Consider the following 57,671-nt stretch of genomic DNA (forward strand, 5'->3'; position numbering starts at 1 on the left):
AACAGACTTTCCAGAGACAGTCCCTGATGACCCAGCATATCGCGCAGTCTGCGCAGTGCTTCTACCTGGATCTGACGGACTCGTTCCCGTGTAAGGCCAATTTCCGCACCCACATCTTCAAGGGTAGACGGTTCGTACCCTAATAAACCAAAACGACGTGCTAACACTTCCCGTTGTTTCGGATTTAACTCACCGAGCCATTTCACGATATTCGACTTCATATCGCTGTCCTGCAGGTTATCTTCCGGACCAAATTCATTATGGTCGGCAAGAATATCCAGCAGTGCCTTATCGTTTTCACCACCGATAGGTGTGTCCACCGATGTAATGCGCTCATTCAGGCGAAGCATACGGCTGACTTCGTCAACAGGCTTATCAAGCTCTGTAGCTATTTCTTCTGCAGTAGGCTCGTGGTCGAGCTTCTGTGAGAGCTCACGTGCACAACGCAGATAAACATTTAATTCTTTGACTACGTGAATCGGTAAACGAATCGTGCGGGTTTGATTCATGATCGCCCGTTCGATCGTCTGACGAATCCACCAGGTCGCATACGTAGAGAAACGGAAACCACGTTCAGGATCAAATTTCTCAACTGCACGGATAAGACCCAGGTTACCTTCTTCAATCAGGTCAAGTAATGCCAGACCGCGATTGTTGTAGCGACGGGCAATTTTCACAACCAGACGAAGATTAGATACAATCATACGCTTACGGGAGGCCTCACAGCCTTTCAGTGCGCGACGTGCAAAATAAACTTCTTCTTCTGCGGTAAGTAGGGGTGAGAAGCCAATTTCTCCCAGGTACAACTGGGTGGCATCCAGGTTTTTCGGTAAGTCCTCCTGAACAAATACTGCATCATCCTCAGTATCATCCAGATCATTGTTAATTGCTTCACCAGCTTTCATATCAACTGGCATGTCCATCTCGTTCAACTCATCCCGAGACTTTGATTCGATTACAGCGGCTTTTGTTTGACCCACGACTGCATCTCCTGCGTTGTTGGTTACCCTGCGATGTTCTCCTCAAATTTTCTTATTATTTATTGTTATTATTATCTTTCTGGCAGATACCTTAGGGGGTCTAACGACTTGCCCCGGTATCTCACTTCAAAATGAAGCTTGACCGAATCTGTTCCACTATCTCCCGTTGTCGCAATTTGTTGCCCTGCGGCGACCCATTGCTGCTCCTCTACAAGGAGCTTGTCGTTGTGTGCATAAGCACTCAACAGGGCATCGGTATGTTTAATAATTACCAGGTTACCGTACCCACGTAATGCACTGCCTGCGTAAACCACTTTGCCTTCCGCAGCGGCCAGAACTGGTGCGCCTCTTTGTGCGCTGAAATCCAACCCTTTGTTGCCCGATTCCGCATTACTGAATGTTAACGCTATGTTACCTTTACTGGGCCAAACCCATTTTGACACCCTTTCGGGGAAATCCCTTCTGGCTGAATCTTTGACACCTTTCGTCAAAGGTTTGACACTAGTAACTTCTTGGTTGTTAACATTAATTTCACGACCACTGTACGCCTGTGGTTTATCCCGGTCAACACTCCTTTCGTCGTATATATCGCTGGTCGTACCAGTTTTTTCTTGAACTTTTGGCTTAGAAGTGTTCCCTGTCAACGCTGTCACAGATTGTGGGTATAAGCGTAAAGTTTGACCCGGGTAAATATCGTAAGGTGCTGATAAAGAATTGTATTTAGCAAGATCTCTATAGTCATTTCCGGTAAACCAGGCGATAGCGAACAACGTATCACCCTTTTTTACCAGATAAGTTTTACTTTCTGACCCTTTTTCAGAATATTCAGTCTGACTATTGAGTAAAGTCACCGGTGCAGGGGCTGTTCTGCCACTGCAACCCGTCAAAAAAATGGCGAAAATGCAGGCGATTGAAGCATTTGTTGCTCGCATTTTGCCCATTAATCTACCTTAGTGGAGTAAAAAGTACGCAAGAACGGCCAGTCCGATTGTTAACCAACCGAGTATTTCCACGTATTCACGGAGTTTAGCTTCCATGGCTGCACCACCCCATTTCATGAGACCGGCAACCAGAAAGAAGCGGGCTCCACGACCTATTGCAGACGCTACAATAAAAGGTACCAGAGCCATATTAAGAACACCGGCACTGATGGTGAAAACTTTATATGGTATAGGAGAGAAGCCGGCGAGGAAGACAACCCATACGCCATAGGTTTCAAACCAGTCGACAGTGGTTTGCAGTTTTTCTTCGTAACCCGCAGAGATAATAAGTGGTTCCAGCCACGCCTCAAAAGTGAAAAATCCCAGTGCATAGCCGGCAATGCCGCCGAGCACGGATGCAATAGTGGTCAGGGCAGCAAATAACCATGCACGGTTGGGCTGTGACATGGACATTGGCGCCAGCATTACGTCCGGTGGTATGGGGAAAAACATAGATTCTGCGAAACTCAGTCCCGCAAGATAGCGATTAGCATGCTTGTGACGGGCCCATCGCAACGCCAGGTCATAGCATGGTTGAAAAATTTTCACTGAAGCTCTCCTGCAACCAGTGGTACAAAACGCACAGCTTCAATGGTCTCTGTTTTAAGCTCACCATCAATTCTGTCTACACATAACAAATTTTGCTGTTCGCTGCCTACCGGAATAATCAAACGGCCACCTTCTTCAAGCTGGTCGCAGAGATCCTGTGGCAGGCTGCTCGCTGCGGCGGTAACCAGAATGGCATCATACGGGCCTTTACTGGGCCAGCCTTTCCAGCCATCGCCATGTTTCATGGAAATATTGTGCAGGTTGAGTTGATTCATCCGGCGCTTCGCTTGAAACTGCAACGACTTGATACGTTCAACACTGTAAACGTGACCAAAAAGTTGTGCGAGGATTGCGGTCTGGTAGCCTGAGCCGGTACCAATTTCCAGAATCTTCCTTGGACTGTTAGAGGCTTTCAGCAGCAACTCCGTCATCTTGGCGACAATATAGGGCTGAGAAATCGTTTGTCCCTGTCCTATGGGTAACGCTGTATTTTGATAAGCTTTGTGTTTGAGGGCATCGGGTAAAAATAATTCCCTTGGCGTGGATGCAATAGCGGTCAGTACTTTTTGATCCCGTACGCCCTCGCTGAACAAAAGCTCAGCGAGCATTTCACCTTTTTTCAATGTTCTCATTGCTGCAAATGATTTCCTGTTTTTCCCGTATCTTATTTCCGGCAGCCGGTTTGTGGTTAGCTGCCTTCACAGGATTTATTGTTATCAGAGTTTTTTATTCAGCCAGTCTTCCATGTTAGTGAGGCTGTGATGAGCTGTCATGTCCACGCTTAATGGTGTCACAGAGCAGTAACCGTTAGCGATGGCATGAAAATCTGTGTCAGGGCCGGCATCCTGTTCGGCTCCGGCCGGACCGTACCAGTAAATTTCCCGACCGAAAGCATCTTTGGCTTTTACCATGGCTTCGGCACGATGTCTGCGCCCCTGACGTGTCACTTTGATACCGGCGAGTGCATCGTATGGCACATCCGGCACATTTACGTTCAAAATTTGATTGGGGGGTAAAGGATGCGCCTGCAATTTGCGGATAATATCCAGCACCACACGGGCTGCGGTTTCAAAGTGTTTGCCTTCGTGGCTGGCCAGTGAAACGGCAATGGCCGGCAGACCCATGTACCGCCCTTCGGTTGCTGCTGCTACCGTGCCGGAGTAAATAACGTCGTCACCCAGATTTGCGCCATGGTTAATACCCGACACCACCAGCTCCGGGTCGTCGTCAAGGAAACAATTTACGCCCAGGTGAACACAGTCAGAGGGCGTGCCATTCACCGAATAAAAGCCGTTATCCAGTTGCTGAATGCGGAGCGGACTGTGCAGCGACAGCGCGTTGCTGGCACCGCTGCAATTGCGGTCCGGCGCGATCACGGTGACATCGTGCTCTGCGGCAAGTGTTTCGAATAAAACAGCAATGCCTTTGGCGAATACACTGTCGTCGTTACTTAAAAGAATACGCATGAAGGCTCCTGACGTTTTTTGTCCGGTAAGTCGCTTATACTAACTGCCGGCTGTTTCACCATTTGTGTCAACACAATCACGTAACACGGTAGTGGCATAACAACCGGACGGTAAGCTGAAAGAAACAATTACTGTATCACCGTTATGTTGCCATTCAAGTTGCGCCGGCCAGATTTTTATCGGTCTGCGTTCCTGTTTCAGGCCGGCTTCACTGAGATAACTGGTAACCTCAGGATATTTACCTGCTACAGCCAGTTCAAGCTCTGCCGCTTCACCGGTAACCGGTACATCACCTTTTCCCCACAGCGGCGCCGTGGGTGATAAATCTTTATCTTCGTAACGGGCTTGCAACCCGCTATCTTCACCGTTTTCAGTAAAATAGCTGTGAGACCCGCTGAGCATCAGTGCGTCACCACTTATTACATCATTCAGTTTACCAAGACGAATGCGCTCACTGATGACCTCATTAAACAGCCAGCTACGTAGGGCGGACAGTGCCATATTGCGTTTGTTGCGGTTGCGGATAGCTTCCCCGGCAATCATTTTTTCTGCCAGTTGCAGGTTACCGCCTTCCTGACGCTCGCCGGTCTCAGCGATCCGGACACTGCCAAAACGCTGCTCGCCGAAGTAATTGGGCACGCCGTTTCTGGCAGCCTGTTGCAGCGCCTCTGTCAGCGCAGTAACGTCGCTGACGGCACGCAGGGTAATGGTGAAATGGTTCCCTTTGAGCTGCCCGGTGCGTAATTTCCTATTGTGCCGTTCATGCTTAAGGATCTTTACGCCTTCAAGTTCCAGTCCTGAAAAGTCGAAATCCGGTTTTCCCGGAGCATGTAATCCGAACCACTGGCGGGTAACCGCGTATTTGTCTTTTCGTCCTGCGTAGGTCACATTCCGTAATGGCAAGCCGGTAAATTTAGCCAGTTGCTCAGCGACCCAGGCAGTATTGGCCAGCTTTTTTTCGACCCACAAAAATTGATGTTCACCGTCACCGCTGAAACTGTAGCCAAGATCTTCGGTGACAACGAAGTCTTCAGGATGCGTCTTGAGTGCGGCGGTGCAGACCGGAGGAGTATCACTGTACAGCCAGTGCTGAGTGCGTAACGTGCTCATGTTATTCAGCTCTGATCAGCACAACAGCGTGGGCTGCAATGCCTTCTTTGCGGCCGGTGAAGCCCAATTTTTCTGTTGTCGTGGCTTTTACGTTGATATCGTCAACAGCGCACCCGCAGTCACTGGCGAGAACTTCCAGCATAGTTTGTATGTGAGGAGCCATTTTCGGGGCCTGCGCAATAATAGTTATATCAGCATTGCTCAGCACATATCCCTTTTCTTTCAGTAACCCGACTACGTGCCGGAGCAGAAAACGGCTGTCCACACCAGACCATTCGTCATCAGTGTCCGGGAAGTGTTTACCAATATCTCCCATTGCAGCAGCGCCCAAAAGTGCATCACACAATGCATGAATTAATACATCGCCGTCAGAATGGGCCAGTAAGCCCTGCTCGTAATCTATGCTGACGCCGCCAATAACAATGGGGCCTTCACCACCAAATTTATGAACGTCGTAACCATGACCAATACGCATAGGTGCCTCTTAAATTATAAAGTTTGGGTTTGTTGCAGATAAAATGCTGCCAGCGGCATATCGGCAGGGCGTGTAATTTTGATATTTGCCGGATTACTGTCAATAAGGGCTACCTTGTGACCGGCCGCTTCCATGGCTGAGGCTTCATCGGTAACGGGAATATTCTTTTCCTGTGCCTGTATTAATGCCTGCCTGAGTTCGCCGGCACGAAACAGTTGGGGCGTCAGCGCATGCCATAGTTTTTCTCTGCATTCAGTGTGGGAAACAATATTGTTTTTACTCGCCATTTCCCGCTTCATCGTGTCTTTGACCGGCGTTGCCAGAATGCCGCCTGCCACGTCATCCCGTTCTCCGACCTGCAAAAGTGTGTCTATATCAGTCAGAGACACGCAGGGCCTCGCCGCATCGTGGACCAGGGCCCAGTCATTGTCGTTCAATTGTGAGAGGGCGGCGAATACCGAGTCTGCCCGTTCTGCACCACCATCAACCACAGTCAGCCAGGGAGCATTAGCCACCGGCAACTCCGGAAAGAAGGGATCGCCGGCACTGACCGCTACTACAATATGAGAAATTTTCGGATGGGCGTGCAACGCAGAAAGCGTATGCTCCAGAATGGTTTTTTCGCCGAGCCTGAGATATTGCTTAGGTCTGTCAGCTTGCATGCGGCTGCCGACACCTGCTGCCGGTACCACAGCAACTACAGAAGGATGAGACATGGACTATTCGTTATCCGCGGGAAGGATCCGGTAGAAGGTTTCGCCCTGCTTAATCAGGCCCAGCTCATTTCTGGCCCGCTCTTCAATAGACTCAAGGCCGATTTTTAAATCGCTGATATCAGCCTTAAGCAGATTGTTTCGCTGGGCAAGGTTGTCGTTCTGTAACGACTGTTGCTGAACTTCCTGTTTAAGCGCAAGGTAGTCTGGCAGTGAATTCTTACCGAACCACAAGCGGTACTGGAGTAATCCCAGCAACACTATCAGTACAACGGTAACCCACTTATCTTGCCACACGGCAAACACCTTAACGTTAAATAAATGACTATTATGCCTGTACTGGCCCGGCGGGTCTACTGACCAAGCTTGCTTTTAAGTTTGTCCAGCAGTTTATCCTTTTGCTTATCTATCACGCTGTTCAGCTGTGTTTTTAATAACCCTTCCAGTTCGCTGCTGTCTCCCTGCGCTGCTTTCAGCATGCTCTCCACACTCACCAGTTCGGTTTGTGTGTCTGACTGCAGGGCGCTGATCTTACTGTTGAGCTTATTCATGGCTTCGTCCAGCTTATCCTGTTGAGATGCCGTTAACTCTGTAAGTGCAGCCTGTGCCAGCTTATTATCGAGATCTGACTTTATACTGAAGCCGGGATCATTGAGTGTACCGGATAACGCCATTTGCAAATCCAGCGACGATAGCTGTTTCAGTGCATTGGCAATGGCGGTAGTGAGTTTATTGGTGCCGGCTGCTTCCATCGCCAGCCCGGCAAGATCGATATCGCTGCCGCCACTGAGCTGGTTATCTTTAACAGACATACTTCCGGTGGCACTCATCAGGGCTTTTTGTAAAGCGGCAGAGAGTTTCTCACTTTTGACCATGGGAATATCTGCCAGATTAATGCCAGATAGCGACCATTGCTGGAAGGCCTCAACCACGCCGTCGTCTATGCGGAACTGGCCTGACGACTCAAACTGCTTAAGTAAGGCACCGGCAGCAGAAATGGTGAAGGTAGTCGCATCACCGGCCACATCGTGCATGTTGGTGATGTTCTTCCATACGCTGCCAATGCTTTCATCCTGCCATTTCACTGACACTTCTGCGTCTTTAACCAGAATATAAGGTAAATCAGCAGGGGCCTCTTCTGCAGGTTGCGTATCGCCCTGTATCAGAGGCAACACAATTTCTACGGCAGACATGAGATACTGTGTATATTCCGCGGCTTTGTCGCCGAACACCATCTGCGTAACCTGTTGCATGGCGGCATCGTCGCCGGCGATAACATTTTTAATGAACTGGTAATCCTGCTGCGGGGCGTTCTTCAGGGCTTTGAGGCTGTCTGACAGGGCGGTTCTGGCATCCCCCGCTTTGTCAGTGAACTCCCGGATTCTGGTCCGGTCTGAGGTAATTTCCGCTTTCAGAGACTCAAGCTTTTCCTTTGCAGAAAGCAGGGTTTGAGGATCTTTATAATCTGTATTTTTCAGAGCCTCAATCTCTGATTTATAGAATGCGATTCGGGATTTGTCCGGCAGCGCCTTGTAGTTCGCTTTTAAATCTTCAGAGTAAGTGGTGTAAGCCTGTTGCGCCTGTTCCACCGCCGCAGTAGTTTTCAGCGGGGAGCGGGCCAGTAATTCATCCACCGTAGGTACAGCATCTTTGGCTTTTTGTTTCATTTCGTCAAAGGTCAGACTCTGAGTTGGCTGACGGTATACCGCGCCTGGCGTACTTCTGGGCTGATTGAACTGCACATCCAGCACAGACAGTTTATTCACAATGACCTGATCTGACAGCAAGGGCATCAATGCTATATCGCCGGAGGCTTTTCCTACCAACACCTGATTCCTTGCCGGAGTCGTGGCATCCGTCAGTTGCACATTTTCAAGGGTAAAAGTAGTGGGGTACAGCGAGTGATCGAAACTGCCGATGTTTACCTCAGCTCCGTAAGATTCCGACAACTGAGATTCCAGTACGGACTTGATGAGGGCATTGGCAAACAGCCAGTACGCCACCACCAGCAAAACGATAATGAAAACGGGATAGTAGCGTTTCTTTACCCTCAAACCTGACATGAATAACTCCTGGTTGGATGCGGTCAGTACTGGAATTTTCGCATAGCCTGACGCGCCTGCTCAACATGACCTGCCAGTGCAATACTGGTTTGTGTCATTTCTTCTACGTTACTCACAGTATGCCTTGCGGACTCAGAAAGTTCATTAATTCGCAGGTTTACTTCCTGTGCCGCGTCACTTTGCTGACCGGTAGCCTCCGCAATATGCCGGTTCTTAGCGGCGATGTCAGACATAATACTTAATAGAGTACGTAACGTTTCATCTGCCTGCCTGATATTTGCAACGGTGCTGTCTACAGCGGACTGGCTGGTTTTAACTGCGTTCACTGCGGCAGATGATCCACTTTGTAACTCCTGAATCATCTGCTGAATTTCATCAGTACTCTGACCGGTTCTGCTGGCGAGCGTACGTACTTCATCGGCCACCACTGCAAACCCGCGACCCTGTTCTCCGGCGCGGGCAGCCTCAATAGCCGCGTTCAGTGCCAGTAAATTAGTTTGTTCAGAAATACCCCGGATAACATCAAGCACGCTGCCAATCTTGTCGCTCTGCTGGGCAAGCTGGCTCACCGTATTCACCACTGATTCAATACTCTGGTTCAGCGACTGAATGTCTGTCACCGACTGTGTAACAGCCTGAATCCCTGCTTTTGCACTTTGCCCCGCCGACTCCGTAGAGTGGTCAGCCTCTGTAGCATGACGACTGACATCGCCAATATTCACGGTCATTTCTTCCATTGCAGAGGCAACCTGTATGGCATTGTGACTCTGCGTTTGTGCCTGACTTTCGCTAGACTGACGGATATCGGCTAACCGCGAACCTTCCTGGGCTACCTCTTCTATTGCACCATGGAGAGACTGCAGTGACTCCCTCACCTTCGCCACAAACGCATTGTAATGGCGGCTGAGTCTGGCTATTTCATCATTTCCGTCCTCAGGCAGTTCACGGGTTAAGTCACCCTGACCCTGGGAAATATCTTTCATCCGCTCAGTGGTTGCCCGTAGCGGAGTAATAATGCTCTGACCAATTAACCAGGCAAACAGAATAACTAGGATCAAACACACCACGCCCAGGCCGATAAACACATTGCGGATATGAGAAAACGCTGCGTCGAGACGGGTAAGATAAATGCCGGTGCCAACGGTCCACTGCCAGGGAGCGAAACGTTTTACGTAGGATATTTTATCCACGGCTTTTTCGGAATTAGGCAATGGCCAGACGTAGGGAACAAAGCCTTCATTCTCTGACTTCACCAGCCGTGCCATGGTGACGAAGAACTTATCGCCGTTAGCGTCTTTAAAATCCGTTAAATCCTGACCTTCAAGTGCCGGCTTGATGGGGTGCATGACCATGGCCGGCGTATCATCCTGGATCCACAAATAGTTACCGTCGTCATAGCGTATTGCTGCTATAACACCTTTGGCCTGCATTTGTGCTTCAGCGATGGTCATATCCCCGTTTTCTGACAACGTGGAAAAGTGTTCCAGTACCGAGTAAGCCGACTCAACGATGTGCTTCGTCTCTTCATAAGCCTTATCTTTTTGCGCTTCATAGTGTTGCTGCAACACTACCACTGTCATTAAAAGCAGCAGGCCTGCTACCAGCAGTACAAGAAAGGCTAACCGTTGAACAACGCTGAAATTTCGTAGCTTCATGCTATCTCATCCATTTGTTTATGAAGGGAGTGTAGGAAAGCTTTCGTCATTCCGCCATATGAAAAGCGGTGAATATCAGTAAGAAAGTTGTATTTTCCGCTGGCCTTTTTCCAGGCCCGTTCAGGGATGTACATCTTTTTATACAATTCGCGCCGGACGACAGAAAAGTCAGGACAGAGCGCCCCTTTTCCTTACCGGGGTTTGTGATAGCATGCCGCCGCTGAAAGCCGGTCGTGATCTTTACAGGTCAGGGAACATATTAATGATCAACAATCGACTTTACTTGCTATTTCAGCCCCTGAAGGGCATCGTGAGTGCAAGAATCAACCAGCAGGTAATGACAACACCATACAGATAAAGAAGGGTTTCAATGCTCACTAATGACAATCTCAATTCGCTGCCTTCTATTCGTCAGCGCATCCGCGACCACTACCGTATCGATGAATCCACCGCGATAGATCAAATTCTGCCTGTTGCCGAAGTCAATCCCAGAGCACGAAGCCGGGCCTGGGAGCGAGCACGTAAAATGGTGCTGCAAATCCGCCGGGAGCAGGAAAGTCATGGCGGCGTTGATGCTTTACTCAATGAATATTCGCTGTCTACCTCTGAAGGTGTGGTGTTGATGTGTCTGGCCGAAGCTCTGCTTCGTGTGCCGGATAAAGCCACTCAGGACGAGCTTATCCGTGACAAACTGTCAAAAGGTCAGTGGACTCCGCACCTGGGGAACTCAGATTCCATGTTCGTTAACGCATCGGCATGGGGTCTTCTGTTAACCGGCAACATGGTCAACTATGCGGACAAGCGTCGTAAAGAGCAGTTCGGCTTACTGAAACAGACCCTTGGTAGATTGGGTGAACCGGTTATCCGCCGTGCAATGAATATTGCTATGCGGGTTATGGGCCGTCAGTTTGTTATGGGTGAAACCATTGCTGATGCGGTAGAGCGGGCGAAAGAGAAAGAGAAGAAAGGTTACGTCTATTCTTACGACATGCTGGGCGAAGGTGCCCGCACCATGGAAGATGCAGATCGTTACTACGACGCTTACGTTAAGGCCATTAAAGAAATCGGCAAAGCGGCAGCAGGTCGCGGGCCCAAGCGTTCTCCCGGGATTTCTGTCAAGCTGTCGGCGATCCATCCCCGCTATGAATTTTTACATGCAGAACGGGTGATGGCGGAAATTCCGCCCAAGCTGAAAGCCCTGTGTATGATGGCGAAAGAGTACGACATTGGCCTCACCGTTGACGCTGAAGAAGCGGATCGTCTGGACATTTCTCTGGACGTCATCGAAACCGTATTCCGCGACCCGGACCTTGAGGGCTGGACAGGATTTGGTCTGGCAGTTCAGGCTTATCAGAAACGGGCTATTCATGTCATTGAGTGGTTACGCACGCTGACCCTGGAAGTGGGTCGCAGCTTGATGGTGCGACTGGTTAAAGGCGCTTACTGGGATACAGAAATTAAGATGACCCAGCAGGCTGGTGTGGACGGTTTCCCTGTATTTACACGAAAATCCTCGACTGACGTGTCTTATCATGCCTGTGCTAACCGTTTGCTGGATTATCGTGATTCGATTTACCCCCAGTTTGCTACCCATAATGCGTACAGCGCATCGGTGATCATTGAGCTGGCCGGTGATGACAAAGACGGGTTTGAGTTCCAGTGTCTTCACGGTATGGGCGACACCCTTTACGATCAGGTTGTGACGCAGGAAAAAATTCAGTGCCGCGTTTATGCGCCGGTGGGTGAGCATGAAGATCTGCTGGCTTACCTGGTTCGCCGCCTGCTGGAAAACGGGGCGAACTCATCTTTCGTTAACGCAATTGTTGATGATGAAAAGCCGGTTGAATCACTTCTGGAAGACCCGGTCGAGAAAACCCAGCGTCTTAAAACCCGTTACAACAAGCAAATCAGTGCCCCACGCGATCTTTACGCGCCGGAGCGTGACAACTCCCGCGGTCTTGACCTCACTGATGTTAACGCCGTGCACGCGCTTCAGCATGAACTGGCCCGCTGGAAAAATTATTATGTGGTAACTGACGGTAAATTACCGGAAGGGGCCACGGCAGTCCTGAACCCTGCCAACAAATCTGATGTGGTGGGTTTCCATCATTATGCAGAACAAAAACAGATGACAGAAGCGCTGGACAAAGCCCACAACGGTTTTGCGGCCTGGTCAAAACGTTCTGTGGAAGAACGGGCGGACATTCTTGAACGCACGGCTTTTGCCCTTGAGCGTCATATGGGCGAACTGATTGCCATTTGTATCCGTGAAGCAGGTAAAGTTACGCAGGACAGTATCGACGAAGTCCGTGAAGCTGTGGATTTCTGTCGTTATTATGCTGTCCGTGCCCGTGAGCTGGACGAGGATCAGCGTTTTGTTCCCCGTGGTGTTGTGCTGTGTATCAGCCCCTGGAACTTCCCGCTGGCGATTTTCTTAGGTCAGGTGGTGGCAGCTTTAGCGACCGGTAATACGGTGGTGGCGAAGCCTGCTGAACAAACCAGTATGATCGCTAAACGTGCGCTGGAAATTATGCACACAGTGGGTCTGCCGGAAGATGCTCTGCAACTGATTATTGCGCCCGGCAAGCATGTCGGCAGTACATTACTGCCTGATGAGCGCATTAAAGCGGTGATGTTCACCGGTTCAACCCAAACCGGTACGTTGATTTCCCAGTTACTGGCAGAGCGGGGCGGTGAGCAGGTTCCTCTGATTGCTGAAACCGGTGGTCAGAACTGTATGATTGTTGATTCAACGGCCTTACCTGAGCAGGTGGTGGATGATGTGGTTCATTCCGGCTTCCAGAGCGCCGGTCAGCGCTGTTCTGCATTGCGGGTGCTTTACGTTCAGGAAGACATTGCTGATGATTTAACTGACATGCTCATCGGCGCGATGAAGGAATTGAGTATCGGCGATCCGGCCCTTCTCAGTACTGACGTAGGTCCGGTGATTGACGAAAAAGCTTTCAACAGCCTGAAACAGCACGAAGAAGTGATGCAGGATAAAGGTAAGTTGCTTTATCAATGTGAGATCCCGGAAGGTTGCACTGACGGTTATTTCTTCCCGCCAACTCTTTACGAGATCAAGAGCATTGATGTGCTGGAGCGTGAGGTTTTCGGTCCGGTCATTCATATCGTCCGCTTTAAAGGTAAAGAGATCGGCGAAGTGGTGGACAAGATCAACAGCACCGGGTTTGGCCTGACAATGGGCATTCACTCCCGCATTGAAGAAAGGGCAAACGAACTGGCTGCCCGCAGCCGTGCCGGTAACGTTTATGTTAACCGCAATATGATCGGCGCCATTGTCGGCGTACAGCCATTCGGCGGACGGGGACTATCCGGTACCGGGCCTAAAGCCGGCGGTCCGAACTATCTGCGCCGTCTGATGCAGGAGCGTGCTACACCGAAGCCTTCTCAGGTCGACGATATCGATAATCTGGATGCTGCATTGTCCGGTGAGAAGCAGGACGCCGAAGCTGCAACCCGCCTGATGAATCAGGGTGTTAATGTTGAAGCGCAATGGCGACATACTCCGCTGAACGACCGTATTTCTATGGTGCGTCAGTTACTGGCAAAGCTTGCCAGAGTCGACATTGTTGATGAACTGGCAGATGACTTAAACCGCACCCTGGCAACCGCCCGTCAGCAACTGACAACGGTTGAACGCACATTGTCCAAACCCACACAGCTGCCGGGGCCGACTGGTGAGTCTAACAAGCTTTACCTTGAACCCCGTGGCGTACTGGTTTGTTTCGCCGATAAAGGCGTGACATTCGAATACTGGACGTTGTCTATCGTGACTGCACTGGCAACCGGTAACGTTGTGGTATCAGTAGTATCTGATCTATTTTATGAAGAAGCGCTGGAATTCCAGAAACACTTCAATAAAACCGGTGCCGCTGAGGGGGTATTCCAGGTAGCAAGATTAAGTCATTTAAACGACTTACTTATGCATGAACATCTGGCCGGTGTGGTGGTGGATTCTCACACTGAACGTACTGCTCAGATTGCGGCCATGTTATCTTCCCGCAAGGGCGCTATTCTGCCGGTCATCACCGCAGAATATAACGATAACCTGATCCAACGTTTACTTACTGAGAAAACCATCAGTATTGATACCACCGCATCCGGCGGTAATACTTCGCTGATGACGCTGGTGGAAGACGACGAGTAAGTCCTTAAGGTCTGTCGTAAACACCACAAAAAACCGGTCCCGCTTAAAAAACGGAACCGGTTTTTTTAACTTTAAATAAAATGGCGTTGCAGGTTATGTCCGGCTTACATCCATTCTTCGTTACGACGGCGCTTCTTCGGCAGGAAGGTAAGGATCACGCCAAGCAGTACGCCACCACCGGCAACAATACCGCCCCAGGTAAACCACTTGATCATTTCATCTTTACTCTGCTGTTCCAGCTTATTGGTAAGACGGGTAATCTGAGTTGTCTGATCGCCGGTTTCGTCCTGAAGTTGTTTCAGTTCCTGACGGGTCGCGTTCAGTTGCTGTTTCAGCCTTTCATTCTCTGACTGTAAACCCTGTACGCCGGCTTCGCTGTCGGCCAGACGCTGAGTCAGCAACGGAATTTTCTCGGCATAAGACATTTCATTACTGATAAAACGGGTTTCTACCCAGCCAGTGCGGCCTTCATTATCTTTTATCTGCGTAAACTCTGTCTCGTTATTTCTGTCCAGTACAGTAATGGGCGTTCCGGCGGCCACAGAGCCTAAAATCCGGTAGTTCCGGCCCGCACCCGTATGAAGAAATACGAAAAGATCGTCGCGGATATAATTTGAAGAAGAAGCTTCCAGCTGCAGAGATTCTTCAATGGAATCCTCCTGTGCGAAAACCTGGATTGAAAGACCAATTAATGCGATGGTCAGCCATTTTCGTAACATAGTGCGTCCGTAGTTGTTTTAAGAAACTGTGTGATGTTATTGGCTGCAAACCTGAAAGGCAAGCGTACCCGCCACATTGGACCGGCAACCCGGCTGACAGTTCACTACGTTTGCACATTTGTAAGGTGATCATCCGTTGCGAAAAGTATTATACGAAGGTATTGTGTCGGAATACTGACACTTACCGACCTGCCTTTTTCTCTATGTCGGAAATAGAAATAAAATTTGTTACCCGCGACAATGCTTTACCTGCATTTGTCGAAAAAGTGCTGCCTGCCTTTGAGCAGGCTGGTTTCAGCATTTCCCGTGAGCCGGAAATGCGCTTGCAGAACGATTATTACGATACTGCAGACCACCTTTTCCAGCAGGAAAAGATGGGTTTCCGCGTCCGTGGTAATAATGGCCGTTTTGAACAGACCATGAAAACCCATGGCAAAGTCAGCGGCGGTCTGCATGAGCGTGCCGAGTACAATGTGGCCCTTGACGGTGCTGAGCCGGACTTGCGCCTGTTTCCCGGGGATGTCTGGCCGGACGACTGGCTGATTGAGCAGGTAAACGATAAATTGCAGCGCCAGTTCAGTACCCATTTCGTAAGAACCGCGTTCGATGTTGAATGGGACGGCGCATGTGTAGAAGTGGTGATTGACGAAGGTGAAGCCAGTACGGGTAAGAACAGCTCTCCTATCCATGAGATTGAGCTGGAACTGAAACAGGGCGAAGTGACCCACTTGTTTACACTGGCAAAGTTGATCACAGAAAACACATCTGTGCGCCTGAGCGATGTGTCTAAAGCTGCGCAGGGCTACCAGTTGCTTAACGGGCTGTCGCCGGTTATTTCCCAAATGCAGCCTTATTTAAAGCTGGAACAGGGTACAACAACCGAAGAGGCTTTCTGCCGGGCAGTGCAGCAAGCGTTATCTCACTGGCAGAAACATGAGCATCTGTATTTCGAAACCGGGTCTGTGAAGATGTTCGGCGAAATCGTTAAAAGTGCACGCCTGTTGTTGCAAACCGTATCTTTGTATCTGCCTGTTCTGCAGTGCCCGCAATTATTGTCAGTGCATCAGTTGCTGATGAAATATATGCAAGTCTGGTTATGGCAGGATGATCTGCAGAGCCTTCGCTATCTGTTGTCGAAAAAAAGCTTGTTTAATAAGTGTCTGAGTCGTTATCCGGCACTGACCAGTTATTTGCAGGGCAGAAAAGCCGGGTTAATTCATGCACACACACCTGATGAAATACTGTACAGTAAACAAACTAATACGTTAAAAGTATTAGTTGCTCAGTTATTGCAGGAAAAACCCTGGCGCCAGCATTCAACTGCATACAGCCTGCCGGTAATGGAACATGCACAGGGATGGTTATCTCAGGGCTGGCAAACGGTACAACAAACTATGCCGGGCAGCAAAACAATGACACCCGAAAATTATCTGGCCATTGGTGTACTGCTGAGACAAACCTTATGGAACGGTTTTCTGCTGGCTGATTTATTTGATGAAGAACGACATCATTTCCGCGCGCCATGGTTAGATATTCTTACCGGAATTGACGAATTAAAAGCGTTAATGATGCTGCGGGCCCTTGCTACTGAATCTGAGCTGGACGAACTGTCAGATGTATTCACTTGGGTGGATGATAAGATTGCTAATTTGATGCATGTCATGGAGAGAACCAGACAAGCCGGTATGCAGGGCGACGTATACTGGTAAGCAGGCCGTCTGGTCGCACAACGTTTCTTGAAGGAAGTGAGGTAGAAATACATTATGTTGCATCGCTACACCCTTTTCGTGCTGGTTTTGCTCTACCTGGTGATACTGGTTCAGTTCTTCAGGGAAAAGCACCGTGTTTCCGGTGCGCCATGGGTGCTGGCAGCCATGATAGTGTGGCCGTTCATTCTCACTGATGAATGGTTGCGTGCCTTCGGACAGGATGCCGCCGGACTGTCGGTGCTTACTGTATTTACCCCGTTGCTCTCACTAACCTTACTGTACCGTAGTGTCAAACTGCTGGTTATTGATAATGCCAGACCTTCTAAATTGTTACTGTGGCTGCCGGTCGCCCTGGCGCTGCTGGCAGAAATCCCCTTACTGTTTGTCAGCGCTGATGAAAAAGCGCAGTGGCTGGTCTCTTCTCCCACAGGTCATCCGCTGGACAACTGGCATATTTATCTGGTTTATATGGTCACCGGGTTCGGTATTCTGGTACTCGGGATCCTGATCACCGAACTGATACAGAATTACCACCGTTACCTGTCATCTCAGGTGGCTGATGTGCGGGAATTTCGTGTGCAGTGGCTCGGTGGTGCTATGGGAGTTACTGTTGGTCTGGCATTCTGCTGTATTTTGCTGGTCACAGCCGGTGCATTCGGTTTTTTCGATATTCACTTCTGGCAGTCATTGTTTAACCTGCTGTTTGCTATCGCCTTATTGCAAACGTTTATTGCTGTTATTCGTCCGCAACACACGTCTCCGTCGCCGCTGGATTATCACCGCCTTGACGATTTAAAAGCCGAACAGTGCATCATGCGGGAGGCGCTGGTTAAGGCTGAGCAGACAATGACGGATACAGAAGCATTTAAATCCCCCGGCTTGCAGCTCAAAGCCTTTGCCGGTCAGTGCCATGTGGATCCCACTACCCTGGTGATTGCGCTGAGGTTACTGGAAAAAAGAGATTTCAGAAGCTTTGTTTATCAGTACCGTCTGACCTATGCCAAAAATGAGCTTCTCGGTAGCGATGACTCACTGGCGGCGCAGGCGAAACGTCTTGGTGTGCATTCAGAACAGTTTCTGAGCGGTGTAATGATGAACCACATGCGTAAGCAAAGGTAGTCTGTTGCGCGTTATCACCTGACGCCTGAAAAAGCTGATGTCAGGTGAAGTGGCGGTGCAATACTGCGCCGGTAAACGAGGTACGTAAGTAAAATCCTCTGGGGCGGGTTTTTATTTTCTGTCCGTCAGCATCAAAGGCATCTGTCAGCACATTGCCACTGGCTGCTTTAGGACGGATGTGCAGTGCCTGACCAAGACGCGCAGTGATTTTTTCTACTTCCCCCAGCACAATCATTTCTGTGAGTTCTTCCCAGTCCTTTTGCAAGATTGCGTCTTCCCGGGCATCCGGTTGCCAGAAAAATGCCGTGGCAACACGTCGCTGTGCGAGGGGGATGGCGCGGTCACCTTCCAGTGGCACCCATAAAACCTGCTGAAGCTTATTGCGCACATTAGACGTTTGCCAGGTAGTACCGGGTTTACTTATCAGCGGCGCGTAACAAACATACGTGGTTTCCAGCGGAGTAAAATTCCCGTCAATAGGAATCGTTTTCAGCTCTACACCGAGTTCCGGGAAGTCCTGTTGAGGTTTTGAGCCGGCTGTGGCTCCCAGCCATTTTTCTATCAGCATACCCGGCCAGCCCTTGTGCCGTTGCAGATTTTCCGGAATGGCCACGTGCGCCAGCTCTGCCAGTTCGCCCAGTGACAAGCCGGCAATCCGGTAGCTGCGTGCCAGTAACTCTTCCGGTGTAGCGGGTGCGGTATCGGGTGGCTGCAAGAGACTCTCCGGGTAATATTTGCTGAATTAGGATTAATGCTTTGAAAGGGCTATAGTTTATGGAAGAATGCAGAAATAGAAAAGTTTATCGTGCCCGGGAGTCTATGTGATAGATGCCGACGGATTCCGTGCGAATGTGGGCATAGTGATTTGCAACAAAATGGGTCAGGTGTTTTGGGCAAGGCGTTATGGTCAGCATTCATGGCAGTTTCCACAAGGCGGAATTGATGAAGGGGAAACTGCAGAACAAGCTATGTACAGGGAGTTGCACGAAGAAGTAGGGTTAACGCAAAAAGACGTTACTGTTTTAGGTGTTACCCGCAACTGGTTGCGATACAAATTGCCAAAGCGATTAATTCGCCAGGGCAGTTCTCCGGTATGTATCGGGCAAAAACAGAAGTGGTTTCTGCTTCAGTTAGATTGCCAGGAAAAAGATGTCAATGTGCTCAAAAGTGGTCATCCTGAATTTGATGACTGGCGCTGGGTGAGTTATTGGTATCCCATCCGAAATGTCGTGTCTTTCAAACGGGATGTATACCGTAAGGTGATGAAAGAATTTGCCGGTGTTGCAATGCCCGCGGGTCAACGCGTGCAAAACAATCCGCCGGGGAAACCCAACAAACGTAACCGCAAGCGCCGGCGTAGCGGTTAAACAGGAGAGCATCTTCGTGGCTGGAACCGGGAATATACTCACCACGTTAAAACGCATCGTACAGGAAATGAACCAGATCCCGGATTTGGATCAGGCTTTGTTTCGTCTTGCGTCCCGGGTTAAGCATACAATGCAGGTGGACTCCTGCTCTATCTATCTTGCTGATTATGAAAAGCAGGATTTCGTGCTTAAAGCCACAGATGGTCTGCACCCTGATGCGGTGGAACTGGTCCGCATCGGATTCTCCGAAGGCTTGATTGGTCTGGTAGGACAGCGTGAAGAACCGCTGAATATCGAAAATGCGCATCAACATCCCCGCTTTAAGCATTATCCTGAAGTAAAAGAAGAAAACTACAACGCTTTCCTTGGTACGCCAATCATTCATCAGCGCAAAGTGCTGGGCGTGATCACCATGCAGCAAAAAGCCATGCGCCGTTTCGGCGAAGACGAAGAAGCGTTTCTCGTCACACTGGCCACCCAACTTGCGCTGGAAATCACCAATGCGGACATCCGCGGTGCACTTACGCCGAATGCGGCAGTGGAATCTGTTCCGAGACAAAAAAATGTGCGCGGCATTGCCGGCTCTCCCGGCCTGGCTGTGGGTACCGGTTATTCCACAGACAGTTCAATTTCCCTCCGTAACTGGGTGGTAAAACGCTGTACTGATAAAGATCTGGAAATCCGTCTGTACCGGCGAGGTGTAGAACTTACCCGTAAGCACGTTGATGATTTATCCGGTCGTCTGGATGAAGCAATTCCCGATGACGTAAAGTCCATTTTTCAGCTTTATCATCATTTGCTTGACGCCAACAGTCTGGGACGTGAAGTTGAAGCGAAAATCCGTGAGGGGTGGGATGCAGCTTCATCGCTGAAAATGGTGGTGGAAGATTACGCCGCTAAATTCCAGAATATGGAAGATCCCTACATGCAGGAGCGGGCAATTGATATTGTCGACCTGTCGAACCGGATCCTGCTGAACATTCTGTACGACAACAAAGGCAAGTCGCCGGTTAATAATGAAGTGAAAGGCGACAGCATTCTGGTTGCCGAAGAAGTCAGCGCCTCTATGCTGGCAGAGTTTCCGCGAGCTCACCTTAAAGGCATCATTTCTATCCGCGGGTCGAATAACTCCCACGCTGCAATACTCGCCAGAGCCATGGGTGTTCCTGCGGTTATGGGATGCCAGAACGTCTCCCCGGCACTGCTGAACGGTAAAGAAATCCTGCTTGACGGCTATGGTGGCGAAGTGATTATTTCGCCGGAAAAAACCATCCGTAACGAATTTACCCAGCTGATTGCTGAAGAAGCGACCCTGTCTGAGCGTATTGATGCTGAAGCAGGGCAGATATGTAAAACGCAGGATGGCTGTCGCATTGCGCTTTACGTGAATGCGGGTTTATCGGCGGAGATTGAAGCGACGCAATTTGCTAATGCAGATGGCATTGGCCTTTACCGTACCGAAATTCCGTTCATGCTCAGAGAGCGTTTTCCGTCTGAGCAGGAGCAGGTAGAGCTGTACCGGCAAATCCTGATGGCTTCACCGGAACAACCAATCACCATGCGTACGCTGGATGTTGGCGGTGATAAACCTTTGCCTTACTTTCCGATTAACGAAGAAAATCCGTTTCTTGGCTGGCGGGGGATCAGACTGACGCTGGACCATCCGGAGATTTTCCTGGTACAGGTGCGGGCAATGTTGCGGGCCAGTATTGGTTTAACGAATCTGCAAATCATGCTGCCAATGATCTCCTCTGTCGCGGAAGTTCAGGAGGCAAGACGTCTTATCGATCAGGCTTTCTTTGAAATCAGTGATGAAGTCAAAGACATGGATGTACTGCTTGAGCGTCCGAAGCTGGGTATTATGCTGGAGGTGCCTTCGGTACTTTATCAGTTGCCACAGCTGGCCAGACAGGTAGATTTCTTCTCTGTCGGTAGTAATGACTTAACGCAATATTTGCTGGCGGTGGACAGAAACAATACCCGTGTGGCCAGTTTGTATAACAGTTATCACCCTGCGGTGCTCAGTGCTCTGTATGATATTGTTAAGCAGGCGGATGCCAATCAGGTACCGGTTACTGTTTGCGGAGAGATTGCCGGTGAACCGGGCGGTGCCATTCTGCTTATGGGAATGGGTTACCGCAAATTAAGTATGAATGCCCACAACCTGCGCAAGATAAACTGGGTGGTACGCAATGTATCGCTGGAAGAGTCTAAACAGCTACTCATCAAAACCCTGACGGCAAGTACTCATGAAGAAGTGTTTGTTTATATCAATCAATATCTGGAACAGCGCGGGCTGGGTGGTCTGGTACGGGCAGGCTCCTAGGAGTTTACAGGAGCTGGTTGCTGCCGTGACAGATCTGGGAGAATAGTTGCTGCCGGTATCAAGAAACACAAATCGTCATGGTTCTGTGATACGCTACGCGCCTCGTCAATCCGGATGCGGCGCATGGACCCTTTTTTAATACTTTTCTTTTGCTGTATGGCCTTAGGCCTGGTTGTTGGCCTGCTCGCCGGGATGCTTGGCATCGGCGGCGGTCTTATTATCGTTCCCTGTCTTTCCTACCTGCTGGTACACTTCCTTGGCGTAAATACCGATACCGTCATGCCTATGGCTGTTGCCACCTCGTTATCGACCATTATTTTTACCGGTTTATCCTCCGCGCTGGCCCATCACAAACTGGGTAATCTCGACCGTCATATTGTTATCTGGAGCAGTATTGGTATTGCCTTCGGAGCCATAGCCGGTGCTCACGTCGCCAGCGCCATATCGGGACATACATTGAAAAATATTTTTGCTGTGCTGGTAATAGCAGTGGCTGCACAGATGGTATTTGGCCGCAGACAGGCTTCTTCTCATAAAGCCGGTAAACCCGCACTGGTTTCTGTGGGCGCGGGAACCGGTTGTGTCAGTGCATTAATGGGCATTGGCGGTGGCGCTCTGCTGGTACCGGCATTGGTGTGGTTTCAGGTGAATGTACGGCAGGCAATCGGCTGCGCAGCATTCAGCGGACTGGTCGTCGCACTGTTTGGTACCGCCAGCTTTATACTAACCGGTTCATCCGTCGACGGACTTCCGCAAAACTCGATAGGTTACGTGTATTGGCCGGCAACTTTAGGTATTGTGTGTACCTCGGTATTTACCGCCAATATCGGCGCCCGTCTGGGTCAGCGGATGAACACTGTTTTATTGAAGAAAATGCTCGCCTGCCTGCTGGTGCTGGTAAGTATAAGAATGATTGTAGGAATAGAATAAACCATGGCAGAAAGTAGTTATCTGGTCTTTCCCAACATAGACCCGGTCATATTTAGTATCGGCCCGTTGAGTGTGCGCTGGTACGGTATGATGTACCTTGTGGGTTTTGTGGCTGCTTATATGCTGGCGCAAAAACGCCTGTCACAAACTAACTGGACCCGTGACCAGTTGAGCGACCTGCTGTTCTGGGGATTTGTGGGGGTGATTTTAGGTGGTCGTATCGGCTATGTACTGTTTTATCAGTTCGGTATGTTCCTGGAAGATCCTACTTATCTTTTCAGAATATGGACCGGTGGTATGTCTTTCCATGGCGGGCTTCTGGGGGTACTGGTTGCACTGGCATGGCAGGCAAAGAGAATGAACGCCACATTCCTGCAAATCGGTGATTTTGTTGCGCCTCTTGTCCCCATTGGCCTTGGAGCAGGCAGAATAGGTAACTTCCTGAATGCCGAATTATGGGGGCGTCCTGCCGACGTGCCCTGGGCGATTATTTTTCCGGGCGCGGGAGAGCAGCCCCGTCACCCGTCTCAATTATATGAGTTCGCGCTTGAAGGTGTGTTACTGTTTACCATTCTCTGGCTGTTTTCTGCGAAGCCGCGTCCTACAGGGGCGGTAGGCGGTTTATTCCTGCTCGGTTACGGCTGTTTCCGCTTCATCGTTGAGTACTTCCGTGAACCGGATCAGCACATCGGTTTGTATTCCGTGGGTCTGAGCCAGGGGCAACTACTCTGTGTTCCCATGATCCTGCTCGGCGCCGGCCTGATGGTATGGGCTTACATGCGTAAATCGCCGGTACAAAAATCAGAACAATCATAAGAAAAAGCAAGTATGAAAGAATACCTCAAACTGATGCGTCATGTGAAAGAGCATGGCGTGAAAAAAGAAGATCGTACGGGTACCGGCACGTTAAGCGTATTTGGCTATCAGATGCGTTTCGACCTTGCGAAAGGGTTTCCGCTGGTCACAACCAAAAAGTGTCATTTGAAGTCTATCATTCATGAGTTGTTATGGTTTCTTAAAGGTGAAACCAACATTCGGTATCTCAAAGAAAACGGTGTTTCAATCTGGGATGAATGGGCCACTGATGAAGGCGAGCTGGGACCGGTTTATGGTCATCAGTGGCGCAGCTGGGATGCCGGAGACGGCACCACAATCGATCAGATTAAAGACGTAGTTGAGCAAATCAAAAGTAATCCCGATTCCCGCCGGTTGATTGTCAGTGCATGGAATCCTGCCGTATTACCTGATACATCTGTTTCGCCCAAAGAAAATGCAGCCAACGGCAGGCAGGCTTTGCCGCCGTGTCATACCATGTTTCAGTTTTATGTGCTGAACGGTAAATTATCCTGTCAGTTATATCAGCGCAGCGGTGATGTGTTCCTGGGTGTGCCCTTCAATATTGCCAGCTATGCGTTACTGACTCTCATGGTGGCGCAGGTATGCGAACTGGAACCCGGTGAATTTATTCATACTCTGGGTGATGCTCATCTGTACTCCAACCATCTGGAACAAACTGAGATCCAGTTAGCCAGAGAGCCGTTTCCGTCGCCGCAGATGAATATAAACCCGGCGGTGAAAGACTTGTTCGGTTTTACGTTTGATGATTTTGAACTGGTAAATTACCAGGCCCATCCGCACATTAAAGCGCCTGTTGCTATTTAAGGGACAGAAATGACCACTCCGGTACTGATTTGCGATGACTCAGGCTTCGCACGCAAACAAATGGCCCGTTCCATCCCTGATGGCTGGGATGTGAGTATTTCGTTTGCCGGTAACGGTCAGGAAGCCCTTGAGGCAATCCGTGCAGGCAAAGCCGATGTGATGTTCCTCGATTTAAACATGCCGGTGATGGATGGCTATGAAACCATGAAAGCCATCCGCGAACAGGATTTACCCTGTCTGGTGATTGTCGTATCCGGTGATGTACAGCCTGAAGCGCGGGAACGCATGGTAGCTTTGGGCGCGCTGGATTTTATCCGCAAGCCGATGGACAACAAGAAACTCACCGCGTTATTGCGTCAGTATGGTATTTACAGTGGTGACAGCAGTGCGCAGAACCGTACGTTGCAACTGGCCGGCACGCAAAAAAATACCGCAGATGAGCAACTGGATGCCTACCGCGAACTGGTCAATGTTGCCATGGGACAGGCCGGTGAGAGCCTTGCCCGGTTGCTCGGTGAATTTATCGATTTGCCTATTCCCAATGTTAACGTCATTGAAGCCACAGAACTGCATATGGCGCTGGCTGAAGCACACCAGAATCAGCGGGTTTCAGCCGTTTCCAAAGGTTTTACCAGCGCGGGCATTAAGGGTGAAGCACTGGTGATTTTCAGTGACACCAAAATGGAAAATATTATCCGGCTGCTGAATTACAACGACCAGGTCGCCACAGAAGATCAGCAACTCGAAGCGTTAATGGACGTATCCAATATTCTTACCGGTGCCTGTCTTAACGCATTATCAGCCCAACTGAATGTAACTTTCAGTCACAGCCATCCTATATTACTGGGACAGCACAGCGGATTTGAGACCATGTTGAACAATAATGCGAGTCGCTGGGGGAAAGTCATGGCGATTGAAATTGCCTATGCCATCAAAAGCCGGGATATCCGTTTTGATCTGTTGTTACTGTTTCCGGAGCAATCGATGGCTAAGATATATTCTCGCCTGGTCGATGAGGAATATGTAGCATGATTTCTGATGAACTGATTAGTATGCACTGGCAACAGGATCTTCTGAGCTCTGTTGAGGTAGGCATAGTAGTAATGGACAAAGATTTCACCATCGAAGTGTGGAATCAGTTCATGGAGAACCATGCCGGTCTGCGGCCGGGCCAGGTTAGCGGTAAAAAGCTTTTTTCTTTGTTTGATGAGATAGATGAACAGTGGCTGAGAAGTAAGGCGGACCCGGTTTTCAATCTGAAGACCCCTGTTTTTATCATCTGGGAGCAGCGTCCGTATCTGTTCCGCTTTAGCACTAACCGGCCTATTACATCTGATGCCCTTTACATGTTCCAGAATGTGACCATGTTTCCCCTTTCTTCACCGGATGGTACGGTAAACAAGCTGTGTATGCTGGTGTATGACGTAACCGATCAGGCATTGAGTAAGCTTCGGGTAGAGCGTCTTAATGACGAATTACAGCATATGAGCAGAGTGGACGGGTTGACCGGCTTATTCAACCGTCGCTACTGGCAGGAGCGGTTTGACAGTCTGTTTAAGTTGTCTCAGCGCCGTGAAACTGTATCGACTGCCTGTATGCTGGATATTGACCACTTCAAAAAGATCAATGATACCTACGGGCATCAGGCCGGTGATCTGGTGATAAAAACGTTGGCCAGAGTTATCCAAAAAAGCATCCGTGAAACCGATCTGGCCGGTCGTTACGGCGGAGAGGAGTTTGCGGTGATCCTGGTGGATTCAACGGCAACAAACGCGCTTAAGGTTGCTGAGCGCATCCGCCGGCTGGCGGAAGCCATGGTGATTGATCATGAAGGACATCAAATCCGCTTCACAGTCAGTATCGGCCTCAGTGAATTCCGCAAACCGGTCAATTCTTCTATGGCATGGCTGGAAGAAGCCGACCAGGCGTTATATATATCTAAGAATAGTGGCCGTAACCGGGTATCTGTATGGCACCACGAAAACGAAAAGCAAATAGGGCAGCTGCAGGGTTAAGACACCGCCAGCAGCAGCTTCATGGTATTTTTCAGTTCCTGATATGCTACCGGTTTCACCAGATGGTAACGCATACCTACTTCCATTGAGCGTTGTTTATCGCTTTCATAAGCACTGGCCGTAACGGCCACCAGATGGGATTTGCAGCCACGTTCTTTGAGTATTGTTGCTACTTCAAAGCCGCTCATATCCGGCAAATTGAGATCCAGTAAAATAATACTGAACTCTTCCTCGCCGGCTCTCGACAGTGCGCTCTCACCGTCCTCTGCAAGGGTAACGTCATAGCCAAGGTTTTCCACCATATCCCTCAGGATCTCAGCATTAATAGGCTCGTCCTCGACGATAAGCACATTGACTTTGTCTGACTGACTGAAAGATTTGCCTTTATTGAGACTCAGATGGTGAATGGAGTCGATAAAACGGTTCCTGTCGATGGGTTTAACAAACACCTGCCAGGCCGGAATGTTGGAGTTGGCAATGATATTGGCAATTTGCGGCGCAGCCGAAACCATAATGACCGGTGGCATCCGCTCACCCAGCATAGCTTGCAGATAATTGGCTAATTCAGCGCCATTAATGCCTGGCATGTAATAGTCGGTGATGATGCCGTCATAGGTTTTCAGTTTATCCTGATTGGCCAGTAGATCTGCGCCCGAGAGATAGGTGTCAACGTGATAGCCTTCACTCTCAATCATGTGAGATAAGTGAATGCGGGTGATTTCCTGATCATCAACAACAGCAAATTTTGAGGACGATACAGGCTTTTTCGCCTCGCGGGTATCTCCTTTGGCTGCGTTGAGCGGTACATTCAACGTAAACTCCGACCCGTTATGAAGTGCGCTGGTAACCGTGATAGTGCCGCCCGCCTGTTCCACCAAAGTGCGGGATGCATATAATCCGACGCCTGCTCCGCTGTATAATCTTGAATTGCCGTGAGCCTTGTAGAAGCGCTGAAATATATTATGCAGGTCGCTTTCGGGGATACCGATGCCGGTATCAACCACACGAATCGTCAACAACAGCTTTCCGTCACTGACAGACATGCGGTTGTATACTGATACTGAGCCTTCAGGAGTGAATTTAACCGCATTATCCAGAATATTTTTGAGTGCTTTAATCAGACTGGATGAGTTTCCGTTCACATAGTGGGGCAGAGTACTCTCGTTCTTTACCTGATAATGCAGGTTTTTTTGCTGGCAATTGTAAGCAAACTGGCTGAGCGCATCGTCCAGTAACCGGATGAGGTCAAAATCTTCGTTTACAAACACCTCATCAATTTGTTTCGACTGCATGCTATCCACCAGGTTGCTTGTCAGCATAAGCAGGCGATAGCAGCTTTGTTCTGCTTTCTGAATCAACTGACCCTGTTTGGATTGCATGTTTGGTATGAGCTCCAACGCCCCGATAATGGCTGAAATCGGCGAACGGAATTCATGACTCATACTGGCCAGAAACTCTTCCTTCGTAGTTACCACTTTAGCCGTTTGTTCACGTTCGAATTCCACATCCCGCTTCGCTTCCTGAACCAGATTAAATTGCTCCAGCACCAGATTTTTTAAGGGTCTGAAGAGCAACAGCACAGTGAGCAAAGATAAGCCCAGAGTGATGAACCAGATTCCCAGCAACATCCACTGGTTAAATCTCAGCTCACCAGTGAGTTGCTGTTCAAAAAGCAGTACTGCATGGTCGAGGTCTTCCAATAGCTCGGTGGCTTCAGAGAGGCTTACCGGAGACGCAGAGGTCAGAGCAGAATCCGGCATACTTGCAAGTTCCAGAGCCCTGTCAGCATATTCAAGGGCGTGGGAGTCAAGATCACTTTCTTTCGAAAAATAAAGCTTTTCCAGGGCACCGGATAAGGGGGTGAACAAGCCGTTCAGAGATTGTCTGGCAACCAGTACTTCATGGCTTCTGGCAAACTCCCGTGTCCGGTCAACGAGCTCCGACTTCAGTGATACTCTGCGGGCGCGGTCATCTTCAGACACAAGCAGGTTCTGCAGAAATGCAATGCGCTGAGACAACATGCGCTGCTTTCCTGCAATATTAATTATCTGAGGTTGTATTTGGGTCGAAACGAGATACTGCTGAGTCCATGCAAAGTACACTGTGAGTAACAGTGCAATGGCACTTAGTGCAACAAGATAAGTTCGCCTGATTTTCCCTTTTAAATCTTCAATGGTCAGCATGAACGAAGGTACGTGTTGATGTTTATAAAGCGTAGTTGTTAATTTTCAAATTACCAGAAACCCGGCATTATTGTGCCTGCTGTTCTGCTTTCATAATGTGGGGTTTTATCGCCCGCAAAAACAATAAACTGGGTATTACCATCAAGGCGGTAATGATGAAAAAGGTCGACCAGTCGCCGTCTAGCTTATCCACTATGTAACCACTGCCTGATGCCAGCAGGTTTTTCCCTGCCACACTTAACGACGCCATTAATGCGTACTGGGAGGCTGAAAAGGTGCGGTTACACATCAGCGAGATGAACGCGACCATGGCAACGGTACTCCAGGCGGCTGTGAAACCGTCGACGATAATCGTCAGAGCAAATAAGGTTTTATCCGGCCCCACCCAGGCCATCAGTGAAAACATCAGATTGCTGGCTGCCATGGCAATACCGGCAATAAACAACCCGCGATAAATGCCGTAGCGGATGGTTACCATACCGCCTATGACGGAAAACAATATGGTCACCCACCAGTTCAGTAGTTTGGAATAACCGCCAATTTCACTTTTACTGAATCCCAGCTCAATATAGAACTGAAGACTCATGCGTCCCAGAAAGGCTTCACCGATTTTAAACAGGAAGATGAAGAGTAATAGTGATAATGCCAGCCTTGTTCCGTTACGGGTAAAAAATTCGCGGAATGGTTCTGCCAGAGTAACAAAAAACCACGCGCCGGCTTTTTGCACAAAGCCTGCACTTTGCGGATCAGCGCCCAGGGCTTTCTGGTAATATTCTGTTGCAGCTTTGAGCTGTGCTGCACGGTCTGTAACCGGCTCCTGTGCAAACAGGGTGAATATCATAATGGTGCCCATTACGCAGGCCATCAACAAATAGATGTCATTCCAGGCCCAGCCTGTCCAGTCGGCAATGAAGAAAGGCAGTGCACCCAGACCGCCGTAACCGGTCCACCAACCGGCGGTAGCCATAGATGATCCTGCAGCCAGTTTCTCTCTTTCATCATCGTTAATAATATCGATCCGGTAGGCATCAATCGCGATATCCTGAGTAGCGGAACACAGAGCGATACTGAGACCAAAAAGGGCAACGTAGAATAATGAGTGAGTGGCGTTCAGCATACTCATCATTACACAGCAGGCTACGATGATTCCCTGCATCAGAAAAATCCAGCCTTTGCGCTGACCTAGCCAGGGCAGACGGATACGATCCAGAAGGGGGGACCAGAGAAAATTTATCGCATAAACCGCAAAAATACTGCCGAATAAGCTGATATCTGTACGGGATAAACCTTCATCTTTTAACCAGGCTGTCATAACAGAACTGATCATGACCCAGGGAAATCCGCTGGCAATACCGAACACAAAAATACTGAAAAGTCGCCGGTCAGCAAAGGACTGGATAAAACGCATAAGAAAACTTACCGGTCAGTAACCAAAAGAGTATTTGATCATGTAACGGGAGGAAACACAACCGCCGTTAGCAATTGTGAAAGGTCGTTCAGGGACGGATGCCTACGCAGTCGAGAGGACAGGCACCTTTGCCTTCCAGAAAAGCGGTGCAGGTGGTCAGTTCTTCCACCAGAAAGGGGTCGTACTTGAGTTTTTCTTCAGACCAGAAGTGAAGTTGATGCAGTACATGCCAGAATACACGTTCTCTTTGAGTGTATGGTTGATCGAGGTCGTAATGAACCAGGCTCCATTCTTCCATAGTGTCCCAGAAGAATATTTCTACCTCAGAATGTGGGATTTCGTCTTGCCAAAAACCGCGAAGATAAAAGCATAGCTGCGCGGCCTTGGTATCAACAAATGACAAAAGCATAGTCGGCGCTGCCTGATACCCAAATGATTAGTTAGTATAGTCGTTAACAGTGTATTTTGTGTGATTTGTAAACAAAAGTAAACAGGCTTTTGATTTCCTTGTAAAAAATCACCATTGACTTCCGCTTTGAAGCGCTTTACCAGCCGAGGTAATTTACCCAGCCATAAATTTCTTTGCTGAGGCTGTTACTGAACGCCGAGTTTCCGAACGTGCTGGCGAGATTTACTGATGCACCTAATTGCTTCTGCCGGTAGTGAAGTTTTAGCGCTTTCGTGGCGTCTGTCCGGCGGATAGCAGGGGCTCCGGCAGTCCAGGGAGTCGAACCCGGCAACTGTAAATCAAGTACCGGAAATAATGTACTGGCAAGTTGCTCTGATATATTTTGCTGAAGGCCACTTTGGGGCCAGTAGGGGCTTATCACCACCAGCCCATCGGGCGGGGGCACATTATCGGTAACGGCCAGGGAGAGAAATTGCGCTGCGCCCATTCCCTGACTGATCACCAGTCTGAACCCGGGTACATCATCCACACTGCGAAAGACTGCACCGGCTATCAACGCCATCATCGTCTGACTGGTACTGGCATCGGCTACCGGTGAACCCGCCCAGGCACGGGGATGCATCAGTGCACTCAGCGTATCACTGTCGCTTTGCAACTCATCACTTCCGGTGCCGTCCGCAGGGGGAGCTGTTTCTGCGACAGGGGTTGTTGCCAACGGATTTAAACTTACCGGAGACGGAACGATGCGGGTGTGCCAGCCCCACTGATTAAGTCTGGCAGCCAGTTGCTGCGCATTTTGTAAGGTCAGGCCCTGGTAGCCCGTATCCATAAAAATAATCGCCACACCGCGACTGAGGGTAGTGGTGGGCTGCGCGGAGAAAACCGGAATGTCTTCTTCACCGGCGAGTACGGTTTCGTACTCAGACGGCAAATACTGCTGACGAATATCGTCTGCAAGTATGCCGGCCCGTGTACTGCCGGTCAGCAATAAAAGAAAACACACTATAGAGCGGAACACTGCGACTCCGGTTAACAAATCTGGCTAAACAGGTTATCGGCAGTGCGAAGCAAAACTTAATTCGGGTTGATGACGTCTGAACCCGGAAGTGGCAGCGTGTCAGGTTGATAGTCCATGAATGGCACATCGCTGGTAAACCGTTTCCATTCTCCCGAAGAAGGATGTTGCAGGATCAGCGTTTCGGCATGGAGCTGAAGGCGGGGAGCCTTCGCTCTGGCTTCATCATGAGCATATAACCTGTCACCCAGAATGGGATGACCTAGTGACAGCATGTGCACCCGTAATTGATGAGAGCGGCCGGTGACCGGCAACAGCTCAACCCAAGTTTCCCCGTCAAGACGTTTGATAACACGGTAATGTGTTAGTGAGGGCTTACCATTCTCAAAGTCTACTTTCTGTTTGGGGCGGTTTGGCCAGTCCACAATCAGTGGCAGGGTTATACTTCCCTCATCATCCGCCACAGTGCCATCAACCCTGGCGTAGTAACGCTTTTTCGTCAGCCTGTCCTGAAACTGCTTCGAGAGCCGGCGGTGAGCCTCTTTATTAAGTGCCATTACCATAATGCCGGAGGTTGCCATATCCAGCCGGTGAACCACGGTGGCAGAAGGCAGCACTTTTTGCACGCGGCTGATAAGTGCATCTTTGTGTGCGGGCTGGATACCCGTCACACTTAGCAGGCCACTTTGTTTATTTGCCACCACAATGTCATTGTCGTAATACACCAGCGACAAAAAAGGTGACATGGGCGGATCGTAAATAAACGGCTTTTTACCGGCGGGCATACTCACGGATTATTCACCACGATACGCAGGCCTTCCAGTTGAACTGTTGCAGACTGCAGCGCGGCGGTTAAGCCCGTCAGCTGGGTCTCAATAAATTCGATTTCACTGTCCCGTATTGACGGATTCTGTGCTTGTAAATCCCGTAAGCGGCGGGCTTCTGCGCTAAGGGTTGCCTGCATGGTTTCAATGGCATCATGCTGAATTTGGTTCGCTTGTTGCTGAGCCGCTGCGGTGGCTTTTTCAATGTGCAGTGTCAGCGGTTGTTGCAATGCCTGAATCAGTTGCTGAACAATTTTTCTGCCGGCTTTACGGGGAGCGTCAAAGACCAGGTCTACCGGTTTTCCGTGGCCATCGGTACAAATGCGCAGCGGTGTTGCCGGCAGGAAGCGGCCCGGTTGCAACTTGCGATCTGCGTTTGCCTGAAGTACAAACAGTGACTCCAGCCAGAATGCCCCTTTCGGCAAACCTTTATCAGCGATAAACCCGACACTGGCTTTACCCAGTACATCCGTTAATACCATATCGATGGCATTGTGGACCAGCGGGTGGTCCCAGCTTAAAAAGTGCACATGCTCAAGCGTGGTGGCAATGCGGCGGCGATAGGTGACTGTCATACCTTCAGGATCCAGCCCCGGAAGGTGGTTAACCATCGATTCTGATGGTGTCAGAATGAAGCAGTCGTTACCTTTCTCTTCCTGATTAACGCCAAGGGCATCAAACAGGCGGCCCATGAAGCGGGACAGCTCAACAGATGCATCCTGCTCAACAATTTCTTCGAGCAGCCCGTCTACCTTACCTTCCCCTGACGCATTCAATTCCAGCAGACGATCGCGGCCGGCATCCAGTCTGGCTTTCAGTGTGTCATTCAGGGCTTTACTGGTGGTAACCAGTTCAGAAACCAGCGCTTCGTTTTCAGGGTCAAGGCAGGCTTCCACCAATTGCGCCTGCACTTCTTCGAATACACCTGAGCCTGTGGGGCAGGTATGTGAGAAAGCACCTAACCCATCACGATACCATTTCAACAGCACTTCCTGAGCAGACTGACTGATGTAAGGCACGTGGATTTGAATATCTTTTGTCTGACCAATGCGGTCCAGACGACCGATACGCTGTTCCAGTAAGTCCGGTGTAAGCGGTAAATCAAACAGCACCAGATGATGGGCAAACTGGAAGTTACGGCCTTCGCTGCCAATTTCACTACACAGTAAAATCTGCGCCCCTTCTTCCGGGTCGGAGAAATAGTGGGCCGCTTTATCCCGCTCTACAATACTCATGCCTTCATGAAATACACTCTGGCGAATACCGCTGCGGGTTCTGATCACTTCACCCAGTTGCTGTGCGGTGCGTTTGTCGGCACAAATCAGCAGAACTTTGGCAGGGCGGACTGAGGGTAAAAATTCCAGCAACCAGTCAACACGGGGGTCGTTATCGGTCCAGCTGTTAACCAGTGCGCTCTGGCGCTCCGGATATAACGCGTCGAAGAGTTCACCGCCGCAGACGGCACTGTCGTACATTTCCGGCAGAGGCAACGGATAGCTGTTCAGCATTCTTACCGGGAAGCCTTCAATACCGGCGCGACGGTTACGGAATAACAACCGGCCTGTGCCATGTGTATCAATCAGCTGGCTGAGAATGGCTTTACGTGTGGCCGGTTCATCCATATCGCTGTAGCGGCCGGTTATCTCAGGCGCGAGAGACGTGAGTTTTTCTCTTGCGTCTGCAGATAACGGCTCGTCTGTGAGTAACGGTGACACTGCCTCTGCCAGTGCACTGTACTGACTTTCTTCTTCGAGGAAGTGATTGTAATCATGGAACCTGGCAGGATCTAACAGTCGCAGTCGGGCAAAGTGACTCTCATGTCCCAGCTGATCAGGGGTAGCTGTTAACAGCAGAACGCCGGCGGTGATTTCTGCCAGAGCCTCAATGCGCTGATATTCTTCAGAGGGGGCATCCGTGGACCATGCCAGGTGATGGGCTTCGTCGACAACCAGTAAATCCCAGCCTGCATCCAGCGCTTGCTGGTGGCGTTTAGGATTGTCTTTTAAGAAACTGATACTGCACAGTACCAGCTGGTCGTTCTCAAACGGGTTCGTGCCCGACTCGTCCAGCGCATCGCAACGGCTTTCATCAAAAATAGCGAAGGCCAGATTTACCCGGCGCAGCATTTCAACCAGCCACTGATGGACCAGAGAGTCCGGTACCACAATGAGTACCCGCTGTGCCCGGCCGGTTTTTAACTGGCGATGAATAACCAGTGCGGCTTCAATGGTTTTACCCAATCCCACTTCATCGGCAAGCAATACCCTTGGTGCATGACGGTTGCCCACTTCAGAGGCAATGTGTAACTGGTGAGGGATTAATTCAATCCGCGCACCGGACAAGCCAATCGTGCCTGATTTCAGGTACGCATGCTGATGTTCCAGAGCTTTCTGGCGCAGTTCGAACCACTTTGGAGTATCGGTTTGAAAGTTAAATAAACGCTGCTCCGGCTGGTTCAGCCGGATGTGATGGTCGAGAAAGGTTTCCGGCAGTCGCGCCGTTTCTTTGGTGTCTTCGCGCAATCCGTGATAAATCAGTACACCGTTGCTTTCTTCTACCTTTTGTATTTGTAAAGTCCAGCCTTCTTCGCTGGTAATTACGTCGCCTTCAGTAAAGATAAGACGGGTAAGAGGGGCGTTGTCCTTCGTGTAAATACGGCTGTCACCGGTTGCAGGAAAAAGTATCTCAACAGAACGAAAATCGACGCTGAGCACAGCCCCTAAACCTAATTCAGACTCAGTGTTACTCAACCAGCGCTGACCGGCTGAAAACGTATTTACAGAACTCATATTACCACCCTTTATTTTAGCGGCCGGTATTGTACTGAACACCGCTGTACGAATAAAGCCGTGAAGCACCATACCGGGTAAGTTTCACAGAAGTGTAGCCGAAGGCTGGCGGACTGCTGATGAAATCGGGTTCGGGTTTGCCGCCCGCGCAATCAGAAAAGAAATTGATAGCCAAGCCGGGAAAACTGGATTATGGTTAATTTGAAGGTCGACGCGACATGGAGTTGAGCGTCCGGTTCGACACAGGCTTCTTCTCCTTCGCGGGACTCTTGATTGCACGTCAGTAATCAGGCGGGCGAGGTTTTACTCTTGACGGAGCGAAGGATGCCAAGAAAAAAATCCACAGAAACAAAGATCTACGTTTTAGATACGAATATTCTGCTACACGAACCCCTTGCATTTCTCTCATTCAAAGAAAATGACGTTGTCGTTCCGATGACCGTTCTTGAAGAACTCGATTACATCAAAGACAGTAAAAAAGACGTTGCCCGTGATGCCAGAGTGTCTATCCGCTCAATGGAAGACTTACTCCATGACGCCACCCCGGAAGACATGCTGGCAGGCGTATCCCTCGAAGGGCTGGGTGCAGGAGAAAATAAACCCACTGGTGCACTGTCTATTTTCGCTGATTTGAATATGGCTGAATCCCAGCAAATATTTACCAGCAACGAAAATGACAACCGTATTATTAATGTGGCGCTGCATCTGCAGAAAACCTATGCACCCCAGCAAGTTGTGCTGGTGACGAAAGATCTGAACATGCGCCTGAAAGCAAAAGGCGCAGGGCTTGCTCACGTAGAGGACTACCGTACCGACCAGCTCATCACAGACATTAAATACTTGTCGAAGGGTTTCCATAAATTTGAAGGCAATTTCTGGGAAAAGGTGAAATCGGTGGAAAGCCGCTCGGAAGGCAGAGACACCATCCACACGATACCCCGTAATGTCATGGAAGATCCCTATATCAACGAATACCTGCTGGACGATACGCAGCAGTTCGCCGGTATTGTTGAGGATATGACTTCTGACGCGCTGGAAGTGCTCGATTTAGGATACGAGCGGTTAATGAGCCGTCATGCATGGGGCATATCTCCTAAAAATATTGGCCAGGCAATGGCACTGCACTCGCTGTTGGACCCGCATATTGACCTGGTTATTCTTACCGGGCCTGCCGGAAGCGGTAAAACATTGCTGGCGCTGGCTGCCGCCCTTGAAATGGTGGTAGAGAAGAACATGTACGATAAAATTATCGTTACCCGTTCTACGCCGGAAATTGCTGAGTCCATCGGTTTCCTGCCGGGCACTGAGGAAGAGAAGATGGCCCCCTGGCTGGCAGCCATCACCGATTCGCTGGAAGTCTTGCATAAGCATGATGAAAACGCGAAAAGCTCGATGAACTACATCATGGAGAAAGCGAACATCCAGTTTAAGTCCGTAAATTTTATGCGGGGGCGAAGCATCCAGAACTCCATAGTCATCCTGGATGAATCGCAAAACCTGACGGCTGCCCAACTGAAAACCATTATTACCCGGTGCGGGGAGGGCACTAAGCTGATTTGTTCGGGTAACCTGGCACAGATAGACAGCAATTATCTGTCAGCGGTAACATCGGGGCTGACCTATCTGGTAGAAAGGTTCAAGAATTTCTCCGGCAGCGCCACGATTAATCTGGACGGGGTGGTACGCTCACGTCTGGCAGAGTTTGCCGAGCAGGAACTCTGAGCTGAATGATTCCTTTCAGGCCGCCTCAGCGCGGCCTTTTTTACTGAATTTCTTCCAGCGTATATTTTTTCTGTGCTACGGCAAATTCAGAGGTTGGCGCAATTTCACCCACTTCGTATAACGCCGGGCCGGTGGGTTCTATCAACACGTAGGTTTTGCCGTCGGCTTTTATGGTTCTCTCACCTTTGCGTGGTGTAAGTGCTATGCCCAGCAGGGCGTGGTCAGGTAATAACACCAGTACCATGGCGGTGTCTGGCAGAAAAGCTCTGGCAATAGAAGCGGTCAGTACGGATTTGCTGTCACAGTCACCACGGTTTTCAGCCAGCAACTGGGCGGGTGGCGCAAAACCTGAACCGTTACTTTGTGCCCGGTTATCCAGTGCGTCGTAGGGAATGCTTTGCACCCAACTGAGCAGAATATTGAAATATTCTCTGGCATCCGCCTGCGCATCCACTTTCTCGTAAAATGCCTGGGAGAGCGGGATTAGTGTACCGGTCATCTCATTAATGTACCTTATATGATCCGGCTTGATGGCTTCCTGATTAAATGATGTGCGGTAGCGTGTGTAGTAGTGCTGGTGCAGGTAATCGTTGAATGCTTTTTCCTTCGCTTGCGCCAGCTGGCCCTGAATGGCTGTCAGTTTTTCCTTATTACGGGATTTCACCTTTATTGATACTTTGTCGCCCTGTTGCCTGATTTGAATATTGGCATCTTTAGGGTTGAACTGACGGGCCACATTCAGCAACTCTACCGTTACATATCGCATGGCAAGCTCAGGACGGTAATTTTTCTGTTCCCTTGGTCCCGCTGCCAGCTTTTTGTTATCCAGCGCAAAACTGACAGACTGGGTTCTGTCCTGAGCATCAAGCCACTTGTACTGGTACGTTGTCTGGCCGCCGGCAGTATTTTTTTTAAAAGCCGTTTGTTCTGCTATGGCGCCGGTAGCGGCAAACATAAAACAAAACAACCACCACCGGAGCAGAGAGATATTCATATCAGATCGTATCCATTTGCGCCGGGGCGCAATGCGTCAAAATCCGCCGGAACAATCTGCCCGGCAATTACACAGAGTATGGAACAAAACCTGAATTTAACAAAGGGTTAAGCAGTAAACCAGTCCAGCTTCTTATGCAGTGTGACTACGCTGCCCACAATAATGAGTGTAGGGGGCTTCATTTCATCCAGTTGCGGATGAGCGGTGATAGTATCGAGAGTACCGGTAATGACTTTCTGAGACTCTCTGGTTGCTTCCTGAACCAGCGCAATGGGCGTGGAAGCAGACAAACCGTGTTCAATCAGCTTGCTGCAAATAACAGGCAGGCCGGTGAGACCCATGTAAAACACGATAGTCTGATTTTGATGTGCAAGTGCCGGCCAGTTCAAATCGATGGTGCCGTTTTTCAGATGGCCGGTAGCAAAGGTAACAGACTGGGCATGGTCGCGGTGTGTTAACGGAATACCGGCGTAAGTACTGGCACCGCTGGCTGCGGTAATGCCGGGCACGACCTGAAAATCGATACCGGCGGCTATCAGTTCTTCGATTTCTTCGCCGCCACGACCAAATATGAACGGGTCGCCCCCTTTCAGACGGACAACACGGTTACCTTTTTTCGCTTCTTCGACCATCAGTGAATTGATTTGGTCCTGAGGCAGTGTATGGTTACTTTTCGCCTTGCCCACATAGATCTTTTCGGCGTCCCGGCGCACCAGTTCAAGAATGGCAGGAGACACCAGCCGGTCGTAAACCACGACATCCGCTTTCTGCATCAGGCGCAGGGCGCGGAATGTCAGCAGATCAGGATCACCGGGGCCTGCACCTACCAGATAGACCTGACCTTCAATTTTTTGTTCGCTTTGCGCTGCTGACAGTGCTTCCAGAAATTTGGCGTTGGCTTTGTCGTCCTGGCCTTTTTCTACCAGCTCGGCTATGTCGCCATCCAGTACGTCTTCCCAGAAATACCGTCTGGCCGTTACGCCCTTCAGTGAGGACTTCACTTTCTCACGGAATTTCTCGGAAAAAGCGCCCAGACGGGAGATATTTGCCGGTATCACTGACTCCAGCTTCTGACGTAAATAACGCAGTAATACCGGAGCGACACCACCGCTGCTCATTGCAATAACAATGGGGGAACGGTCAATAATCGAGGGCGTGATGAACTGGCAAAGTGGTGTGTTATCTACCACATTAACCAAAATGCCTTTTTCACGGGCAATATCATGTACATGCTGATTAATGCCGGTTTCGCTGGTGGCCACAAATACCATTTGCTGATCGGTCAGATCAGTATCCGCAAATTCACGTTCAATGAGTGTGACCCGGGGATTATCCGCGTAGGATTTTACGGTGTCGCACATCCATGGCGCGACAACAGTCACGCTGGCTTCGGATTTCAGGATTAACTCCAGTTTTCGGGCTGCCACTTCTCCGGCACCTACGATCAGGCAATGAGATTGTTGAGTGTCGATAAATAACGGGAAGTAACGCATGTGCCTGTGGATCCTGTAACGCTGATAATAACGCAGTGGTGATAGGACTATTTTGACGGGATTCCGCGGAAAGAAAAGAGTTGTTTTGTGCCTTCTTATTTCCAAATGGCATATAAAAAAGGCAAGCTATAACGCTTGCCTTCGAGCATTTAGTTTTTGCGGGGAGCCCGGCGCTTTGGCGGCGTATCGGACCACTCGCGGATAGACAACTTTTGTCCGGCTACGCGGGTGTTCTGCAGCAGCTCTTTGGTTTCACGGGGCATGCCCTGAGGCAAATCAACGGTGCTGAATTTATCATAAATTTCGATAGCACCAATGTTCTTGCTGTTGATATTCCCTTCGTTAGCAATTGCACCAACAATGTTACCGGGCTTGGCACCGTGAGTATGACCAACATCAATACGGTAACGCTGCATGCCGGCTTCAGGCTTGCTTGAAGCGCGCTTACCACGACGGTCGCCTCTGTCTCCGCGGGGGCCACGGTCGCCACGATCACGGGGGCCGCGGTCACCACGATCTTCCCGTTGTGGTTTGCTGTGCAAATCAGGACGGTCAGATTCTTTCAGTAACAGTGGTTCGTCACCTTGTGCCAGTTTGATCAGTGCGGCAATCAAACGCTCAGGCGAAGCTTCTGTTTCCTGTTGTAAAGATTCCACGATAGGCATCAGAGATTCCAGGCTGTCATCACTGGTTGCTTCGCTCACCGCGTGCTTGAACTTGCTCAGGCGCGTTTCGTTCAATTCATTAATTGAAGGAATCGGCATACGCTCAATGGGCTGACGCGTGGTTTTCTCAATGGCGAAAAGTAAACGCTTTTCACGGTGAGAAATGAACAGAATTGCTTCACCACTACGACCTGCACGGCCTGTACGACCGATACGGTGTACGTATGACTCTGTATCGTAAGGAATATCAAAGTTAACAACGTGGCTTACACGTTCAACGTCAAGACCACGGGCAACAACGTCTGTTGCAACCAGAATGTCGATAGCACCCTGCTTGAGTTTTTCTACTGTGCGTTCACGGGCATTCTGCGGGATATCACCGTTCAGTGGCTCAACATCGTAGCCACGGGCAGACAGTTTGTCAGATAATTCAACAGTCGCCGTTTTCGTACGTACGAAAATGATCATGCCGTCAAACGGTTCCACTTCCATAATACGGGTTAACGCTTCCAGCTTATGGTGTGGTGCAACCTGGCAGTAACGCTGACGGATAGTGCTGGCCGTTGAAACTTTCGATTCAATTTTAACGTGCTTCGGATTTTTCAGGTAACGCTGGGTAATCTTTTTGATTGGTCCTGGCATGGTTGCCGAGAACAGCGCAGTCTGCTTTTCTTCCGGAGCATGACTTAAGATGGTTTCAACGTCATCGATGAAGCCCATGCGCAGCATTTCGTCAGCTTCGTCGAGCACCAGAAACTTCAGTTCACTTAAGTTTAATGTTTTGCGGTTAATATGATCGATGATACGGCCCGGGGTACCAACAACAACCTGTACGCCACGTTTAAGCTGACGAATTTGGTTATCGTAAGACTGACCACCGTATACAGGCAGTACCTTAATTTTCTGCGAAAAGCTGGCATAAACCTGAAAAGCTTCCGCCACCTGAATAGCGAGTTCGCGGGTTGGAGCAAGTACCAGCAATTGCGGTAATTTTGCTTCCGGGTCGATATTTGCGAGCATTGGAAGGGCAAAGGCCGCAGTCTTACCTGTACCTGTTTGCGCCTGACCTAACAGGTCATGGCCTTCAAGCAGTAGCGGGATACTTTCAGCCTGGATGGGGGATGGCTTTTCATAGCCAACTTTCTCCAGAGCCTGTAGTATGCTTTCTGGTAAGTTAAGGTCTTTAAATGTCAGCTCGACAGTATTGGTCATTAATGATCCTGAATGATTATATGAAAGAGGTGGGCACGGCACACGCCGGCACGATTACCCGGAGTACCCCTGAATCATGTATCTTCTGTGAATCATGTATCTTGAGGTGGCGCGGGCTGTTTTACTAAAGAGGTATTATATTCCAGATAGGAGTGGAATACCAAACAAGAAAGTAAAGGTACAAAGGATGAATTATAACAAAACAGGAAAACGGATAATAGTGCCTCTGGCGATTGCTGCATGCTTATCTGCGGGTCTCACCGGCTGCGGCAAAAAATCCACAGAAGAACACCTTGAAGCTGCGAAGCAGTTCGCCAATGCGAATAACAGTGATGCAGCCATTATCGAGTTTAAAAACGCGATAAAAAGTAATCCTAAAGCACCTGAACCCCGTTTCGAACTGGGTAAATATTATCTGCAAACCGGTGACTTTGACGGCGCTGAAAAAGAGCTTAACCGTGCACTGGATCTGGGGCAGTCTGCCTCGGAAGTGATTCCTTATCTCTCTGTGGCCTACCAGAAAACCGGTGCTGAAAATGCGCTGGCCGGTGTTGATTTTCAAATGGAAGGCATGACGGCTGTCGAATCTGCAGAAGTTGGCTTCTACAAAATGCAGGCCATGGCGCAACTGGGCAAAAATGAAGATGCGCTGGCGCTGATTGCTCAGTTAGAAACCCTCGATACCAGTTCGGTGTATAAGGGGCTGGCGTTAACTTACCGCGATATTATCAATGAGAATGCAGAAGGTGCGCTCTCATCATTAAAAGCCCTGCGTGAGCAGGCACCGCAAAACAAAGATGTGTTGCAACAGTTAGGCAAACTGGCGCTGGCGACAGGTGATAAAGCGCTTGCCATGGATGCCTTCGGAGACTACGTAGAAGGTAACCCCACTGATGTAACCAGTAAATTTGCTTACATCACGCTGCTAATCGAAGCAGGAAAAACTGAAGATGCCGACCCGATGGTCACGGAACTGCTGAACAACAATCCTCAGCATCCGTTACTAAACCAGTATAAAGGTATCATCGAAGCCAATGCCGGCAATTATGAAAAAGCCATGAGTTTCCTTGAAACTGCCATGCGTAATGGCAATAACAATCCGGCGATCAGATTACTGGGCGGCTATGTGGCTTATCAGATGCAGGATTTTGCCGCAGCCAATGAGTACCTGTCTGAGGTGGCGCCTGCTTTACCTGCCGATCATCCTGCGTTACGCATGCTGGCCGACAGCTTGTTGCAGATGGGGCAGGGAGAAGACGCATCACAGATCCTGAATCGGGTGGAAGTTGACGGTGAAGCCGGTGCATCACTGTTTTCAAAAGCCGGTTATCAGTTGTTGCGTCAGGGCAACGTGGTAGACGCCAAAGCCATGATTGAAAAATCCGGCACCATGAGTGAAACCGCAGAAGACCTTGCCAGACTTGGTGTGCTGCAGTTATCGGTTAATGATATCGACGGGTTAGTGAATCTGGAAGCTGCCGCCAAAATGGCGCCGGAGTCTGTAGTGACGCAACGTACGTTGATCACGGCTTATATGACCACAAACAAACTCGATAAAGCGAAAGCCGCATCGCTGGAATGGGCTGAAAAAGAACCGGACAACCACACGCCACACTTATTCCTGGCGGAAATTGCATTTAAGCAGGGTGACAAAGAGGGAGCCCTGGCTGAAATTGAAAAAGCCAAAGCGCTTAATCCCGGTACCACTGAAATCGATCTGGTACAGGCCAGATTGCTTCTGTCTGAAAGCGACGTGCCGGCAGCAGTGGCGGTGTTAAATAATATTCTCAAAAAAGAACCGGGTAATGTACAGGCAAGAGATGTGTTATACACCGTCGCTGTACAGACTAATGAAGCCGATGCTGCCGCCGTTGCACAAGGTGTTTATGATCAGCTTCAGAAAACGCCGGATGATCTGAATTTACGTTTATTAGCGGGCCGTATCGCCTTTGCCAATAACGAAGATGACAGAGTGATGAGTTTGCTGGCGCCGGTACAGGCTACGGTCAAGACGCCTAAGTTATACTGGAACCTCAAAGGTCAGACGCTTATCCGTCAGAACGACGTGAAAGGCGCTGCGGCACATTACGATGCGTGGCTGAAACTCTATCCTCAGGACAAAACTGCTGTGCTGGGAATGTTGTTACTGTTAGATGCACAGCAACAATATCAGCAGGGGCTGAATCTCACTAATGCATTTCTGGCGAAACAACCTGACAGTCAGGTCAAATTACTTAAAGCCCATTTTCTGGCTATGACCCGCCAACCCAAGCCTGCAAAGGCGATTCTGGATGATATGCCTGAAAACGTTAAAGCGTTGCCCTTTGTGCGCAGTATTTACGCCCGTGTTGCTATTTTGGAAGGTAAGAGCGCCGATGCTGTGAAAGATGCCATGACGGCATATGACGCCAATCCGAACAGCCAGAATGCGTTACTGGTGGTTGCAGCATACGAAACGTCTGGTCAGGCACCAAAGGTGAACCCGTTTATAGACAGTCATCTTGAGGCACATCCGGCTGATATCCGCATTGCCATGTTAAAGGCCGAGCGGTTGATCGGCTCCGATAAAGAAGGGGCGAAATCTGTGTACGCCGGTATTTTAGAGCAAATGCCGGAGAACTTTGTGGTACTGAATAACCTGGCTTACCTGTACTACGAAGATGGTGAACTGAATAAGGCCATGGAGCTGGCCCGTAAAGCCGTTGGCCTGCAGCCTAAAAATGCGGATTCAGTTGATACACTGGCGCAGATCCTCGTTCAGCAGGACAAGTATGAGGAATCACTGTCTCTGTATGAGTCGGTGGTCAATGATCAGCCTGTTGCCGATATTGTATATCTGAACTACGTTCAGCTGCTGCTTGATATGGGCAAAAAAGAAGTCGCACGTCGCAAAATGCGCAATCAGGAATTCACGACAACCGACGGGCAGAAGCGGGCGGAACGTATCCGCGTTCGCTACAGTCTGTGATTACCCGGCATTCAAAGGTAAACAAAAATCCCCGCTGAGCCGTCAGCGGGGATTTTTTTATGCTTCACCGTGATGGATTAAACTGATCAGTCCGGTGATTTTTGTAACTTGTTTACTGTCTCACGGAGTGATTTCAGTTCGGCCATCACATCATTCAGTGTGGGCTCATTATTTTCAGCGGCGGCTTCACGGCGGGCGGCAGCGTTTTCCTGCTCCATGACACCTACCACAATACCAATTACCATATTGAGGAAGGCAAACGCCGTAAAGAAGATAAAAGTGAGATAGTACAGCCAGCTGAGCGGGTACACTGCCATGGTTTCGTACATGACATCCGTCCAGTCTTCAAAGGTCATTACCCTGAACAGTGTCAGCATGGAAATAGTGATATCGCCCCACAGCTCACTGTTAATTTGCTCAAATAAGGTGCTGCCAACGGCGGCATAGATGTAAAAGATGATAAACATCAGCAGCATGACATAGCCAAGCTGAGGCAAGGCTTTTACCAGTGACACCAGCAAAATCCGCAATTCCGGTATAATGGAAATCATCCTTAAAACCCTGAACACCCTGACCAGCCGCCCTACGAGAGCAAGATCGGTGCTTTCAGCCGGGATAAGGCTGACAATCACAATCAACGTATCAAACCAGTTCCAGAAGCTTTTGAAGAACTGTTTTTTATTTTTCTCGCCCAGAAAGCGAATGGTGATTTCCGTCAGGAAAAAGGCACTGATAAACCAGTCGAGTATTAATGTTACCGAGGCAAAACCTCTTGGCATATCATAGGTTTTGGCGCCTACCAGTAAGGCGGAGATGATGATGACTGAGATGACAAAAATCTCAAATGTTTTATTAGAACGGATCCGTTCAAAGCGATTCTGGAGTTCAGTGGCTTTCATGATGTTGGCAAAATTACTACTTAAGTATAAATATTAAGAATCAAGAGTGTTTCAAAAATGCAGTTGGTTTTTCTACAATGTCATTAACGTTAACATCATCGAAGGCATGTATAATGGATGACTCATTATCAGGCTTGCAAGGAAAATTGCTGGATACCAGTGAAAAACTGGAGAATTTTATTCCCACTTCAGAGCATGCTTCCTCGCTGAAAGAGGACCTGCATGACTTGCTATCCATGCTTTCTGCGTTGCAATCCCATTCAGCAGACCCGGGCCAGTAATCTTATTTCATGCACATACGAAAAAGCCGTTTGCCCGCTAAGGCAAACGGCTTTTGCTTTTCTCTTCACAATTAACTGTTTTCGGTATCCGCCGGACGTAAACCTTTGTTAATCATTTCAATATCCTGTGCTGTCAGCGTACCGGCTGCCTGTTTCAGGTTAACTACCGCCTGAATGAAATCGTAGCGGGCACCAGCCAGGTTACGGCGGGCATCAAACAGGTTTTGCGTGCTGTCCAGTACGTCAACAATGGTACGGGTACCCACATCGAAACCGGCTTCAGTGGCTTCAAGTGCACTGCGGGCAGAAACCACAGCCTGTTCCAGTGCGCGGATTGTCGACATCGATGCTTTCACATCGTTAAACGAGCTGCGTACTGACTGAACAGTCTGACGATAAGTCAGTTCCAGATCCTGACTGGCAGAAATGTAGTTAAACTTCGCCTGCTCAGTTTGTCCCGATACGCTCAGGCCCTGGAAGATAGGTACGTTCAGTTGCACACCAACGCTGTAGCTGTCGAGGTAAGGCGTGGTGTTGTCGATAACTTCGTTACCTACAGTCGTTGTACTGTGAGTTTTGTCCTTACCCGCAGACGCAGTTAAATCCAGTGTTGGCAGGTGACCGGCACGGGCAGAAGAAATGTCTTCTTTCGCAATGTCCATCGCCAGGCGGTTAACCAGTAACGATAAGTTCTTCTCTTCGGCGGTTTCCAGCCATTCATCCGGGGTGGCCGGTTGTGGCATGGTTGCAGAGAAGTTCTCTGTATTCAGTTCGTACAGTCTGTCGTGGTACTTACCGGAAATTACACGAAGTGCTTCAAGTGCCAGCTCAACGGCATTTTCTGCCTGAATCTCCTGAGCAATGGTATTGTCGTAGTTAGCTTGCGCTTCATGCACGTCAGTGATCGCCGTTAAGCCCACTTCAAAACGTTGCTTGGTTTGTTCAAGCTGACGCTCAATGGCACTTTTCTGAGCTTTAACAAATTCCAGGCTGTCTTTCGCACGTAACACATCAAAATACGCAGTGGTTACCCGTACAATCAGTTGCTGCATGGCAGAGGCCAGAGTGGCGTCACTTTGTTCTGCTACTTTTTCAGCGCGGTCCAGACCTACCCAGTTAGCGTGATCGTACAATGACATGGAAAGGTTCAGGCCATAGCTGGTGGTATCACTGTCGGAGTCAATCATGGTGATACCTTCGCCTAAAAACTGGGCACGTTCAGCAGAAGACGTGGTATAACCTACGGTTCCTGAAATTTGTGGCAGCAAAGAGGCACGGCTGATGGTAATACCTGAGTAGGCAGCGTCCCGTTGCGCTTTGGCCTGATTTACAACCGGATCATTTGCCAGTGACTGCTGATATACTTGCAAAAGGTCGTCTGCAAATGCCGTTGCCGGAACACCTGCGGTAATACCTAATCCAACCATCAACGATAAGAGTGTTCGTTTCATTAATGTGCCTTCCTGTAATTATTGACGGTCCACTGGACTCATAAGCTATGAAGTGTATGAAATCACTCCGTAAACCGGTAGTCTGTTCTGGTAACAGGGCGTGTTTAACTGTAACAGAATATGTTATCGCCGCTTTTCTCTGTAAGCTTGAGTACGGCTTTTTACCAGAAAACCAAAATGGTGATTAAACAGCCGGTTTCAAGTTGACCAGTATCATAAGGCTTTTACATGCGAGAGTGAATGTAAATGAGCAAAAAAATCGGGATGTTTAACTCAAACGATATAAAGATTGAAGCAAAAACGCCATTGTATCAGGGCTTTTTTAAAATGGTGCGTTACGACTTCAAACACAAGCTGTTTGCCGGTGGCTGGAGCGATACAGTACGCCGTGAAATATTTGAACGGGGTCATGCCGTTGCCGTTCTGCCTTACGATCCTGATACGCAGGAATTCGTACTGATCGAGCAAATCCGGATAGGGGCAATGGCCACCAGTGATAATCCCTGGTTAATTGAAGTTATCGCCGGCATTATCGATGAAGGTGAAACCGAAGCGGATGTGTGTTGCCGTGAAGCTGAAGAAGAAGCCGGTATTGTGCTCAGGCAACTGAGTAAAGCTACCAGTTACCTCGCCAGTCCGGGCGGCACCACGGAGCGTATTCATATTTTTATGGCCACCACGGATGCCACTACCGCCAGCGGTATTCATGGCCTTGATCATGAGTCAGAAGATATCCGAGTTCACCGTGTGGCAGAAAAAGACGCCCTTGAATGGCTGGAAAATGGCCGCATTGACAACGCTGCTACCATAATTGCGCTACAATGGTTCTTCATGCATAAAGAAGTACTGTTGAAAAACTGGAGTCAGGTTTGAATCAGACAACGCGAAAATATGTACCACATCTTCCCAGCATGCAGGCACTGTGTGAACTGAACTACAGCCGTTTCCTGCGTTTGCTGCCGGACTGTGATACCGAATCGCTTGTCTACCGGTTTTCAGTGGCAGAACAGTTTACTTATCAGATTACCATTGATGAGGCTGCCCGTTACACCACCACGCTGACGGTTTCTCAAAACAGTACCGGCACGCCGGAATATCTGAAACCGTCTATGTCTGTCAGGTTGTATCACGATGCCAGAATGGCTGAAGTCATCACCAGCCAGAACACCGGCGCGTTTGCCCCGTCATACGATTATCCCAACAGCAAAATGCGCCAGCGCAACGAGAAACTGATGATTAATATCTTTCTGGCAGAATGGCTGCAGTTTTGTCTGAAAAATAAACCTGTGGTATCGGCCCCGGTTTAATGCGGCTGCTGCAACTTTCCGATTGTCACCTGTTCGCCGATCCTGATCAGACAGCATACGGTGTTAATCCTTATCAATCGTTAAGCCGTGTGCTTGAATGTGCCGCCGGGGAAGCACCGGACAATGTGATAATTACTGGCGATGTCAGCGGCGATAACAGCGAAGAAAGTTACCGGCATTTTCTGTCACTGATGGACCGGTATCTGCCCGGCTGTGAGTGGCGGGTCGTAGCCGGAAACCATGACAGTAACGCTCACTTTGAAGCTATATTCGCTGAACACATTCTTCATGCCGGCAACGCCTGGTGCATCAATAACTGGAAAGTACACGGGCTCGATACGCGTTTTCAGGGCGCCCGGGGACAAATTCTGCCGGCAGAATTGCAGGCGGTGAGTGCAGATATCAACAGTACCGCTGATTGTTTTCATTTACTGGCACTGCATCATCATGTTTTGCCTACCGGCAGCTGGATGGATAAACACGCCCTGGAAAACCCTCAGGATCTGCTGGCCTGGCTTGAGTCCGCTACCAGTATCGCTCTGGCAATACATGGTCATGTGCATGCCGGATTATGTTATGAAGCCGCCGGAATCTCCGTGCTGTCAGTACCCTCGACCTGTTGGCAATGGCAGCTAAACCCTGAATTTGGCACTGCTGCGTTACCCCCGGGATTCCGGGAAATTATGTTGTCGCCTGATGGCGAATGGACCTCTTCAGTCAGGAGAATTGAATGATTCACGTGTTGTACCTGCACGGCTTTCTAAGCTCACCTAAATCAGTAAAAGCGCAACAGACCCTCGCCTGGTGTGAAAAGCACCGGCCGGATATCACATTACATATCCCGCAACTGTCGAATTACCCTTCTCAGGTGGGGCTGCAACTGACAGACTATATTCAGGCCCATCCACAACTGACAGAAGCGGGTCTGCGTGCCATAGGCAGTTCAATGGGAGGCTATTTGTCTTCCTGGCTGGTGGAGCAGTACGGCGGCAAAGCGGTATTGATCAATCCGGCGGTAAAGCCATTCGAATTGTTGCTTAAATACGTTGGCGAGCATGTTAACCCGTATACCGGTGAGCCTTTTAGGATTGTGCAGGAAGATATGGCGATACTGAAGACAATGGACAGCGACAGCTTAGCGGCACCGGAAAGCTATAAGGTACTGCTGCAAACCGGTGATGAAACCCTGGATTACCGTCAGGCTGAAGAAAAGTACGCTGACAGCGACCTTATCATTGAGCAGGGCGGCGATCACAGTTTTACCGGTTTTGAAAAACACCTGCCGGCTATTTTCCGCTTTCTTGATTAAAATCCGGCAGGGGGCTGTGTTGCAGCTTTTCCGCAAGTAAGCCGAACAGCCTGTGTCAGATGCCCGCCGGACGCAAACGGGCAATTGCTCACATAACTGATGCCTGCTAACATCGTTTAAAACTGTGGCACGCCCGTGCCTATAATAAACAGCGTCCTGGAATAAGCAGCACTATGTCTAATCAATATAATTCCGAAGCGATAGAAGTCCTCAATGGTCTGGACCCGGTTAAACGCCGTCCGGGCATGTATACCGATACGATGCGGCCCAATCACCTCGGTCAGGAAGTTATCGATAACAGTGTGGATGAGGCGCTGGCCGGACACGCGACGAATATCAAAGTGATCCTGCATGAAGATCAGTCGCTGGAAGTCATTGACGATGGCCGGGGCATGCCGGTAGACATTCACCCGGAAGAAAAAATGTCCGGTGTGGAATTAATCATGACCAAGCTTCATGCCGGCGGTAAGTTTTCCAATAAAAACTATGCTTTTTCCGGTGGTTTGCACGGGGTCGGGATTTCTGTTGTTAACGCTCTGTCCACCCGCGTTGAGGTAGTTATCCGCCGTGACGCAAACGTCTATCAGATTGATTTTGCCAATGGTGAAAAGGCGGAAGAGTTACGGGTCATCGATTCCTGTGGTCGCCGGAATACCGGCACCCGTGTAAGGTTCTGGCCTGATCCTCAGTATTTCGATTCTGCTAAATTCTCTGTTTCCCGCTTAGTGCACAACTTACGTGCTAAAGCGGTGCTTTGTCCCGGGCTGCGCATCCGCTTCGACAATAAAGTCAGCGGCGATACCACCGAGTGGTATTTTGAAGACGGCTTGCGGGACTATTTGTATCAGGCGGTGCAGGAGTTTGAAACGCTGCCGGCAGACACGCCTTTTATCGGAAACTTCTCCGGCAATGCAGAAGCTGCGGACTGGGCTGTCATGTGGCTGCCTGAAGGTGGCGAACTGGTCACCGAGAGTTACGTAAACCTTATTCCTACTGCACAGGGCGGTACCCATGTTAACGGTCTTCGTCAGGGCCTGCTGGAGTCTATGCGGGAATTTTGTGAATTCCGTAATCTGATGCCCCGCGGTGTTAAATTATCTCCTGATGATATCTGGGACCGCTGTGCTTACATTCTGTCGACGAAGATGCAAGACCCTCAGTTTGCCGGTCAGACAAAAGAACGTTTATCCAGCCGTCAGGCATCAGCGTTTGTGTCCGGCGTGGTTAAGGATGCTTTCAGTTTGTGGCTGAACCAGCATACTGATGTGGCAGAAGCCCTGGCTGAAATGTGTATTAACAACGCCCAGCGCCGTCTGCGCCAGAACAAGAAAGTAGCCCGTAAGAAAGTCACACAGGGCCCGGCACTACCCGGCAAGCTCACAGATTGTTCCGGCCAGGATATTACCCGTTCAGAACTGTTTCTGGTGGAAGGGGATTCCGCGGGTGGTTCTGCCAAGCAAGCGCGGGATCGTGAGTTCCAGGCGATTATGCCGCTGCGGGGAAAAATTCTGAACAGCTGGGAAGTCGAGTCCTCCCAGGTGTTGGGTTCACAGGAAATTCACGATATTTCTGTTGCACTGGGTATTGACCCGGATTCTTCGGATTTATCCGGTTTGCGTTACGGGAAAATTTGTATTCTGGCTGATGCTGACTCCGACGGACTGCATATTGCCACGTTGTTGTGTGCCTTGTTCGTCCGTCACTTCCGTGCGCTGGTAGATGCCGGTCATGTGTATGTTGCCATGCCGCCGCTGTTCCGCATCGATGTGGGCAAAGAAGTGTTTTATGCGCTGGATGAAAGCGAGAAACAGGGTATTCTGGACCGGATTGAAGCAGAGAAGAAGCGGGGCAAAGTGAACGTGCAACGCTTCAAAGGTTTGGGTGAAATGAACCCTATCCAGTTACGTGAAACCACCATGGATCCTAATACCCGCCGGTTAGTTCAGCTTACCATTGATGACAGCACAGAAATGTTAGAGATGATGGATATGTTGCTGGCCAAAAAGCGCTCCGGCGACAGAAAGTCCTGGCTGGAAAGCAAAGGGAATATGGCCGAAGTGGTGTAATACCCCGCAGCCTTTATTAAAACTAAAAATAGCCACAAATGTCGCTATTTTTGTCTTGTAAGTTTCATATCAATATGGGGAATACCGTCTTCCAGATACATAGTGGATGTTGGCGTAAAGCCAAATTTTCCGTAGAAACCTGCCAGATGTTCCTGTGCGCCGATTTCAATATTCTGCTCAGGCCAGTATTCAGCGCAGTACGCTAATGCCTTTTCGATCAGAGTGTATCCCTGTCCCGAACCGCGACACTGGCTGGTTGTCAGCACCCTGCCAATACTGACTGACGGATAGCTGAGCCCGGGCGGTAACAAGCGTGCGTAGGCGACAATGTCTCCGTTCTCATAACCAAGCAGGTGACGAACACAAGCCTGAGTATCTTTATCATCCAGCTCAGAATAGGGACAATTTTGCTCTACGACAAATACATTTATTCGTGCCTGAACCAGGGCGTACAGTTGGGTGATTGTGAGCTCACCGAAAGTCAGGCATTGCCAGTTCAGCATAGTATTATCTGCATTGTCTTTAAAATGAATTAGGGGAATGTATCAGGCTTTCCGGATTATTGCACCGGCATTCCGCAAGCATAGTCTATTATTTCACCGGTATATCAGGTGGCACTATGTTCAATCTTTGCTAATTTTTGTATGAGGTGGCAATCAGGCCGCTTTCTTTTTTAGCGATCCGGCTTCGGAACATTTTTCAATGAAAGACATCAGCTTGCACGATAACGGATTTGAGGCCGTTTTCAGGGCCTCAAAAGATGGTCTGGGTATTTTCCGCGAAGGTATATTCTTCGATTGTAATCAGTCGATGCTGGATCTGGTCGGCATCGCTGATAAAGAACAGTTCATCGGCCTGACGCCTTTCGATTTTTCTCCTGAATTTCAGCCTGACGGCCAGGTGTCGGCTGAGAAAGGCGCAAAGCTCATTGAGCGTTGTATGGAGGAGGGGAGTTTACGATTTGAATGGCTGCACTCCAGATTCAACGGGGAGCCATTTTGGGCGGAGGTCATCATCACAAAAATGATGATGAACGACGAAGTTGTGGTGCACGCAAACTGGCGGGATATTTCTGAAAAGAAAAACCTTGAACTGGAAATCGCTGCACAGAAAGATGCCTTTGAAACACTATTCAATGAGTCAGTAGACGGATTATGCCTGCTCACCAGCGAGCACTATCTGGATTGCAACCGCGCCTTTCTCGAACAACTGGGATTCAGTAAAAAAGAAGACATTATTGGTCTGACGCCCATGGATATTTCGCCCGAATATCAGCCGGATGGCCGGCCGTCTGAAGAGGCTGCCGCAGAGATCATCGAAAATGCGTTTAATAAAGGTAGTGTGCGGTTCGAATGGGTGCACAAAAAAGCCTGCGGGTCAGAATTCTGGTGCGAAATTATTGTCACCCTGATTACCCTTGGCGGAGATGATGTGCTGTACGCCATCACCAGGGATATATCTGAAAAGAAAGCATTGGAATTACAAATTGTAGAGCGCAATGCGGCACTGAAAGACTCCAATGCCAGCCTTGAAACCATGATCAATGATTTGAAGCAAACTCAGGATAAGTTAATCGAGTCTGAGAAAATGGCCAGTTTAGGGTCGCTGGTGGCGGGGGTGGCTCACGAAATAAATACGCCGGTAGGCATTGGCCTGACGGGGGTAACCCAATTGATGGAAGAGTGCACAGATATCCGTCAGCGTTACGATAAAGGCAGCCTGACAGAAAACGACTTCGAAGACTTCCTTAACAGTGCCAATGAAATCGCTGATATCGTGAAAAAGAATCTGGTAAGAACCGCTCACCTGGTGAGAAGCTTTAAGCAAGTTGCGGTTGACCAGACCAGCGAGGAAGACCGCGAGGTAAACCTTAAGCAATACTTCGATGAAGTGGTGTTCAGTCTTGCCTCGGTGTTACGAAAAGCCAGTGTCGTGGTGAATATTCATTGCCCTGATAATCTCAATGTTATTACTAACCCGGGTTTGTTGTCTCAGGTACTGACCAATCTTATAGTCAATTCAGTCAATCACGGCTTCAGTGATCGGGATAGCGGGCACATAGCCATGACTATCAGTGAGCTGAACAGTCACGAATTTTTGCTGGTGTACAAAGATAACGGGAAAGGGATCAGCGAGGAAAATGCACCGAAAATCTTCGACCCGTTTTTTACCACGCGCCGGGGGACCGGCGGCACCGGACTCGGGCTCAATATCACTTACAATATTATTACGAATGCATTGGGCGGAAGCATTAAATGCAGAAGCAAAGAAGGCGAAGGCGTAGAGTTTACCATTCAGTTTAAAGTGACTGACCGGCTGTTGTAATGTTCAGCCCTTGACCAGTGACAACGCATTTGCGGTAAGAAAACGGGTGTTATTCCGTCCGCCTTTTTTCGCCGCATAGAGTGCGTCATCAGCTCTTTCCAGCACCACATGCCAGCCCAGATCGCCCTGTTCCATGGTGGCCATTCCCACACTGACAGACAAGGGAAGGGATTCGGTTCCCATACACAAGGGCGTGGACTGAATAGCGAACCGCACACGTTCAGCAATGGCTTTCACATCGCTGACTTTCAGCCCTGCCAGCATGATCACAAACTCCTCGCCGCCAAGACGGAAGTGATAGTCGTACTCCCGGGTGGCTTCCCTGGCGACATTAGCAATATGACGAATGGCTCTGTCGCCGGTTGTGTGTCCGTACTGGTCGTTTACATTTTTAAAAAAATCGATGTCGAAAGTGACAAACGCGAAGGAAAGCTGATTACGCTGGCAGCGGGTAAATTCTCTGCTGGCAGATTCATTCAGGGCATGCCGGTTAAACCAGCCAGTGAGCGCGTCGGTTCTGGATACGGTTTTAAGGGTAACCTCCCGTTTCCAGGCGTGAACAAATATTAATCCGAGTGTCAGACCGGAAATATACAACAGCACAACCAGTGAATTAGTGGTCTGAATAATATCGTTACCAAGGAACTCAAGGTGGTCAGGGAAAAGAAGAATTGCCACAGCACTGCCGGCGGTGTGAACAATGAAAAGCAGAATAATCGTCATGACAGCCCAATAACTCTTACCATGGGCCGAGTGTCTGAAGCGCCACAAGTGGAAGACACTCAGCAGGTTTAATGTCAACATAACCGGGTAGATGGCCAGCATGCGGAATTCCACATTGCTGCTGATTGCATCGTTAAAATGCATCAGCAAAACAAAAGCTGAAAATACACCAATGGAAAGGTGGCTGTTCACCGAGCGGGTTTGCGATGTAATCCCGCTGAGCACAAAACCATGGGCGGCGATATACAGTGTGTTAGATAACACAGGAGTAAGAAGCCAGGGCACGGTGCGAACAGACGCAACAAGGATTAACAGGCTGCAGGCGAGAAAACAGACGCCGGCCAGGGACCAGTCACGCATGGCTTTATCAGCGGTGTTGGTCAGAAAGAGAGCTGACAGCGTAATGGCCATCATTGCACTTAGTAAAACCGTGCAGAGGGAAAGCGTAAACAAGTCCATGTGAGTTCCACGTCAGGGAAGAAATATCGAAATCCGTGATATGGAAAAGTAATTTGCAGCAATACCGGATGCAATTCAATACTAATGCGATGAACGGATTAAGATTGATCCGAATCCGGGGTAAGGTTAGTTTCAATGAGATACCCGCTTAAACAAGGACATTCACACCCTATGACATCTCCCCGTGCAATCAGCCCGACAACCCGCGCCATTTTGTTTGATCATGACGGTACCCTCATTGATTCTGAACAGGTGCATTATGAAATCTGGCGAACAGTGCTCCGCCAGCATGGTGTGAGCCTGACGGAAGCTTTTTACAGTGATGTCATGGCCGGTATTCCGGTTGCCCAAAACGCAGTTGATGCAGTGACAACATTTAAGCTGCCCGTTGCAGCAGAAAGTCTGGCGGAAGAAAAACATGAACAAACCCGCCGTTATCTTGCAGAGCAGCCTTTTCCACTGATGCCTCATGCAGTACAGACCATTAAAAAGTGTTACCAGAGCGGGTATCAACTGGCCATCGTGACCGGTGGAAGCCGCATTTCAGTAGAGCGTACGCTGGAGGCCAGGAACCTTCGTCATATGTTTTCCGCAACGGTTTCCGTTGAAGATGTGACTAACAGCAAGCCGGCGCCTGATTGCTATCTGCTGGCCATGAAAAAGCTGGGACGCCAGCCTCATGAATGTGTCGCCGTTGAAGACACGGAACATGGTATGCGGGCTGCCGTGAACGCCGGTGTGCCTTGCGTCGTTATCCCCACAGTCCATTCAGCCGGACATAATTTTAACGATGCCACATCCAGATATTCATCCCTTCAGGCATGGTGGATGTTAGAGTCCTGATTGTCTGAAGACATACCGGGATTGAATTTATTCCGGAATTCACAAAGAATAATAACCTTCGGTTTAAGAGGCGGATCCGTTTGCGAATATTACGTGGTGTCATTATAGCGTTGCTGGTGAGTGTATTGCTGGTGGCGGGACTGATTGTACTGATGATAGAAAGTGAACCTGTGGTTGATGTAAAAGCAGCGGAACAGGTGGCAGATGCCGATACCGTACATGAACTGCTGTCTCAGCTGGAATCCAGTGTTTCAGATCGCCATCAGGGTCACACTATTACTATCACAACTCAACAGTTTGACTCCATTGTCGGCTTCTTACAGCGTGCCACGCCGGACTTCCGCGGTAAGGTAACTGTGCATCCCGATGCCACCCGTTTACAAGCCAGCATTGCTATTCCGGTGGACTTATTTGACAGCTACCTGAACGTTGATGCCACGATTTTGCCGGCTAACTTCCTGTTGCTGGATGAAGTGAAAATTGGCGATTTACATATACCCGGGCATTTGGCGGTAGGGTTGGCCGAGTGGTTGGTTAACCGCTGGACTAAAAGTGATATCGCCACTCAGGCAAGGGAGCAGATTGAAAAAGTCAGTATGACGGAACAGGAAATGATGGTCAGTCTGCGTCCTATGGACGGCTTCCTGCGCAATCTGAACGAAGTCAAAAATGGTTTATCGGTGGATCAGGACGACGAGCTGCGGGACTTAACGGCCTATTACCTGCGCTACATCTCTTTTCAGGATATTACCCTGGCGGATACCCCGCAACCGGCAGTAGATTTTATCCGTCTGACCATGAAACGCGCAGCTCAGCGAAGCACGCCTGAGAACGCGGCGGAACATAACCGTGCAGCCATTCTGGCGCTGGCAATTTTTATCGGCCATCACCGGGTTGCCAACTTTGTCGGAGACGTTCAGCCTGATGCGGATAAAGCCTTGAAACCGTTAACGCCACCATTACTGCGGGGCCGCAACGATCTTGCCAGACACTTCCTGATTTCCGCTGCATTAAAAGTATTAAGTGAGCAAGGCGTTACACTGGCCATCGGTGAATTTAAAGAATTGATGGACCGTGCTATGGGCGGAAGCGGTTATTCCTTCGTTGATCTGACAGCTGATATGGCCGGTATTGAGTTTGCGCGTGTTGCGACGTCACCGGTTCATGCTGTCCGGGTGCAGCAACTATTATCTGAAATGCATGACGACGATGTGATCATGCCGCCGGTTGACGGTCTGGCAGAGGGATTGTCGAAAGACCAGTTTATTGAACAGTTTGAGCGGGTAGACAGCGACGCCTACCTGCAGGAAGTGGCAAAGATAAAGGCCCGTCTTGCAACGGTGCCTCTTTACCAACTTGAAGAAAACTGAGGGCGGGTCAGGCTTTGCCTACCGCCTGAAACTGTGACAGGGTCGTCAGCGCCAGTTCTATCTTTTTCACCAGCGGAGCCAGGCCTGCTTTGAAGGTCGCTTCGTCAGCGTCTTTGATGGCCTGCCAGTCGCGGGCGATTTCTTCCACGTAGGGTGAAAAGCGTTTTGCCTGTGTTTCAAACCCGCTGTCTTCTGCGAATACTGCCTGAAACTTGCCTTTCTGAACCTGTTGTAACTGGTCCAGCACCGCATCGGCATCTATCGCTTTGCGGTAGAGGGTTTGTAAGGTTTCCTGAAGTTGTTCGTTAATTGCCTGCATGACTTTCCGGATTTCTGCTAAAGTTTATGAGTGTATGGTCGATAACGATGTACCCGTACTGCATCATTAATGATGTAGTACGCTGATGAAGGTGGGCAATTCTGCCTACTTTTTTACTTTGCTACAAGCAACAAAGGAAACTGGTATGGATATACAAGGTGCTGGTGCATCTGCAACATCCGGTGCGTCGCTTGAGTTGGCCTCTCTTAAAATGGCGAAAAGCCAGCAACAACAAGAGGGACAAGCAACGCTTCAGCTGCTGGAATCAGCCGCTGACGTACCAAAACCGTCATCCGGTAATCCGTCGTTGGGTGCCAACGTCGATACCTACGCGTAATTACGGGTGAATATGTAAGTCGACAGGCGTTTTGCCGGGCTGGCCGCCGATTTCTCTGGTGAGTTTCGGTACCAGAAAACCCGGTAAGCGCTTTATTACTTCCGCCATCAATGATCTGGCTTCATCGTCAGACACTTCAAAGTGGGCCGCGCCCTGAACTTTGTCCAGCAAATACAGATAGTAGGGCATCACGCCTGCTTCAAAAGACGCTTCCTGCAAATCTACCAGTGCATCAGCCGTATCATTAACGCCTTTCAATAATACTGCCTGATTGAGCAGCGTCACGCCATG

At 49.5% G+C, this 57,671-nt stretch carries 50 protein-coding genes (2 of these 50 running past the window's edge); 22 read left to right on the forward strand and 28 right to left on the reverse strand.

The genetic code is table 11. The annotated features are described in order from the left end of the window. The 11 genes from rpoS to ACXAH4_RS06140 all read right to left on the reverse strand — a co-directional run. Positions 1-932, reverse strand: partial view of an RNA polymerase sigma factor RpoS gene (rpoS, locus tag ACXAH4_RS06090; protein WP_474845368.1) — the 5' portion only. 19 nt of this gene lie to the left of the window's left edge; 932 of the gene's 951 nt are visible here — the first part of the coding sequence; its start codon is at positions 930-932; its stop codon lies off the left edge, out of view. A 119-nt stretch (positions 933-1,051) separates the two neighbouring features. Further along, positions 1,052-1,912, reverse strand: coding sequence for a peptidoglycan DD-metalloendopeptidase family protein (locus ACXAH4_RS06095; protein ID WP_474845366.1), 861 nt, complete (start codon positions 1,910-1,912; stop codon positions 1,052-1,054). A gap of 18 nt (positions 1,913-1,930) precedes the next feature. Next, positions 1,931-2,509 (reverse strand): YqaA family protein, encoded by a 579-nt coding sequence (locus ACXAH4_RS06100; RefSeq protein ID WP_474845200.1) that lies wholly within the window; start codon positions 2,507-2,509, stop codon positions 1,931-1,933. Further along, positions 2,506-3,141, reverse strand: coding sequence for a protein-L-isoaspartate(D-aspartate) O-methyltransferase (locus ACXAH4_RS06105; RefSeq protein WP_119499995.1), 636 nt, complete (start codon positions 3,139-3,141; stop codon positions 2,506-2,508). The genes ACXAH4_RS06100 and ACXAH4_RS06105 overlap by 4 nt, the downstream gene beginning before the upstream one ends. Positions 3,142-3,225: 84 nt before the next feature. Continuing rightward, the gene (surE, locus tag ACXAH4_RS06110) at positions 3,226-3,975 is read right to left on the reverse strand and encodes a 5'/3'-nucleotidase SurE (protein ID WP_474845198.1); all 750 of its coding nucleotides are present in this window, start codon (positions 3,973-3,975) and stop codon (positions 3,226-3,228) included. A gap of 39 nt (positions 3,976-4,014) precedes the next feature. Next, positions 4,015-5,085 (reverse strand): tRNA pseudouridine(13) synthase TruD, encoded by a 1,071-nt coding sequence (gene truD / locus ACXAH4_RS06115; RefSeq protein ID WP_474845196.1) that lies wholly within the window; start codon positions 5,083-5,085, stop codon positions 4,015-4,017. A 1-nt stretch (position 5,086) separates the two neighbouring features. After that, positions 5,087-5,560 carry a 2-C-methyl-D-erythritol 2,4-cyclodiphosphate synthase gene (gene ispF, locus ACXAH4_RS06120; protein WP_474845194.1) on the reverse strand — a complete coding sequence of 158 codons (474 nt, stop codon included), beginning with the start codon at positions 5,558-5,560 and terminating at the stop codon, positions 5,087-5,089. 14 nt (positions 5,561-5,574) lie between these two features. Continuing rightward, a complete protein-coding gene (ispD, locus tag ACXAH4_RS06125) occupies positions 5,575-6,276 on the reverse strand; it encodes a 2-C-methyl-D-erythritol 4-phosphate cytidylyltransferase (protein ID WP_474845192.1) in 702 nt (233 codons plus the stop codon). Positions 6,277-6,279: 3 nt separating this feature from the next. Then, positions 6,280-6,570 carry a cell division protein FtsB gene (ftsB, locus tag ACXAH4_RS06130; RefSeq protein WP_119503280.1) on the reverse strand — a complete coding sequence of 97 codons (291 nt, stop codon included), beginning with the start codon at positions 6,568-6,570 and terminating at the stop codon, positions 6,280-6,282. A 56-nt stretch (positions 6,571-6,626) separates the two neighbouring features. Further along, complete coding sequence (locus ACXAH4_RS06135; RefSeq protein WP_474845190.1) at positions 6,627-8,336, reverse strand: TIGR03545 family protein; 1,710 nt, start codon at positions 8,334-8,336, stop codon at positions 6,627-6,629. 23 nt (positions 8,337-8,359) lie between these two features. Then, entirely contained in the window at positions 8,360-9,991 is a 1,632-nt protein-coding gene (locus tag ACXAH4_RS06140) for a methyl-accepting chemotaxis protein (RefSeq protein WP_474845188.1), read from the reverse strand. Between the two features lie 370 nt (positions 9,992-10,361). On the opposite strand from ACXAH4_RS06140, the gene putA reads away from it, so the two are divergent. Beyond that, positions 10,362-14,162, forward strand: coding sequence for a bifunctional proline dehydrogenase/L-glutamate gamma-semialdehyde dehydrogenase PutA (putA, locus tag ACXAH4_RS06145; RefSeq protein ID WP_474845186.1), 3,801 nt, complete (start codon positions 10,362-10,364; stop codon positions 14,160-14,162). A gap of 104 nt (positions 14,163-14,266) precedes the next feature. Here putA and ACXAH4_RS06150 read toward each other — a convergent pair whose 3' ends face one another. Continuing rightward, entirely contained in the window at positions 14,267-14,881 is a 615-nt protein-coding gene (locus ACXAH4_RS06150) for a TIGR04211 family SH3 domain-containing protein (protein WP_474845184.1), read from the reverse strand. A 203-nt stretch (positions 14,882-15,084) separates the two neighbouring features. Here ACXAH4_RS06150 and ACXAH4_RS06155 point away from each other — a divergent pair, with 203 nt between their 5' ends. Together ACXAH4_RS06155 and ACXAH4_RS06160 are read left to right on the forward strand one after the other, a co-directional pair. Continuing rightward, positions 15,085-16,590 (forward strand): CYTH domain-containing protein, encoded by a 1,506-nt coding sequence (locus ACXAH4_RS06155; RefSeq protein WP_474845182.1) that lies wholly within the window; start codon positions 15,085-15,087, stop codon positions 16,588-16,590. A gap of 54 nt (positions 16,591-16,644) precedes the next feature. Then, on the forward strand, positions 16,645-17,709 hold the full coding sequence (locus ACXAH4_RS06160; RefSeq protein WP_474845180.1) for a helix-turn-helix domain-containing protein: 1,065 nt from the start codon (positions 16,645-16,647) through the stop codon (positions 17,707-17,709). Positions 17,710-17,749: 40 nt separating this feature from the next. Here ACXAH4_RS06160 and mutH read toward each other — a convergent pair whose 3' ends face one another. After that, positions 17,750-18,424, reverse strand: a complete 675-nt coding sequence (mutH, locus tag ACXAH4_RS06165) for a DNA mismatch repair endonuclease MutH (RefSeq protein WP_474845178.1) — start codon at positions 18,422-18,424, stop codon at positions 17,750-17,752. A 106-nt stretch (positions 18,425-18,530) separates the two neighbouring features. Between mutH and rppH the strand changes: the two genes are divergently transcribed. From rppH to ACXAH4_RS06200, 7 genes are all read left to right on the forward strand, one after another. Next, entirely contained in the window at positions 18,531-19,076 is a 546-nt protein-coding gene (gene rppH, locus ACXAH4_RS06170) for an RNA pyrophosphohydrolase (RefSeq protein WP_119500007.1), read from the forward strand. A 34-nt stretch (positions 19,077-19,110) separates the two neighbouring features. Continuing rightward, positions 19,111-21,402: a phosphoenolpyruvate--protein phosphotransferase gene (gene ptsP, locus ACXAH4_RS06175; protein ID WP_474845364.1), complete on the forward strand. Its 2,292-nt coding sequence runs from the start codon at positions 19,111-19,113 to the stop codon at positions 21,400-21,402. 123 nt (positions 21,403-21,525) lie between these two features. Then, the gene (locus ACXAH4_RS06180; protein WP_474845176.1) at positions 21,526-22,332 is read left to right on the forward strand and encodes a sulfite exporter TauE/SafE family protein; all 807 of its coding nucleotides are present in this window, start codon (positions 21,526-21,528) and stop codon (positions 22,330-22,332) included. Between the two features lie 3 nt (positions 22,333-22,335). Continuing rightward, a complete protein-coding gene (lgt, locus tag ACXAH4_RS06185; RefSeq protein ID WP_119500010.1) occupies positions 22,336-23,148 on the forward strand; it encodes a prolipoprotein diacylglyceryl transferase in 813 nt (270 codons plus the stop codon). 12 nt (positions 23,149-23,160) lie between these two features. After that, on the forward strand, positions 23,161-23,994 hold the full coding sequence (locus tag ACXAH4_RS06190; RefSeq protein WP_474845174.1) for a thymidylate synthase: 834 nt from the start codon (positions 23,161-23,163) through the stop codon (positions 23,992-23,994). A gap of 9 nt (positions 23,995-24,003) precedes the next feature. Beyond that, positions 24,004-25,026, forward strand: coding sequence for a response regulator (locus ACXAH4_RS06195; protein ID WP_474845172.1), 1,023 nt, complete (start codon positions 24,004-24,006; stop codon positions 25,024-25,026). Then, positions 25,023-26,009 carry a sensor domain-containing diguanylate cyclase gene (locus ACXAH4_RS06200; protein ID WP_474845170.1) on the forward strand — a complete coding sequence of 329 codons (987 nt, stop codon included), beginning with the start codon at positions 25,023-25,025 and terminating at the stop codon, positions 26,007-26,009. The genes ACXAH4_RS06195 and ACXAH4_RS06200 overlap by 4 nt, the downstream gene beginning before the upstream one ends. Here the strand turns inward: ACXAH4_RS06200 and ACXAH4_RS06205 are convergent. The 6 genes from ACXAH4_RS06205 to rapA form a co-directional block, all read right to left on the reverse strand. After that, positions 26,006-28,192 (reverse strand): response regulator, encoded by a 2,187-nt coding sequence (locus ACXAH4_RS06205; protein ID WP_474845168.1) that lies wholly within the window; start codon positions 28,190-28,192, stop codon positions 26,006-26,008. The two genes, ACXAH4_RS06200 and ACXAH4_RS06205, sit on opposite strands and share 4 nt — an antisense overlap. Before the next feature lie 67 nt (positions 28,193-28,259). Continuing rightward, positions 28,260-29,600 (reverse strand): AmpG family muropeptide MFS transporter, encoded by a 1,341-nt coding sequence (locus ACXAH4_RS06210; RefSeq protein ID WP_474845166.1) that lies wholly within the window; start codon positions 29,598-29,600, stop codon positions 28,260-28,262. 88 nt (positions 29,601-29,688) lie between these two features. Then, positions 29,689-30,009 carry a hypothetical protein gene (locus ACXAH4_RS06215; RefSeq protein ID WP_474845164.1) on the reverse strand — a complete coding sequence of 107 codons (321 nt, stop codon included), beginning with the start codon at positions 30,007-30,009 and terminating at the stop codon, positions 29,689-29,691. Positions 30,010-30,145: 136 nt separating this feature from the next. Continuing rightward, positions 30,146-31,027, reverse strand: coding sequence for a DUF3530 family protein (locus ACXAH4_RS06220; RefSeq protein ID WP_474845162.1), 882 nt, complete (start codon positions 31,025-31,027; stop codon positions 30,146-30,148). 56 nt (positions 31,028-31,083) lie between these two features. Next, positions 31,084-31,809: a pseudouridine synthase gene (locus tag ACXAH4_RS06225; protein ID WP_474881366.1), complete on the reverse strand. Its 726-nt coding sequence runs from the start codon at positions 31,807-31,809 to the stop codon at positions 31,084-31,086. Positions 31,810-31,811: 2 nt separating this feature from the next. Further along, positions 31,812-34,637 carry an RNA polymerase-associated protein RapA gene (gene rapA, locus ACXAH4_RS06230; protein WP_474852273.1) on the reverse strand — a complete coding sequence of 942 codons (2,826 nt, stop codon included), beginning with the start codon at positions 34,635-34,637 and terminating at the stop codon, positions 31,812-31,814. Positions 34,638-34,961: 324 nt separating this feature from the next. Here rapA and ACXAH4_RS06235 point away from each other — a divergent pair, with 324 nt between their 5' ends. Beyond that, positions 34,962-36,359 carry a PhoH family protein gene (locus ACXAH4_RS06235; protein WP_474845158.1) on the forward strand — a complete coding sequence of 466 codons (1,398 nt, stop codon included), beginning with the start codon at positions 34,962-34,964 and terminating at the stop codon, positions 36,357-36,359. Positions 36,360-36,399: 40 nt separating this feature from the next. On the opposite strand, the gene ACXAH4_RS06240 is transcribed toward ACXAH4_RS06235, so the two are convergent. The 3 genes from ACXAH4_RS06240 to ACXAH4_RS06250 all read right to left on the reverse strand — a co-directional run bounded on the left by ACXAH4_RS06240 (position 36,400) and on the right by ACXAH4_RS06250 (position 40,723). Then, a complete protein-coding gene (locus ACXAH4_RS06240; protein WP_474881140.1) occupies positions 36,400-37,353 on the reverse strand; it encodes a hypothetical protein in 954 nt (317 codons plus the stop codon). A gap of 107 nt (positions 37,354-37,460) precedes the next feature. Further along, on the reverse strand, positions 37,461-38,846 hold the full coding sequence (gene cysG / locus ACXAH4_RS06245) for a siroheme synthase CysG (RefSeq protein WP_474881142.1): 1,386 nt from the start codon (positions 38,844-38,846) through the stop codon (positions 37,461-37,463). A 149-nt stretch (positions 38,847-38,995) separates the two neighbouring features. Further along, positions 38,996-40,723 carry a DEAD/DEAH box helicase gene (locus tag ACXAH4_RS06250; RefSeq protein WP_474845152.1) on the reverse strand — a complete coding sequence of 576 codons (1,728 nt, stop codon included), beginning with the start codon at positions 40,721-40,723 and terminating at the stop codon, positions 38,996-38,998. Between the two features lie 187 nt (positions 40,724-40,910). Here ACXAH4_RS06250 and prsT point away from each other — a divergent pair, with 187 nt between their 5' ends. Further along, positions 40,911-43,691, forward strand: coding sequence for an XrtA/PEP-CTERM system TPR-repeat protein PrsT (gene prsT, locus ACXAH4_RS06255; RefSeq protein WP_474881143.1), 2,781 nt, complete (start codon positions 40,911-40,913; stop codon positions 43,689-43,691). Between the two features lie 86 nt (positions 43,692-43,777). On the opposite strand, the gene ACXAH4_RS06260 is transcribed toward prsT, so the two are convergent. Continuing rightward, the gene (locus ACXAH4_RS06260; RefSeq protein WP_303573822.1) at positions 43,778-44,590 is read right to left on the reverse strand and encodes an ion transporter; all 813 of its coding nucleotides are present in this window, start codon (positions 44,588-44,590) and stop codon (positions 43,778-43,780) included. A 113-nt stretch (positions 44,591-44,703) separates the two neighbouring features. Between ACXAH4_RS06260 and ACXAH4_RS06265 the strand changes: the two genes are divergently transcribed. Continuing rightward, a complete protein-coding gene (locus ACXAH4_RS06265; protein WP_474845148.1) occupies positions 44,704-44,871 on the forward strand; it encodes a hypothetical protein in 168 nt (55 codons plus the stop codon). 71 nt (positions 44,872-44,942) lie between these two features. On the opposite strand, the gene tolC is transcribed toward ACXAH4_RS06265, so the two are convergent. Beyond that, complete coding sequence (tolC, locus tag ACXAH4_RS06270) at positions 44,943-46,322, reverse strand: outer membrane channel protein TolC (RefSeq protein ID WP_119500025.1); 1,380 nt, start codon at positions 46,320-46,322, stop codon at positions 44,943-44,945. A 246-nt stretch (positions 46,323-46,568) separates the two neighbouring features. Here tolC and nudF point away from each other — a divergent pair, with 246 nt between their 5' ends. The 5 genes from nudF to parE all read left to right on the forward strand — a co-directional run bounded on the left by nudF (position 46,569) and on the right by parE (position 51,004). Beyond that, positions 46,569-47,195, forward strand: a complete 627-nt coding sequence (gene nudF / locus ACXAH4_RS06275) for an ADP-ribose diphosphatase (protein WP_474845146.1) — start codon at positions 46,569-46,571, stop codon at positions 47,193-47,195. A gap of 38 nt (positions 47,196-47,233) precedes the next feature. Next, the gene (locus tag ACXAH4_RS06280) at positions 47,234-47,629 is read left to right on the forward strand and encodes a DUF1249 domain-containing protein (RefSeq protein ID WP_119500027.1); all 396 of its coding nucleotides are present in this window, start codon (positions 47,234-47,236) and stop codon (positions 47,627-47,629) included. Further along, positions 47,629-48,363 (forward strand): metallophosphoesterase family protein, encoded by a 735-nt coding sequence (locus ACXAH4_RS06285; RefSeq protein WP_474881144.1) that lies wholly within the window; start codon positions 47,629-47,631, stop codon positions 48,361-48,363. The genes ACXAH4_RS06280 and ACXAH4_RS06285 overlap by 1 nt, the downstream gene beginning before the upstream one ends. Next, the gene (locus ACXAH4_RS06290; protein ID WP_474881146.1) at positions 48,360-48,938 is read left to right on the forward strand and encodes a YqiA/YcfP family alpha/beta fold hydrolase; all 579 of its coding nucleotides are present in this window, start codon (positions 48,360-48,362) and stop codon (positions 48,936-48,938) included. Before ACXAH4_RS06285 ends, ACXAH4_RS06290 begins: the two co-directional genes overlap by 4 nt. Before the next feature lie 173 nt (positions 48,939-49,111). Continuing rightward, on the forward strand, positions 49,112-51,004 hold the full coding sequence (gene parE / locus ACXAH4_RS06295; RefSeq protein ID WP_119500030.1) for a DNA topoisomerase IV subunit B: 1,893 nt from the start codon (positions 49,112-49,114) through the stop codon (positions 51,002-51,004). A gap of 44 nt (positions 51,005-51,048) precedes the next feature. Here parE and ACXAH4_RS06300 read toward each other — a convergent pair whose 3' ends face one another. Beyond that, positions 51,049-51,507, reverse strand: a complete 459-nt coding sequence (locus tag ACXAH4_RS06300; RefSeq protein WP_474845139.1) for a GNAT family N-acetyltransferase — start codon at positions 51,505-51,507, stop codon at positions 51,049-51,051. Between the two features lie 199 nt (positions 51,508-51,706). Here ACXAH4_RS06300 and ACXAH4_RS06305 point away from each other — a divergent pair, with 199 nt between their 5' ends. Further along, positions 51,707-53,329: a PAS domain-containing sensor histidine kinase gene (locus ACXAH4_RS06305; RefSeq protein WP_474881148.1), complete on the forward strand. Its 1,623-nt coding sequence runs from the start codon at positions 51,707-51,709 to the stop codon at positions 53,327-53,329. Between the two features lie 3 nt (positions 53,330-53,332). On the opposite strand, the gene ACXAH4_RS06310 is transcribed toward ACXAH4_RS06305, so the two are convergent. Continuing rightward, a complete protein-coding gene (locus tag ACXAH4_RS06310) occupies positions 53,333-54,511 on the reverse strand; it encodes a GGDEF domain-containing protein (protein ID WP_474845135.1) in 1,179 nt (392 codons plus the stop codon). Between the two features lie 171 nt (positions 54,512-54,682). Between ACXAH4_RS06310 and ACXAH4_RS06315 the strand changes: the two genes are divergently transcribed. After that, complete coding sequence (locus ACXAH4_RS06315) at positions 54,683-55,354, forward strand: HAD family hydrolase (protein ID WP_474845133.1); 672 nt, start codon at positions 54,683-54,685, stop codon at positions 55,352-55,354. An 80-nt stretch (positions 55,355-55,434) separates the two neighbouring features. Then, positions 55,435-56,724 (forward strand): hypothetical protein, encoded by a 1,290-nt coding sequence (locus ACXAH4_RS06320; protein ID WP_474845131.1) that lies wholly within the window; start codon positions 55,435-55,437, stop codon positions 56,722-56,724. Between the two features lie 7 nt (positions 56,725-56,731). On the opposite strand, the gene ACXAH4_RS06325 is transcribed toward ACXAH4_RS06320, so the two are convergent. Further along, the gene (locus ACXAH4_RS06325; protein WP_119500037.1) at positions 56,732-57,043 is read right to left on the reverse strand and encodes a hypothetical protein; all 312 of its coding nucleotides are present in this window, start codon (positions 57,041-57,043) and stop codon (positions 56,732-56,734) included. Positions 57,044-57,188: 145 nt separating this feature from the next. On the opposite strand from ACXAH4_RS06325, the gene ACXAH4_RS06330 reads away from it, so the two are divergent. After that, positions 57,189-57,380, forward strand: coding sequence for a hypothetical protein (locus ACXAH4_RS06330; RefSeq protein WP_119500038.1), 192 nt, complete (start codon positions 57,189-57,191; stop codon positions 57,378-57,380). Here ACXAH4_RS06330 and epmB read toward each other — a convergent pair whose 3' ends face one another. Beyond that, positions 57,381-57,671, reverse strand: the 3' end of a protein-coding gene (gene epmB, locus ACXAH4_RS06335; protein ID WP_474845129.1) for an EF-P beta-lysylation protein EpmB. Its footprint extends 735 nt past the window's final position; only the last 291 of its 1,026 coding nucleotides appear in the window; the start codon falls outside the window, past its right edge; the stop codon is at positions 57,381-57,383.

It is taken from the genome of Alteromonas sp. ABV2_168, assembly GCF_056161165.1.

Excerpts from the sequence above, each read along its gene's own strand:
- ACXAH4_RS06095 (WP_474845366.1), bottom strand. The coding sequence starts at position 1,912 with ATGCGAGCAACAAATGCTTCAATCGCCTGCATTTTCGCCATTTTTTTG.
- ACXAH4_RS06105 (WP_119499995.1), bottom strand. The coding sequence starts at position 3,141 with ATGAGAACATTGAAAAAAGGTGAAATGCTCGCTGAGCTTTTGTTCAGC.
- surE (WP_474845198.1), bottom strand. The coding sequence starts at position 3,975 with ATGCGTATTCTTTTAAGTAACGACGACAGTGTATTCGCCAAAGGCATT.
- truD (WP_474845196.1), bottom strand. The coding sequence starts at position 5,085 with ATGAGCACGTTACGCACTCAGCACTGGCTGTACAGTGATACTCCTCCG.
- ispF (WP_474845194.1), bottom strand. The coding sequence starts at position 5,560 with ATGCGTATTGGTCATGGTTACGACGTTCATAAATTTGGTGGTGAAGGC.
- ispD (WP_474845192.1), bottom strand. The coding sequence starts at position 6,276 with ATGTCTCATCCTTCTGTAGTTGCTGTGGTACCGGCAGCAGGTGTCGGC.
- ACXAH4_RS06135 (WP_474845190.1), bottom strand. The coding sequence starts at position 8,336 with ATGTCAGGTTTGAGGGTAAAGAAACGCTACTATCCCGTTTTCATTATC.
- ACXAH4_RS06140 (WP_474845188.1), bottom strand. The coding sequence starts at position 9,991 with ATGAAGCTACGAAATTTCAGCGTTGTTCAACGGTTAGCCTTTCTTGTA.
- putA (WP_474845186.1), top strand. The coding sequence starts at position 10,362 with ATGCTCACTAATGACAATCTCAATTCGCTGCCTTCTATTCGTCAGCGC.
- ACXAH4_RS06150 (WP_474845184.1), bottom strand. The coding sequence starts at position 14,881 with ATGTTACGAAAATGGCTGACCATCGCATTAATTGGTCTTTCAATCCAG.
- ACXAH4_RS06155 (WP_474845182.1), top strand. The coding sequence starts at position 15,085 with ATGTCGGAAATAGAAATAAAATTTGTTACCCGCGACAATGCTTTACCT.
- ACXAH4_RS06160 (WP_474845180.1), top strand. The coding sequence starts at position 16,645 with ATGTTGCATCGCTACACCCTTTTCGTGCTGGTTTTGCTCTACCTGGTG.
- ACXAH4_RS06180 (WP_474845176.1), top strand. The coding sequence starts at position 21,526 with ATGGACCCTTTTTTAATACTTTTCTTTTGCTGTATGGCCTTAGGCCTG.
- lgt (WP_119500010.1), top strand. The coding sequence starts at position 22,336 with ATGGCAGAAAGTAGTTATCTGGTCTTTCCCAACATAGACCCGGTCATA.
- ACXAH4_RS06190 (WP_474845174.1), top strand. The coding sequence starts at position 23,161 with ATGAAAGAATACCTCAAACTGATGCGTCATGTGAAAGAGCATGGCGTG.
- ACXAH4_RS06195 (WP_474845172.1), top strand. The coding sequence starts at position 24,004 with ATGACCACTCCGGTACTGATTTGCGATGACTCAGGCTTCGCACGCAAA.
- ACXAH4_RS06200 (WP_474845170.1), top strand. The coding sequence starts at position 25,023 with ATGATTTCTGATGAACTGATTAGTATGCACTGGCAACAGGATCTTCTG.
- ACXAH4_RS06205 (WP_474845168.1), bottom strand. The coding sequence starts at position 28,192 with ATGCTGACCATTGAAGATTTAAAAGGGAAAATCAGGCGAACTTATCTT.
- ACXAH4_RS06210 (WP_474845166.1), bottom strand. The coding sequence starts at position 29,600 with ATGCGTTTTATCCAGTCCTTTGCTGACCGGCGACTTTTCAGTATTTTT.
- ACXAH4_RS06215 (WP_474845164.1), bottom strand. The coding sequence starts at position 30,009 with ATGCTTTTGTCATTTGTTGATACCAAGGCCGCGCAGCTATGCTTTTAT.
- ACXAH4_RS06225 (WP_474881366.1), bottom strand. The coding sequence starts at position 31,809 with ATGCCCGCCGGTAAAAAGCCGTTTATTTACGATCCGCCCATGTCACCT.
- rapA (WP_474852273.1), bottom strand. The coding sequence starts at position 34,637 with ATGAGTTCTGTAAATACGTTTTCAGCCGGTCAGCGCTGGTTGAGTAAC.
- ACXAH4_RS06235 (WP_474845158.1), top strand. The coding sequence starts at position 34,962 with ATGCCAAGAAAAAAATCCACAGAAACAAAGATCTACGTTTTAGATACG.
- ACXAH4_RS06240 (WP_474881140.1), bottom strand. The coding sequence starts at position 37,353 with ATGAATATCTCTCTGCTCCGGTGGTGGTTGTTTTGTTTTATGTTTGCC.
- cysG (WP_474881142.1), bottom strand. The coding sequence starts at position 38,846 with ATGCGTTACTTCCCGTTATTTATCGACACTCAACAATCTCATTGCCTG.
- ACXAH4_RS06250 (WP_474845152.1), bottom strand. The coding sequence starts at position 40,723 with ATGACCAATACTGTCGAGCTGACATTTAAAGACCTTAACTTACCAGAA.
- prsT (WP_474881143.1), top strand. The coding sequence starts at position 40,911 with ATGAATTATAACAAAACAGGAAAACGGATAATAGTGCCTCTGGCGATT.
- ACXAH4_RS06260 (WP_303573822.1), bottom strand. The coding sequence starts at position 44,590 with ATGAAAGCCACTGAACTCCAGAATCGCTTTGAACGGATCCGTTCTAAT.
- ACXAH4_RS06265 (WP_474845148.1), top strand. The coding sequence starts at position 44,704 with ATGGATGACTCATTATCAGGCTTGCAAGGAAAATTGCTGGATACCAGT.
- tolC (WP_119500025.1), bottom strand. The coding sequence starts at position 46,322 with ATGAAACGAACACTCTTATCGTTGATGGTTGGATTAGGTATTACCGCA.
- nudF (WP_474845146.1), top strand. The coding sequence starts at position 46,569 with ATGAGCAAAAAAATCGGGATGTTTAACTCAAACGATATAAAGATTGAA.
- ACXAH4_RS06280 (WP_119500027.1), top strand. The coding sequence starts at position 47,234 with ATGCAGGCACTGTGTGAACTGAACTACAGCCGTTTCCTGCGTTTGCTG.
- ACXAH4_RS06285 (WP_474881144.1), top strand. The coding sequence starts at position 47,629 with ATGCGGCTGCTGCAACTTTCCGATTGTCACCTGTTCGCCGATCCTGAT.
- ACXAH4_RS06290 (WP_474881146.1), top strand. The coding sequence starts at position 48,360 with ATGATTCACGTGTTGTACCTGCACGGCTTTCTAAGCTCACCTAAATCA.
- parE (WP_119500030.1), top strand. The coding sequence starts at position 49,112 with ATGTCTAATCAATATAATTCCGAAGCGATAGAAGTCCTCAATGGTCTG.
- ACXAH4_RS06300 (WP_474845139.1), bottom strand. The coding sequence starts at position 51,507 with ATGCTGAACTGGCAATGCCTGACTTTCGGTGAGCTCACAATCACCCAA.
- ACXAH4_RS06305 (WP_474881148.1), top strand. The coding sequence starts at position 51,707 with ATGAAAGACATCAGCTTGCACGATAACGGATTTGAGGCCGTTTTCAGG.
- ACXAH4_RS06310 (WP_474845135.1), bottom strand. The coding sequence starts at position 54,511 with ATGGACTTGTTTACGCTTTCCCTCTGCACGGTTTTACTAAGTGCAATG.
- ACXAH4_RS06315 (WP_474845133.1), top strand. The coding sequence starts at position 54,683 with ATGACATCTCCCCGTGCAATCAGCCCGACAACCCGCGCCATTTTGTTT.
- ACXAH4_RS06325 (WP_119500037.1), bottom strand. The coding sequence starts at position 57,043 with ATGCAGGCAATTAACGAACAACTTCAGGAAACCTTACAAACCCTCTAC.
- ACXAH4_RS06330 (WP_119500038.1), top strand. The coding sequence starts at position 57,189 with ATGGATATACAAGGTGCTGGTGCATCTGCAACATCCGGTGCGTCGCTT.